The sequence below is a fragment of the Rhizobium sp. BT03 genome, assembly GCF_030053155.1.
Classification (GTDB): Bacteria; Pseudomonadota; Alphaproteobacteria; order Rhizobiales; family Rhizobiaceae; genus Rhizobium.
This window is the reverse complement of the sequence record NZ_CP125642.1, coordinates 457,210-514,097: the sequence shown is the minus strand read 5'-3', so window position 1 is coordinate 514,097 and position 56,888 is coordinate 457,210. Positions and strand designations below refer to the sequence as shown.

The following is a 56,888-nucleotide window of genomic DNA, read 5'->3' as shown; positions in this document are numbered from 1 at the left end:
AAGATTCCACTTGATCCTGCCATGGCGCCCGGCCTTTACACCGTCGACTGGCGCGTCCTCTCGATGGACGGCCGCAGCGCCGAAGGCCAATACCGGTTCCGAGTCGATCCTTAGAGCATGTCGCGCAAAAGTGTGCAGCGGTTTTGCCAGGCAAAGCGCGAAGCGCTTTTGCCGCAACGACATGCGTAAAAACTAAAGGCTCGCTGAAAAGCATTTATAAGATTTTTATATTGACGGCCCTCCGGCCGTCTCGAACCTTTATGGCCTCCGGCTGCATATTGAAGCCCGAGAGATCGACCGATCATCTCCACGCCAGAAAGCATGAAAGGCGGCCCTGCGGCGCCCTTTGTCTTGTCTGACTCCAACAAGAACAACAGGAGTCACGATCATGATGGATATCATTCTGCTTGGCACCGCGATCCTATTTTTCGCGCTGTGCTTTGCCTACACCAGGGCCTGCGACAGGCTTTGACAGGAGAAACGACGATGACCCTCGACTACGTCTTGAGCGGTGCCGTGACCGTGTTTCTCACCGTCTACCTCACCTACGCTCTGCTTCGCCCAGAACGCTTTTAAAAAATGCCGAGGCTTCTGAGGTCGCGCATGCGACCGAGAAGCAGCGGGTATTGAAAGTTTACCTCCATGACCCTCAACGGATGGCTTCAGATCCTGCTTTATTGCGGGATCGTCCTCGCGCTCGTCAAACCGCTCGGCGGCTATATGACGCGTGTCTACAACGGCGAGCGCACGCTCCTGTCGCCGGTCCTCGTTCCCCTGGAGCGGGGACTCTATCGTCTCGCCGGCACCGGCGAAAGCGAAGAGCAGCATTGGACCTCCTATGCCTTCGCCATGCTGATGTTCAATCTGCTGGGTGTGCTCGTCCTTTATGCGCTGATGCGGCTGCAGGACGTCCTTCCCTATAATCCGGCCGGCATGGCCGCCGTTCCTCCCGAGCTTTCCTTCAACACCGCCGTCAGCTTCCCCACAAATACGAACTGGCAGAATTACGGCGGTGAAAGCACCATGTCCTATCTGACCCAGATGGCCGGCTTCACCGTCCAGAACTTCCTTTCGGCCGCAACAGGCATGGCGATCGCGGTTGCCTTCATCCGCGCCTTCGCGCGCGCGTCGGGCAAGGCGATCGGCAATTTCTGGGTCGATATGATCCGCGGCACGCTCTATATCCTGCTGCCGATCTCAATCGTGCTGACCATCGTCTTCGTCTATCTCGGCGTACCGCAGACGCTCGGCCCCTATGTCAACGCGACGACGCTCGAAGGCGCGCAGCAGACGATCGCCGTCGGCCCCGTCGCCTCGCAGCTTGCGATCAAGATGCTCGGCACCAATGGCGGCGGCTTCTTCAACGCCAACTCCGCCCATCCGTTCGAAAATCCCGATGCGATCTCCAACCTCATCCAGATGGTTTCGATCTTCGCGATCGGCGCGGCGCTGACCAACGTCTTCGGCCGCATGGTCGGCAATCAGCGCCAGGGCTGGGCGATCTTGGCCACGATGGGCATTCTCTTCATCGTCGGTGTCGGCATCACCTATTGGGCTGAAGCGGCCGGCAACCCGCTGATGCACGCCTTCGGTCTCGGCGGCGGCAACATGGAAGGCAAGGAAGTCCGCTTCGGCGTCGCCCTGTCCTCGCTCTTTGCGGTCATCACCACGGCGGCCTCCTGCGGCGCGGTCAATGCCATGCATGGCAGTTTCACCGCGCTCGGCGGCCTCATTCCGCTGATCAACATGCAGCTCGGCGAAATCATCGTCGGCGGGGTCGGCGCCGGCTTTTACGGCATCCTGCTGTTCATCATCGTCGCCGTTTTCGTCGCCGGCCTGATGGTCGGCCGCACGCCGGAATATCTCGGCAAGAAAATCGAGGCGAAGGAAATGAAGATGGCCGTTCTCGCCATCCTCTGCCTGCCGCTCGCCATGCTGGTTTTCACCGCAATCGCCACGGTGCTGCCGTCTGCCGTCGCTTCGGTGGGAACGGCCGGCCCGCACGGCTTCTCCGAAATCCTCTATGCCTATACCTCAGCTGCGGCCAATAACGGCTCGGCCTTCGGCGGCCTGACGGGCAATACGCCCTGGTACAACGTGACGCTCGCCATCGGCATGCTCGCCGGCCGCTTCCTGGTCATCATCCCGGCACTTGCCATCGCCGGCTCGCTGATCGCCAAGAAGACGGTCCCGGCCTCGGCAGGCACCTTCCCCACCGACGGCCCGCTCTTCGTCGGCCTGCTCGTCGGCACCATCCTGATCGTCGGCGGCCTGACCTTCTTCCCGGCGCTGGCGTTAGGCCCCATCGTCGAGCACCTGGTCGCGATTGCCGGACAAACCTTTTGAGGCGATGCCCGCCCCTGCATCGCCGGGGTCCTTCGCCATCCTCTTTCCAAGCTGGAGTCTCTTATGAGCCAGGCAAAATCCGCGAGCATCATGGATTCTCGCATCCTCATTCCGGCCGTGGGCGCCGCCTTCAAAAAACTCGACCCGCGGGCGCTTGCCAGAAATCCTGTTATGTTCGTCGTCGCCACGGTCTCGGTGCTGACCACCGTGCTCTTCCTGCGTGATCTCGTCGCCGGCAACGGCAATCTCGGCTTCTCCTTCCAGATCAATCTCTGGCTCTGGTTCACCGTGCTCTTTGCCAATTTCGCCGAAGCTGTCGCCGAAGGCCGCGGCAAGGCGCAGGCGGACTCGCTGCGCAAGGCGCGCACCGAAACCCAGGCCAAGCTCTTGACCGGCAACAACGGCAGCGACTACCGCATGGTGCCGGGCACCAGCCTCAAGGTCGGCGACCTCGTGCTCGTCGAAGCCGGCGACATCATCCCCTCGGACGGCGAAGTCGTCGAAGGGGTAGCCTCCGTCAACGAAGCGGCGATCACCGGCGAATCCGCCCCGGTCATCCGGGAATCCGGCGGCGACCGCTCGGCGGTCACCGGCGGCACCCAGGTGCTGTCCGACTGGATCCGCGTGCGCATCACAGCGGCGGCCGGCTCGACCTTCATCGACCGGATGATCGCGCTGGTCGAAGGGGCGGAGCGCCAGAAGACGCCGAACGAGATCGCGCTCAACATCCTGCTTGCCGGCATGACGCTGATCTTCGTCCTCGCCACGGCGACGATCCCGAGTTTCGCCATCTATGCCGGCGGCTCGATCCCGATCATCGTGCTCGTCGCCCTCTTCGTCACCCTGATCCCGACGACCATCGGCGCGCTGCTGTCGGCGATCGGCATTGCCGGCATGGACCGTCTCGTCCGCTTCAACGTGCTCGCCATGTCCGGCCGCGCGGTCGAAGCCGCCGGCGACGTCGACACGCTGCTGCTCGACAAGACCGGCACGATCACGCTCGGGAACCGCCAGGCGACGAGCTTCCGCCCGGTGCGCGGCATCTCCGAACAGGATCTCGCCGATGCCGCCCAGCTCGCCTCGCTGGCCGACGAAACGCCTGAGGGACGCTCCATCGTCGTGCTCGCCAAGGAGAAATATGCGATCCGCGGCCGTGACATGGCGAGCCTCAAGGCGACCTTCGTGCCCTTCACCGCCCAGAGCCGCATGAGCGGCGTCGATCTCGAAGGCGCCGCGATCCGCAAGGGCGCGGTCGATGCCGTGCTGACCTATGTCAATGGCGACACGCCTTCGAAGAACGGCAGCGAGGTCGTGCGCGAACTGCAGTCGATCGCCGACGAGGTCGCCAAATCGGGCGGCACACCGCTGGCCGTCGCCCGTGACGGCAGGCTGCTCGGCATTATCCAGCTGAAGGACATCGTCAAGGGCGGCATCCGCGAACGCTTCACGGAGCTCCGCCGCATGGGCATCCGCACCGTGATGATCACCGGCGACAACCCGCTGACGGCAGCCGCCATCGCCGCTGAGGCCGGCGTCGACGATTTCCTCGCCCAGGCGACGCCGGAGATGAAACTGGCGCTGATGCGCGAGGAGCAGGCCAAGGGCAAGCTGGTCGCCATGTGCGGCGACGGCACCAACGATGCGCCGGCTCTCGCCCAAGCCGATGTCGGCGTCGCCATGAACACCGGCACGGTCGCCGCCCGCGAAGCCGGCAACATGGTCGATCTCGATAGCGACCCGACCAAGCTCATCGAGATCGTCGAGATCGGCAAGCAGCTTTTGATGACGCGCGGCGCGCTGACGACGTTCTCGATCGCCAACGACATCGCCAAATATTTCGCCATCATCCCGGCGATGTTCCTCACCTTCTACCCGCAGCTCGGCGTGCTCAACGTCATGGGGCTTTCGACGCCGCAGAGCGCCATCCTCTCGGCGATCATCTTCAACGCGCTGATCATCGTCGCGCTGATCCCGCTGTCCTTGAAGGGTGTGCGCTACCGCCCGATCGGCGCCGGCGCGCTTCTGTCGCGCAACCTGCTGATCTACGGTCTCGGCGGCATCATCGTCCCCTTCATCGGCATCAAGGCGATAGATCTGGCCGTCGCGGCCCTCGGCCTCGCCTGAACAAGGAGTAAGAACAATGTTGAAAGAACTTCGCCCGGCCGTCGTCATGATCGTCGCCACCACCGCCATCACCGGCCTTCTCTACCCGCTCGCCATGACCGGGGCCGCCCAGGCCCTTTTTCCCACCCAGGCGAACGGCAGCCTCATCGAGAAGAACGGCCAGGTGATCGGCTCGACGCTGATCGGCCAGGCCTTCACGTCAGACAAGTATTTCCACGGCCGTCCCTCCGCTGCCGGCGACGGCTACAATGCCGCCGCCTCCAGCGGCTCGAACCTCGGCCCGACCAGCCAGAAACTGATCGACCGCGTCAAGGGCGACTACGAGGCAGCCAAGGCGACGAACCCGACTGCTGATGTGCCGGCCGACCTCGTCACCGCCTCGGGCAGCGGCCTCGACCCGGATATCTCGCCCGAAGCCGCCTACTTCCAGGTGGCCCGTGTCGCCAAGGCGCGCAACATGGACGAAGCCAAGGTCAAGGCGCTGGTCGACGGCGCCGTCCAGGCCCGTGAGCTAGGCCTTCTCGGCGAACCGGCCGTCAATGTTCTGGCGTTGAACCAGAGGCTTGATGCTTCTATGACTGAGTGAGTTTGGCGAGCAAGAAACCCCAATCTCCGTTCATCCTCGGGTTTGACTCACTGATGTCGGCTGGCGCTAGCGGCTGCCCCTCACCCTAACCCTCTCCCCGTTCTGACGGGGAGAGGGGACGTGCCAAGTGAGAGCTCGGCGAGGGACGGAGACGTCGCGGCATGTCCCCTTCGCCCCGCAAGCGGGGAGAAGGTGGCGGCAGCCGGATGAGGGGCTGGTCTCACCGATCTCAAGTAAAGGCATCTGCAGAAAGACCAAACGCATGCCAGACGACAATCGCGACCAGGCCGGCAGGCCATCGCCCGATGCGCTTCTCGAAAAAGCCCGGGCGGAAACGCGCGGCCGTCTGAAGATCTTTCTGGGGGCCGCCCCGGGTGTCGGCAAGACCTATGAAATGCTGATCTCCGGCCGCGCCAAGATCGCCGATGGTCTCGATGTCGTCATCGGCGTCGTCGAGACCCATGGCCGCAAGGAGACCGAGGCGCTGGTCGCCGGTTTCGAGATCATCCCCCGCGTCGAAATCGACTATAAGGGCCGGGCGCTCGAGGAGATGGATCTCGACGGCATCCTCGCCCGCAGGCCCGATCTCGTGCTTGTCGACGAACTCGCCCATACCAATGCCGAGGGCAGCCGCCATCCGAAGCGCTACCTCGACGTGAAGGAATTGCTCGACCGCGGCATCGACGTCTATTCGACGCTGAATATCCAGCATGTCGAGAGCCTGAACGACGTCGTCTCGCAGATCACCCGCATCCGTGTGCGCGAGACGGTGCCGGATTCGATTATCGACCTGGCCGACGACGTCGAGATCATCGATCTGACGCCGGATGATCTGATCAAGCGCCTGCATGACGGCAAGGTCTACATGCCGCGCACCGCCGAGCGAGCACTGACCAATTATTTCACGCCGGGCAATCTGACGGCGCTTCGTGAACTGGCGCTGCGCAAGACCGCCCAGCGCGTCGACGACCAGTTGCTGACCCATATGCAGGCTCACGCCATTTCGGGCCCCTGGGCAGCAGGCGAACGTGTCCTCGTCTCGGTCGACCATCATCCGCGCTCGGCCTCGCTGGTGCGTTATGCCGCCCGCATGGCCTCGCGGCTGCGCGCGCCATGGGCGGCCGTCTATATCGAGACCAACCGCTCGATCAATCTCTCCGAAGCCGAACGCGATACCGTCGCCGCCACGCTGCGGCTTGCCGAACAGCTCGGCGGCGAAGCGATCACCCTTCCCGGCCGCGAGGTGGCCGAAGAACTCGTCCGCCACGCCAGCGCCAACAACGTCACCCATATCGTCATCGGCGCCCCGAAGAAGCCGAGCTGGCGCGACTGGTGGAGCCGGTCGATCACCGACGAACTGATCCGCAAGACCGGCGAGATCAGCGTCCATGTCATCTCGGGCACCGAGAAGGACGGCACCACCGCGCGCGGCGTCAAGGCGGCCGCCACCGCGCCGCCACTGGATTTCCGCGCCTATCTGCTGGCGACCGTCTATGTCGCCATCGCGCTCGCCGTCAGCGTCGTGCTCGATCAGGTGCTCGACGTGCGCAACCTGGCTCTGGTCTTCCTGATGGCAGTGCTGACCTCCGCCGTCCTGCATGGGCTGCGGCCGGCGCTTTACAGCTGCATCCTCGGCGCGCTGTCCTTCAACTTCTTCTTCCTGCCGCCGCGCTATACGCTGACGATCAGCGATCCGGAAAGCGTGCTTGCGCTGTTCTTCTTCCTCGGCGTCGCCATCATCGCCAGCAACCTGACCGCGACCGTGCAGCGCCAGGCCGCGGCCGCCCGGCAGCGGGCGCGCACGACCGAGGATCTCTATCTCTTCTCCAAGAAACTCGCCGGCACCGGCACGCTCGACGACGTGCTCTGGGCGACCGCCTTCCAGCTCGCCTCGATGCTGAAGGTCCGCGTCGTGCTGCTGCTGCCCGAGGAAGGCAGCATCGCCGTCAAGGCCGGTTATCCGCCTGACGACACGCTCGACGACGCCGATATCGCCGCCGCCCGCTGGGCCTGGGAGCACAATCACGCCGCCGGCCGCGGCGCCGATACTTTGCCCGGCGCCAAGCGCCTCTACGTGCCGCTCAGAACCGGGCGCACCGCCGTCGGCGTCATCGGCCTCGACAGCGACCGCCGCGACGGACCGCTGCTGACGCCGGAGCAGCAGCGGCTGCTCGACGCGCTGGCCGACCAGGCGGCCCTTGCCATCGAACGTGTCCAGCTCGTCGCCGATGTCGACCGGGCAAGGCTTGCGGCCGAAGCCGACCGGCTGCGCTCGGCCTTGCTGACCTCGATCTCGCACGACCTGAAAACACCGCTTGCCGCCATCCTCGGCGCCGCCGGCACGCTGCGCGACTATTTCGCCTCGATGCCCGAGGAAGATCGCAGCGACCTGCTTTCCACCGTCGTTGACGAATCCGAGCGGCTCAACCGCTTCATCGTCAACCTGCTCGACATGACCAAGATCGAATCCGGCGCGATGGAGCCGAACGCTGCACTGCATTATGCCGGCGATATCGCCGGCAGCGCGCTGCGCCGTGCCGCAAAGATCCTCGAACGGCACCGAACCGAGATGAGCATTCCCGCCGACCTGCCGATGGTGCGCGTCGATCCTGTGCTGTTCGAGCAGGTTATCTTCAACCTGCTCGACAATGCTGCGAAATATGCGCCCGAGGGCTCGGTGATCCATATCGGCGGCTGGGCCGATGCCGACAACGTCGTCCTGCAGGTCTTGGACGAGGGCCCGGGCATCCCGCCGGCCGATCTCACCCGTGTCTTCGACACCTTCTACCGAGTGCGCAAGGGCGATCAGGTGCGCGCCGGCACCGGCCTCGGCCTTTCCATCTGCCGCGGCTTCATCGAGGCGATGGGCGGCACGATCGCCGCCGGCAACCGGGCCGGCCGTTCGGGCGCCGTCTTTACCATCCGCCTGCCGAAACCCACCGACATTCCAAAACTGGATGAACTCAAATGACCGGTTCAGCCGTCAAAATTCTCGTCGTCGACGACGAACCGCCGATCCGCAAGCTGCTCCGCGTCGGCCTGACCGCGCAGGGTTACGAGGTGCAGGAGGCGGCAAATGCCGCCGGCGCCCGTCAGTCGGTGACCGACAGCCTCCCCGACCTCATCGTGCTCGACCTCGGCCTGCCCGACATATCGGGCCACGACCTCTTACAGGCGTGGCGCGATGAAGGGCTTTCCGTGCCGATCGTCATCCTCTCCAGCCGCACCGACGAGGCCGGCATCGTCACGGCGCTGGAAAGCGGGGCCGACGATTACGTCACCAAACCCTTCGGCGTCAACGAACTCGGCGCCCGCATCCGCGTGGCGCTGCGCCACCGGTTGCAACAGCAGGGCGAAAAGGCGATCTTCCAGACCGGCGGGCTGTCGATCGATCTCGTCAAGCGCATCGTCAAGGTCGACGGCCAGGACATCAAACTGTCGCCGAAGGAATACGACATCCTGCGGGTGCTCGCCCAGCATGCCGGCAAGGTGCTGACCCACCAGTTTCTTCTAAAGCAGGTATGGGGGCCGGCGGCCGATGTGCAGTATCTGCGCGTCTACATCAGGCAGCTGCGGCAAAAAGTCGAACAGATTCCCGACCAGCCGCACTATATCACCACCGAGACCGGCGTCGGCTACCGGCTCAGGGAACCGGACTGACCGCCTTTCCCTCCCGCTGCCCGAACAGCATTGAGCCCCGAACGCATTGAGAATGACATGAACCTTCCCAACATCATCCGGCCGGAACACACCTTCATCGGCGTGTCGGCGCCGACGAAATGGCGCGCGCTGCAGGGTATAGCGGATAAGGCGGCCAAGGCCTTCTCCGTCGACGGCCAGACCATCCTGAAGGCGCTCGAAGCGCGCGAGAGGCTCGGCTCCACGGGGATCGGCAACGGCATCGCCATTCCGCATGCGGCAATCGACGGCATGACCAGCCCGCGGGGCCTGCTCCTCCGCTTCGCCCAGCCGCTGGATTTCGAGGCGATCGACGATATCCCGACCGATATCGCCTTCGTGCTGCTTTTCGGGGAGAACAATCGCGGCGAATATTTGAACGTGCTGTCCGCCATCGCCCGGCGGCTGCAATCGGACGGCGCGCTCGCCGCCATGCGCAAGGCAAGGACGGCCGACGAATTCTACTCAGACTTCATCGCCGATTCCAGGGTGTGAAAAAGGCGCGGCCCGAAAGCCGCGCCTCTCCATCTGCAATCAGACGATCTTAGAAATCGCGCTGGAAGCGCAGGAATCCGAAGACTTCGTCGTCGCCTTCGTCCTCATCGTGATACTGCACGCTGAGCTTCGAACGCAGGTCTTCGACGATCTGGTAATCGATCGTGACACCAGTCGTGTAGGCGCTGCCGCCGGTGAAGCCATTGCCGTCAGCTTCGAGAGCGATGTTTTCGAAGTACTGGAAGCCGGGGGTGACCGACCACTTGTCGTTGATCTTCAGGGCGTATTCCGCTGCGATCGTCCATTCGGACTCTTCGTAGTAGTAGTTGGCGCCGCTTGCCCAAATGCCGGCGATGCCGAGCGTGCCCGGGCCGATATCGGCATAGACGATGCCGCGAACCGCGACTTCGCTGGTGTCGGTGTCATAACCGGCAAGCAGGTAGGCGCTGATGGCGCCGGCCTTGTAGGAGACCTGGCCTGCGACACCGAAGTTGTTCGGGCCTTCGCCCGGCTTGGTGGCGTAGTCTTCTTCCAGTTCGTCGACCGAGATGCCGGCCGCGAAAGCACCCGCCTCGTACTGATAACGGATCGAGTTGTGGGTCGTTTCGTTGCTGGCGAGCGTATCGGTCTCGCCGCTCATGTCGTCATCCCACCAGCTGTAAAGCTTACCGACGCGGAAGCCGGCGATATCGATATAGCCTTCATCCAGCAGAGCTTCCTGATCGGAAGCATTGTCGGCATTGTAACGCAGCGTCATGACGCCGGTGAGCGTGCCGTACTCGGTGTCGTTCTTGGCCTGGAAGGTGACCTGACCGCGAGTCCAGAAGTTTACGTCGGAATCGCCGGAGATATGGTCACCGAAGCGCACTTCGGTACGGATATAACCGCCGATCGAAAGGCATGTTTCCGTTCCCGGAATATAAAAATAGCCGGTCCCGTAGGCGTCGCAAACGCGAACATATTCCACGGGCTCGGGTTCCGCCGCCACGATGGCGTCGGCTGCGCGGGCTCCGGAGGCCGCGGCAAGGGCGGCTACGGAGGCAAAAAGGATAGTTCTGATATTCATTTTCAATGGCCCTAAACAGGTTTGGAATGTGGGGCGCATGGTCAAGGGATGCCCCCACGTAGCGGTCAGCGAATACGACCGCACGGTCGCCATATAGGAATGCGCAAGTGTCATCGCGGCAAAATCGGGGCAAAAATCCGCACCAACACGGCGCTTTCGTGGAGGAACTGTGGCCAAAAAAGCACGGCCCCGCGGCCGGCGGCAGAAGCAAGCAATTGGCCGCGGCCAACTCCGGCACGTCTATTTCAAAATCACCCCTTAAATGGAATGACATTCCAACGATCGGGGCCGAGCGGGAAGAACCTTCGTTTCATTATACGACTGACTTGATAGAGTTAAGACAGAAAACAGGAGGGTTCCCATGCAGACACAACGGCTCACCCGGCTCCTCGCGGCCGCGGTCATGGCGGGCAGCTTCGCGATCGGGAGCATTGCTCCTGCTTTCGCGGATCAGACGCTGCTCAACGTTTCCTACGATCCGACCCGCGAATTGTATAAGGATTTCAATGCCGCCTTTGCCGCCAAGTGGCAAAAGGACAGCGGTGAGACCGTGACGATCCAGGCCTCGCACGGCGGCTCCGGCGCCCAGGCCCGCTCGGTCATCGACGGCCTCGACGCCGATGTCGTCACGCTGGCGCTCGAAGGCGATATCGACGCCATCGCCAAGGCCACCGGCAAGATCCCGGCCGACTGGAAGACGAAATTCCCCAACAATTCGACGCCCTATACGTCGACGATCGTCTTCCTCGTCCGCAAGGGCAACCCGAAGGGCATCAAGGATTGGGGCGACCTGGTCAAGGACGACGTGCAGGTCATCACGCCGAACCCGAAGACCTCGGGCGGCGCCCGCTGGAACTTCCTCGCCGCCTGGGCATGGGCCAAGCAGGCGAATGGCGGCGACGAAGCCAAGGCGCAGGATTACGTCGCCAAGCTGCTGCAGCACGTTCCGGTCCTCGATACCGGTGCGCGCGGCGCCACCACCACCTTCGTCCAGCGCGGTCTCGGCGACGTGCTGCTTGCCTGGGAAAACGAAGCCTATCTCTCGCTCGAAGAACTCGGTCCCGACCAGTTCGAGATCGTCACGCCGAGCTTCTCCATCCGCGCCGACCCGCCGGTCGCCATCGTCGACGGCAATGTCGACAAGAAGGGCACGCGCAAGGTCGCCGAAGCCTATCTCAACTACCTCTATTCGGACGAAGGCCAGAAGATCGCCGCCAAGCACTACTACCGGCCGATCAAGCCTGAAGCCGCCGATCCGGCCGACATCGCCCGCTTCCCGAAGCTGACGCTCGCGACCATCGACGACTTCGGCGGCTGGAAAGAAGCGCAGCCGAAATTCTTCGGCGATGGCGGGGTATTTGACCAGATCTACAAGCCGGCCCAATAATAGACTTCATGAAAGCACATAGCCCCACGCGGTGGCGGTTCAGGCGGCCGAGCGTCATTCCGGGTTTCGGAATGGCGCTCGGCTTTACCTTGACCTGGCTCACCCTTCTGATCCTCATCCCGCTCTCGGGCCTTGCCGTCCGCTCGAGCGCGCTCGGCTGGGAGAAATTCTGGTCGATCGCGCTCGATCCGCGCACGCTGAACGCGCTGCGCATCAGCTTCGGCAGCGCCTTCATCGCCGCTGTTGTCAATGCCGTCTTCGGTATCCTGCTGGCCTGGGTGCTGGTGCGCTACCGCTTTCCCGGCAAGCGCATCATCGATGCCATGGTCGACCTGCCCTTCGCGCTGCCGACCGCTGTCGCCGGCATCGCGCTGACGACGCTTTATGCGCCGAACGGCTGGATCGGCCAGTTCCTGACGCCGCTCGGCATCAAGATCGCCTTCACCCCTGCCGGCATCGTCGTGGCGCTGATCTTCGTCGGCCTGCCCTTCGTGGTGCGCACCGTGCAGCCGGTCATGGAGGAAATCGACAAGGAGGTGGAGGAAGCCGCAGCAACACTCGGCGCCAACCGCTTCCAGACGATTTTCCGCGTGCTGCTGCCGGGACTGGCTCCGGCCGTGCTCACCGGCTTTGCGCTCGCCTTTGCCCGCGGCGTCGGCGAATACGGCTCGGTCATCTTCATCGCCGGCAACCTGCCGTTCAAGTCGGAGATCGCGCCGCTGCTGATCATCATCAAGCTCGAAGAGTATAATTATGCGGCCGCGACCGGCATTGCGGCGATCATGCTGATCATCTCGTTCGCCATGCTGCTGGTCATCAACCTCATCCAGAGCTGGAGCAGGCGGAGGTACGGCTATGGCGCTTGATACAACCGCTCAACCGGTGAAGCTGCGTTCGGTCACCACCGAAAACCGGATCGCGCGCTTCACGCTGATCATCCTCTCGCTGGTCTTCCTGCTGCTGATCCTGCTGCTGCCGCTCGCAGCCGTCTTCGTCGAGGCCTTCCGCAAGGGTGCCGGCCCCTTCATCGCGGCGCTGGGCGATGCCGAAACCTTCTCGGCGATCCGCCTGACGCTGATCGTCGCCGGCGTCAGCGTTCCCCTCAACCTCGTCTTCGGGGTCGCCGCCGCCTGGGCGATCGCCAAGTTCGAATTCAAGGGCAAGGCCTTCCTGACGACGCTGATCGACCTGCCCTTCTCGGTCTCCCCTGTTATATCGGGCCTGGTCTTCGTGCTGCTGTTCGGCGCCAATACCTGGCTCGGCCAGTGGCTCAGCGCCCACGACATCAAGATCCTGTTTGCAGTGCCGGGCCTGATTCTCGCCACCATGTTCGTCACCTTCCCCTTCGTCGCCCGCGAGCTGATCCCGCTGATGCAGGAGCAGGGAACGGCGGACGAAGAGGCGGCCCTTTCGCTCGGCGCCAGCGGCTGGCAGACCTTCTGGCACGTGACGCTGCCGAACATCAAATGGGGACTGCTCTACGGGGTGCTGCTCTGCAACGCCCGCGCCATGGGCGAATTCGGCGCCGTCTCGGTGGTGTCGGGCCACATTCGCGGCCAGACGAACACCATGCCGCTGCAGGTGGAAATTCTCTATAACGAGTATAATTTCACCGGCGCTTTTGCCGTCGCCACGCTGCTGGCCTTGCTGGCGCTCGTCACTCTTGTTTTGAAGACGTTGCTGGAAATGCGCTATAGCGCTGAAATCTCCGCCAGCCGGCGGCACTGAAGGATTGGGAATGGAAGTACGCGTTCAAAACATCCGCAAGGAATTCGAGCGTTTTCCGGCGCTGCACGATGTCTCGCTCGGCATCCGCTCCGGCGAACTGATTGCCCTGCTCGGCCCGTCGGGCTCCGGCAAGACGACATTGCTGCGCCTGATCGCCGGCCTCGAAAGCCCGACCGAGGGGCAGATCTTCTTCGGCGACGAGGATGCCTCGAAGAAGTCAGTGCAGCAGCGCAATATCGGCTTCGTCTTCCAGCATTATGCGCTCTTCCGCTACATGACGGTGCTCGACAACGTCTCCTTCGGCTTGCGAGTCAGAAACAGCGCGCGGCGGCCGGCCAAGGCTGATATCCGCAAGCGGGCGCTGGAGTTGCTCGACCTCGTGCAGCTTTCCGGCCTGGAAAAACGCTACCCGGCCCAGCTTTCCGGCGGCCAGCGCCAGCGTGTGGCGCTCGCCCGCGCCATGGCCGTCGAGCCGAACGTGCTGCTGCTCGACGAGCCCTTCGGCGCACTCGACGCCCAGGTGCGCAAGGACCTGCGCAAATGGCTGCGCGAGATCCACGACCGCACCGGCCACACCACCGTCTTCGTCACCCACGACCAGGACGAGGCGCTGGAGCTTGCCGATCGCGTCGTCGTCATGAGCCAGGGCGCGATCGAGCAGGTCGGCACGCCTGACGAGGTCTACGACAATCCGAACTCGCCCTTCGTCTTCGGCTTCATCGGCCAGTCGAACTGCCTGCAGGTCGAAATCTCGGACGGCGACATCCGCTTCGAAGGCCGCTCGCTCGGCCTCAATGCCGAGGGCGAACCGGATGGCACGGCGCAGCTCTATTTCCGCCCGCATGACGTCAGGCTCTGCGAATCGGCGGAAAACTGCATCGCCGGCCAGCCGGTTTCCAGCCGCCGCGTCGCCGGCACCCGCCACATCGAACTGGATATCGGCAATGATCGCCCGCATATCGAAATCGAGCTGCCGCCGAGCGAGGCCGACAGGCTCGACCGCCACCGCGTGGCCTTCAAGCCGACCCGCTGGAAGCTGTTCCGCAGCTGATGGAGGTTGTTGTCGCGACCCGACTCCTTGCAGGACTCTCATGTGGCGAGAGTCCCCTTGGCTTTTTGTGATCTATGGTTGTTTGTATTTTTGTCACATGACGAGTAAAAGATTTTCACGTTAATAAGTAGGACTAATCCCACAGGAGGCACCTTGCGTTGAGGGCGGAGATTTCCTTTGGAAAATCCCTGATCGGGATTTTGTTCGTAGGGCTGGCGGCTACAGGCTGCACGACGACACAGAAACCGGCGGCAACGGCGGCGAAGACAAAGCAACCGGCGAAAGTTACCTTCAACTACACGAACAAGGACCGCGACTGCCTGCAGCGTGCGATGTATTTCGAATCGCAGCACTCCGATGAGGACGGCTATATGGCTGTCGGAACCGTGGTCATGAACCGGCTGACGTCAGGCGCCTATCCGCCGTCGATCTGCGGCGTCGTCGCCCAGGAAAAGCAGTTTGCGCCCGGCGTGATGACGCGCGAAGTCAAGCCGCAGGCCGAAACCGAGCTGGCGACCGCCGCCGATGCGATCCTCAAAGGCGCCCGTCATCCCGCGGTCAAGGATGCGATGTTCTTCCACACCGACGGGCTGAAATTCCCTTACAACAACATGCATTATGTGGCGGTCGCCGGCGGCAACGCCTTCTACGAGAAGCGCGGCGCCGATGGCATGCTGCAAACGCCGCCGCCGCTGCCCGCCTATGAGGTGGCGATGAACTATGTGCCGGGAGAAAGCATGCTGCCGCCGCAGTTCGAGGCTTTGATCCCCTCGGCCGTTCCGGTTCCGCTGCCGGCGCCGGATCCGATGCCGACGGCGAGCACGATGTCCCCGATCAATGCGGCGCCCACGGCCGCCCATATGGCGCCCATCGCAAATCCCATGCCGATGCAGATCACGACCCCGGTAACCGAGCCGGAAACCTCGATCGAACCGGACCCGGGAATGCGGATCGCGATCCCCATCCCCCGCCCCGCCTATGACAGCGTCTTGCTGCGCGGCAGCGTCGCGGCGAACGGCGGCTAAGCCCGTCGTTCTTCCGGTTGTGGGTTAAATTGCAGGGCGCTCAGGCGCGCTCTTCCCAGACCCTCGCAAGCTCAACGATCGTTTTGACGGCCTTTTCCATATCCTGGCGGCTGACCCATTCGAGCGGCGAGTGGAAGGCATGGCCGCCGGCGAAGATGTTCGGACATGGCAGGCCCATGAAGGAGAGGCGCGAACCATCCGTGCCGCCGCGGATGCTGCCGCGCACCGGCGTCATGCCGGCTCGGCGCACCCCTTCGATGGCGTTGTCGACGATTTGAGGATGCCGGTCGAGCACCACCTTCATGTTGCGATACTGCTCCTTGACCTGGAAATGATAGGTCGAGCCGGGATAGCCGGCCATCACCTTCTTGACGATGGTCTCGAGCATCGCCTCCTTTTCCGCGAGCCCCTTGTCGGTGAAGTCGCGGATGATGAAGCTCAGCGACGCCTTCTCCATCGAGCCGGTCACGCCGACCGGATGGATGAAGCCCTGCTTGCCCTCGGTGGTCTCCGGCGCCATCTCCTTCGGCAGCCGGTCGATGATGGCGCCGGCAATCTTGATGGCGTTCTCCATGCGGTCCTTGGCAAAGCCCGGATGAATAGCCACGCCTGAAATAGCGATCTCGACGCCATCGGCCGAGAAAGTCTCGTCCTCGATATGGCCGGCCGTCTCGCCGTCCATGGTATAGGCGAAGTCGGCACCGAGTTTCCTCAGGTCAACCTTGTTGACGCCGCGACCGACTTCCTCGTCGGGCGTGAACAGGATCTTGATCGTCCCGTGCCGGATCTCGGGATTGTCGATCAGGAACTGCGCGGCAGTCATGATTTCCGCCAGCCCCGCCTTGTCGTCGGCGCCGAGCAGGGTCGTGCCGTCGGTGGTGACGATATCGTTGCCGATCTGGTTATTCAGCTCGGGATGCTCGGAAACGCGGATCACCCGGCTCGAATCGCCGGCAAGTTCGATGTCGCCGCCGGCATAGTTGCGGACGATCTGCGGCTTGACACCCGTGCCGCTGAAATCGGGCGCGGTATCCATATGCGAGCACAAGCAGATGACCGGCACCGCCTTGTCGCTATTTCCAGGAATGGTCGCATAGACATAACCGTGTTCATCGAGATGCGCGTCGGCCAAGCCAATCTTCAGCAGTTCATCGACCAGCACCCGGCCGAGATCCTTCTGCTTTTCGGTGGTCGGCTGCGTCGACGAGGCAGGATCGGATTGCGTGTCGATAACGACATAACGGAGAAAGCGGTCGAGAACAGTGTCGGTCATGGCATCCAATCCAGCAAATCACCTGGTTGATATAATCCTCACGGGCGATGCGGCAAAAGTTTTTTCCGCTCGCAATGCGTGAGGATTGACCTGATCAATCGACGCGTAGCCCCTCGTCGTCGAACACATGCAGGTACTGCGCCGGGAAAGCCACATTGACCTTCGGGCCTGCCTTCAGCGCTTCGCGATCGAGCGTGAAGATCTTGAACGGCAGGCCGTGCAGGGCAAGATGCAGGATGATGCCGAAGCCGGTGGGTTCGACGAGTTCGACATCGGTGGCAAGGCCCGCCCCGTCATTCGTCATCAGCACATGCTCCGGCCGAATGCCGAGCGTAACCCTGGCACCATCTTCAAGGGGCAGCGGCTTTGCCAGCGGAACGATCGTTCCGTCCTGCAGCTTGACGCCGCCGTCGACATAGCTCGCATCGAGAAAATTCATCCCCGGCGAGCCGATGAAGCCGGCGACGAACAGATTGGCGGGGTGATCGTAGAGTTCGAGCGGACTGCCGACCTGCTGCACCACGCCGCCGTGCATGGCGACGATCCGGTCCGCCAGCGTCATTGCCTCGATCTGGTCATGGGTCACGTAGATCGAGGTCGCCTTCAGGTCGCCGTGCAGCTTCTTGATTTCGGCACGCATCTGTTCGCGCAGGCGCGCATCGAGATTGGACAGCGGCTCGTCGAACAGGAAGGCCTTCGGCTGGCGCACGATGGCGCGGCCCATGGCGACGCGCTGGCGCTGGCCGCCGGAGAGCGCCTTCGGCCGACGTTCAAGCAGCGGATCGAGACCGAGCTTGGCGGCGGCCGCGGAGACGGCACTGGCGATCTTCTCCTTCGCCGTCTTCCGCAGTTTCAGGCTGTAGCTCATATTGCCGGCAACGTTCATATGCGGGTAAAGCGCATAGGACTGGAACACCATGGCGATGTCGCGATCCTTGGGATGCCGCTCGTTCACCCGGGCGCCGGCAATCCGGATTTCGCCCGATGTGACATCCTCCAGCCCGGCAATCATGCGCAGCAGCGTGGACTTGCCGCAGCCGGAGGGGCCGACCAGCACGACGAATTCGCCGTCCCGGATTTCGAGGTCGACGCCGTGCAGCACCTGCACATGGCCATAGGCTTTGCGGATATTCTGGATATCGATCGATGCCATTTGTTTAACCCTTGACCGCGCCGGCCGTCAGGCCCTGGACGAGATAACGCTGGATGAGCAGGAAGAAGAGCCCGGCCGGAATGAGCGCCATGACGCCCGCCGCCATCATCTGCCCGAAATCCACCGAGAATTTCGAAACGAATGTGAGAAGCCCGACCGGGAAGGTCGCCGCGTCGTTGCCGTTGATCAGCATCAGCGCAAAGAGCAGTTCGCTCCAGGCGGCGGTGAAGACGAAGCCGAGTGTGGCGGCGATGCCGGGCAGCGTCAGCGGCAGGATGATCTGGCGAAAAGCCGTGAACTGCGTCGCACCGTCGATCATCGCCGCCTCCTCCAAATCCTTGGGAATGCCGTCGAAAAATGACTGCATCAGGAAGGTGGCGAAGGGCACGTTGAAGGCGGTGTAGACGACGACGAGGCCGGTCAGGCTGTTGGTCAGGTGCAAGGGCGACAGGATCTTGAAGATCGGCGCCACCAGCATGACGAGCGGGAACATCTGGGTCAGCAGCATCAAGGCGACGATCCAGTATTTTGCCTGGAAATTGAAACGCGACAGCGCGTAGCCGGAGAGCGAGGCGCAGATCGTCACGGTCACCGCCGTCGAGACCGAGACGATCAGGCTGTTCTTGAAGAAGGTCGGAAAGGCGCTGTGCTGCAGCACGAAGGCATAATGATCCCAGCTCGTGCGCGATGGCCACATGCGAACGCCTTCGCTATAGAGCAGGTCGTTTGGCGTCACCGAGACCTTGAGCAGCCAGAACAGGGGGAAGAGCGCGAAGGCGATGTAGCAGAGGATTGCCAGGCGGTGCGCAATGGTGGGAACGGCGGATCGTCTCATCGTCTCAATCCTTGTTCAGCAGCGTCTGCCGCAGCAGGATGATCAGCATCGAATAGGCGAGCAGCAGGGCCAGCAGCACCAGCGCGATCGCCGAGGCATAACCGAAATCGAGCCGCTTGAACGCCGTCGTGAAGATATAGCTCGCGACGATCTGCGTGCGGTCGGCAGGCCCGCCATTGGTCATGACGACGATCAGATCGGCGAAATTGGAGATCCAGACGGTTCGCAACAGCACGGTGATGGCGATGGTCGGTGCCAGAAACGGCAGGGTGATCGAGCGGAAGCGCTGGAACCAGCCAGCACCGTCGATCGACGCCGCTTCGTAAAGATCGCGCGGGATAGCCTGCAGGGCGGCCAGCAGCGTGATGGCGAAGAAGGGAATGCCCCACCAGACATTGGCAACGATCGGCCCCCACATCGCATAATTGGGATCGGAAAGGATATTGCCCGGCTCATGCATCAGCCCGAGGGCGAAAAGCCAGTGCGGGATCGGCCCGATAACAGGATTGAACAGCCAGGCCCAGTTGAGGCCGGCAAGAAAGGACGGCACGGCCCAGGGCAGGAAGACCAGCGCCTGCGCGATCGCCCGGCCCGGGAACGGTTTGTCGAGCAGCAGCGCCAGGATGAGCCCGAAGACGAACTGCAGGACGACGGAGGCGCCGGTCCACCAGAGCGTGTTTCTCAGCGCCCCGTAGAAGGCGGCATCCGTAGAAAGCTCGCGGAAGTGATCGAGCCCGATGAAACCGCCGGAAAACGGGTTGAGCAGCTGGATGTCGCGGAAGGCGTAGGAAACGCCCAATGTCAGCGGCACCAGCATGACAGCGATGATCAGGATCAGGGCCGGGGCGCTGTAGAGATAGGGCTCCGAAGCATCGGCAAGACGACGCAGCCACGGCCTGCGGTCGCGACGCATGTCAAGCATATCGGCGGAAATGGTCATCAGTGCGTAATTTCCATGTCTACCCGGTTGCGGATTTTCGCGCGGGTAATGCTTCTGAAAACTGGGCGGCCGCGGCCCCCTCATCCGCCTGCCGGCACCTTCTCCCCGCTGGGGAGAAGAGGGAATGAGGCGGCGCCGCAACTCCCTTCTCCCCTCGGGGAGAAGGTGGCCCGAAGGGTCGGATGAGGGGGCCGCAGTTCGCCCCCATTAGTCCTTACTTCTTGCTCAAGAACTTCTGCTGCGCCTTGGTCAGATAGTCCGCCCACTGGTCGGCCAGATCCTTTGCCGAGATATCGCCGAGCAAGGCCTGCTGCGAGGTCTTGATCGCCAGCGAATCCTTGAAGAACGCGAATTCCTCGAGATAGGTCGGCATCACGGTCGGCACCGTGTTCGGGTCCGCCAGTTCCTCGAACCAGCCCTTGAACTGGTCACCGGCATAGAAGGGATCCTTCTCGGCCGCGGTATAGGCCGGCAGGGCGCCGATGCGCTTGTTCCACTCGATATTGCCTTCCGGCCCTTCGAGGGTGGCGATCAGCTTCCAGGAGAGATCCTTGTTGGCGCTGGTCGCAAACATCGACCAGCCGCCGTAGCCGATGGTCGGGAAGGACTTGCCGTCAGGCCCTTTCGGCAGCGGCATGACGCCGAAATCTTCCTTTTTCATCCGTTCGGCAATGGCGATCAGCGCATCCGGATCCTGGTCGAGGAAGGCGCAGGTGCCGGAATAGAAGCCGGCGACGACTTCGTTGAAGCCCCAGTTGACGCTGTCCTTCGGCGCATAGCCCTTCTTGTAGAGATCGACCATCCACTCGATGCCCTTAGCCCAGCCGGGGCTGTTCATCGTCGAGGTGCCGTCTTCGTTGAAGTATTTGTTCGAGCCGGCCATGGAAGCGGCGAAAATCATCCAGCCGTTGAGGCCGCCCGGTCCGCCGCGCATGCAGTAGCCGTATTTGCCCGGCAGCTTGGAAACCTTTTCCGAAGCGGCGGTGAACTCTTCCATCGTCTTCGGCGGCTCGGCGACGCCGGCCTCCGAAAGCAGTTTCTTGTTGTAGAACATCGCCCTCAAATAGAAGCCGTAGGGCAGCATATAGGCGGTGTTCTTGACGTCGCGGCCGAGCTCGAGCGCGCGCGGCGTCAGCTCCTTGCTGTGCTCCCACTTTGCGAGGTAGGGCTCGAGGCTTTCGAGCATGCCGTTATTGGCATAGAGCGATAGCCAGGTGTCGGGCATCTCCATCACATCGGGCACGTCGCCGGCCGAGACCATGGTCGCGAACTTCTGGAAGGCTTCGTTCCAGGGCAGCGAGATGATGTCGACCTTGGTGCCGGGATTGGCGGCCTCGAACTTGCCGACGATCGATTTCAGCGTTTCGGTGCGCTCCGGGCTGGTGATGACTTCGACGAGCTTGAGCGTGGTATCGGCAAAGGCCGTACCCGCCATCATCGAAGCAAAGAGCGTCGAGATTATTAGTTTTTTCATGCTCAGTTCCCCCTTTTAGGTTCTTGGGTTTCATGATTGCGAGGCGGCGGCGAGCGCCTCCTCGATGTCTCTCCACAGCGCCTCGGTTCCTTCGAGGCCGACATGGAGGCGTACGGATCGCGCATGGATGCCAAAGGTTTGCGCGGAATTCGGCTGTGCCTTCTGCTGCAGCACCACCTCGCCCGGTACGATCAGGCTTTCATGACCGCCCCAGCTTACACCCAATTTGAAGAGCTTGAGGTGGTCGGCGAAGGCGCGGATATCGACGCCGTCGCGGAAGATGAAGGAAAACAGGCCCGAGGTGCCGTTGAGCCCGGCCGGCAGCCGGTTGGCGAGGCCGGGGTGGCAGACCGTCTCGACCACTTCGAGCTTCTGCAGGCGCCTGGCGATCTCGAGCGCCGACGTCTCATGCGCCCGCATGCGCAGCGGCAGCGTGCGTAGACCGCGGATCAACAGCCAGGCGTCGAAGGGCGAAAGCTTGCCGCCGAGATAGGGATAGGCCTCGGCCTTGATGCGGGCGATCATTTCCTTCGAGCCGGCAACGATGCCCGCCACCACATCGCTGTGGCCGCCGAGATATTTCGAGGCCGAATGGATGACGAGATCGACGCCGAGCGTCAGCGGCCGCTGGAAGAACGGGCTTGCCCAACTGTTGTCGATCATCGAGACGACGCCGTGGCGCTTGGCCAGCGCCGCGAGCGCGCCGACGTCATGCGCCTCCATCACCCAGCTCGTCGGGCTTTCCAGATACAGGAGCTTGGCGCCGGGCAGCGCTTTGGCGACCGCCTCCTCGTCGCGCCCATCGACATAGGTCACCTCGATCTTCATCCGTTTCAGGATGGTGCCGAACAGGCGGAAGGCATCGGGATAGACGTGTTTGACGGCAACGATGCGGTCGCCCGGCTCGACGAAGCTCAGCACGGATGAGGAGATCGCTGCCATGCCGCTGGCAAAACCCAGCGCATCCTCGGCGCCTTCGAGCTTGGCCAGCATCTCTTCGAAGGCGCGCACGGTCGGATTCAGCCCGCGCGTATAGGTCGGCCGCACCTTCTCGCCGCGATAGACGGTGATCATCTCGTCATAATCGGAAAAGGTAAAAAGCGAGGTCTGGAAGATCGGCGGCACGACAGCGTCGGCGAAATTGCTGTCGTCGTGGGCGGTGATGATGGAGGCAAGATCGAACGGGTCTTCGCCGCTGCTCATTTGGACATTTCCTTGATGTCTTCCTCGACGATGTCGAGAATCTTCAATGTTTCCATGCGCGCCGCCTCGGCATCCCCGACCACGATCGCGTTGAAAAGGGTACGGTGAAAGGGAAAGGACCGGCGGGCGAAATCCTGCCGGTCGAACGGATGTTCCCAGAACCGCTCGAATGTCTCGCGCATCTGCTCGAGCAGCTGGCGAAACAGCGGATTGTGGGTGGCGTCGTAAACGGCGAGATGGAAAGCCAGATCCTCCGGCCCCGAGGTGCCCTTCTCCAGATGCACCCGCTCCATCTCGTTGAGCTTTTCCTCGATGACGACAAGATCCTTCGCAGTCCGCCGCCGGGCCGCGACCATGCCCGCCTCGCATTCGATGCCGCGGCGAACTTCCAGCGTCTGCAGCAGCGCGTCGCGCAGATGCACCGCATCGAAGGACAGCGGCATATGGATCGTCGCCCGGGACACCGGCTTCAGCAGATAGGTGCCGCTGCCCTTGCGCGTCTCGATCACCCCGAGCGCCTGGAAATGACGGATCGCCTCGCGAATCGTCGACCGCCCGACGGCAAGGGCTGCCATCAGCTCGCGCTCCGCCGGCAGCCGGTCCCCCGCCTGTAGCCGTGCATCCTCTACATAATCCGCCAGCGCATCGGTCACCTGACGCGCGCGGTCCATGACGGGAAGCGGCCGGATCACCGGCCTATCGCTAAGCTTTGCCTTCATGGTTCCCCATTTTCTTGTCAGGCATTCAAGCTTCGAAATTGGTCTGACATCTTAGCATTTCGCAAAGTGAGGGAGGCGTCAAGGGGTGTTGCATCAGCATCTGATCCGCCTCCGCCACAATGTCCTTTTGCACCTCCCAATGGGCTTCGTCGCCCGGAGCAAAGAGCAGACGTCGCCTTTGGAGCGCGCCTTCATGCTCTTGCGGCCGGCCGGGGTCTGTCGGAATATGCCCACTGCATCCAAAGAACGGGTGGGAAATGGCGGCGGATCGAATAAACGCCCTTGATGGCATCAGGGCTATCGCCATCCTTGGTGTGTTCTACACGCATTTCGTCGACGATAGTTCCCTTCTCGGCGATCTGGCGGTGCGAACATTCTTCGTTTTGAGCGCCTTCCTGATTACCGGCAACCTGATTGCGTTGCGCGACGCCGAAGGGTTCAGCTATCTAGCGGCGCTGCGATCTTTCTACGCGCGAAGGGCGACAAGGCTCTTGCCGACCTATTACGCAATGGTCCTGGGGCTTGCCGCTATCGGCCTCGTCACGATCCGGGACGGGCTTTTTTATCATCTCGCCTTTCTTTCCAATTTCTGGTTCGCGAGGGGCGTCGATTGGAACCCGTGGGTGCTTGCCCATACCTGGACCCTGTCCGTCGAATGGCAGTTCTATCTCGTTTGGCCGCTGATTGTCCTGAACTGCGCAAACAAAGTGGTGGTGCTGGCCGCGGCAGGCGCCATCGCCATCGCGCTGGCATTCTGGCTCGGCTGCTATATCGCGGATTTTTACCCCGACAAGATGGTCTTGTGGCCACCGTTCTCGCTTGATGCCCTCGGTGTGGGAGCCTTGACGTTCTTCTTTTCGCGCGTGCTAGCGCGGCCGGTCCAAACGCGACTGATTGCGGCAATCCTGCCGGTAGGACTGTGGGGTGTCCTGCAGCTCGCGGCCACAGACGGCCAACCCCGTTTGCTGGTGGTCGTCGCGTTCCTTCTACAAATTCTTCCGCTTCTGCCGATGGCGATCCTGATTGCCGTAACGGCGTCAGGGGCAAGCCCGGGTCTCGATCGCGTCCTCGGAGCCCGGCCCTTGGCCTATCTCGGCCGCATCAGCTACGGATGTTATCTCTACCACTTTCCGATGTTTTGGCTGATGATGCAGATTATGTGGCGCGTGTTCGATTATCCGCTGAAGTCGGGGTTCATCCAACTGGTGGTCGTCGCGATCCCCACAATCGCGTTGTCCATTATAAGCTGGGAACTCATCGAGCGACCGATCCAGAAATGGCTGACCGGCAGCCGCCAGAAGGCGGCGCGGGCCAAGAATACCGTATGAACTCGGGGAGGACCTCTCACTCAAGCGACAGATGGGCTTGCTTCCAGCCTCCGCCCAACCATCAGTGGCCAGATCTGCAACCCGCATCGGCATAACGCCGGACATTGCGCCTTCGATCATGCCATGAGATGCTCCGAAGGTTGTGGCAGCATAGGCTGTGAACATGCGAGACTATGTCAAAGGTCAAAGTTTTCATCGGTATATGCGCTCGCTGCTGGCTTGGCGATTTCAGGAGCTCGGCTGGGAATCACAACCGGGCAAATGCAGCTTTGTCCATGGCAAAAGGATTTTCTGGCTGCAGATATCCCAATCTTCGAACAGCCTTATGGGCGGCAAATTTACGCTCAACTTGACGGAAGGGTCCGGAGCCGCCGGCGACACAAGAGTACTTCGCCGATTGAACGAGGCGGATCGAGCGGTTGGCAGAGCTTTGGAAGAGCGCATCATCGCGCGTCTTCCGAGACCCGATCCTGATCCGGACATCGAGGTCGTTGGAGAAAACGGCGGAACTGTCTTGGTAAAACTCGGCGATCTGGCGCGGGCAAATCCCAGACAATGGGACGGCCCCTCCGATGTCTGGTTGCCTTACTTCGGCAAAAACGATCTGGACGACTGGGCGGCGTTTCTCGTGCCGCGCCTTGACCGACTGGTCGGGCCCCCATCGCCTGAAACCATCGATCCATCACTGTGGGCCCAGCGCCTTCGTCATTTCACGGGTTTGTTCCGCTCAAAATGAGCGATGCTCGACAAACTCGCCGCTGCGCCGGCCCTGTCGGGCTCTACGCGGCCGCCGGCCCCAGATCGACAAGCGCCTTGATCGGCAGATGATCCGAGGCGATGCGGGCGAGCGGCGTATCGTGCGCCTCCACCTCCGAGATGATCCCCTTGCGGTTGGCGATGATGCGGTCGAGGGCCAGCAGCGGCAGGCCGGCGGGGAAGCTGGGGACGGCGGGTGGCAGCGGGCCGAAGGCGGATTGGAAGGTGTTGAGCGAGGAGCGGTCGCCGAGCCGCCATTCGTTGAGGTCGCCGAGCAGGATGGTCGGCATTTCCTTGCGGTCATTGATGAGTTCGACGAGCATGCGGGCCTGCTGAGCTCTGTTGTGGCGCAGCAGGCCGAAATGCGCGGCAATGATGCGCAGCACGCCGCCCTGTTCGAGCTCGATCTCGGCAACGAGGGCGCCGCGCGGCTCCAGGCCCGGCAGCTTGACCTGGTGCACGTCATGCACCAGCCCCTTCTTGAAGAGCACGACATTGCCGTGCCAGCCATGCGCCTTGGCCATGCCGGCGACCGGCACCGGGATCAGCCCGGTTTCCCGCTCCAGCCGGCCGAGATCGAGAATGCCGGTGCGCTCGCCGAAGCGTGTATCGGCCTCCTGCAGCGCGATGACGTCGGCGCCGATTTCATGGATCACCCGGCTGGTGCGCTCCGGATCGAAGCGGCGGTCGGTGCCGACGCATTTGTGCACGTTGTAGGAAGCAATCAGCGTCCCGGCGCTGCGCGGCCCTGTCTCCATATTGGCCGCGTCGAGCCGCTTCTTCCGGCTCCGGATCGAAGCGAGAATGCTGGCGGGAAGATTGTCTTTTCTAGCGTGCATCGGAAAGCGCAGTCGTTCCGTTGATCAAAAAGCCTTCTCCCGGCAGTATAGGAGGGCCAGCGGAACTTGCCATGTCCGACCGCAAATAATCCTTCACAGATAGGGCGAACCCAGCCACAAGACCTTTTCGAGCAGCCGCACCGGGAAGGGCCGCGCGCGCAAGCCGTCGAGCGTCACCGGCGTTGCCGATTTCAGGGTTTCCTCGATATGCTCGTCGATCTCACCGGCAAAACCCTCGTTCAGGACTTCGAGATCGACCTCGAAATTCAGGCGCAGCGAGCGCGGGTCGAGATTGGAGGAGCCGACATAGGCCCAGGTGCCGTCGATCGTCAAAAGCTTCGAATGGCTGAAGCTGCCGGTCGAGCGCCAGATGCGGCAGTAACCTTTGAGGATCTGGTCGAATTGCGCGGTCATCGCCCGGTCGACCAGCACGAGATTGTTGACCGCGGGAACGATGATATCGACTTCAACGCCGCGCCGCGCCGCCGTCACCAGGGCGCTGATCAATTCGCGGTCCGGCAGGAAATAGGGCGACATGATGCGGATCGATTGGCGCGCCACGGAAAAGGCGCCCATCAGCATCTTGTGGTTGGTCTCGACGCTGCGGTCCGGCCCGGAGGCGACGACGCGCATCAGGATGGGATCGCCGGGGCTGCGCTGCGGCGGTTCGATGCGCCAGGCCTCCCCATTCAACAGCTCCTGCGTGGAGAAGCGCCAGTCTTCGGCGGCAAGGTCGAAGAGGTCGGCAACGACCGGCCCGGTGACGCTGAAATGCGTATCGTGAGCAAAGCTCTCGCCCGTCGCCTCCTCGCTGAAACCCGCACGGATGTTCATGCCGCCCGTCAGCGCGATCTTTCCGTCGACGATCAGGATCTTGCGGTGGGTGCGCAGATTGGCATAGGGCAGCCGCAAGCCCATGATGACGTTGCCGTTGAAGACGGCGACTGTGACGCCGCCCTCCTTGAGATGGCCGAGAATGCTCGGCACCGAATAGCGCGCGCCGACCGCATCTATCAGCACCCGGACCTCGACGCCGCGCTTGGCCGCCGCAATCAGCGCATCGGCGATGCGCAGCCCGATCGCGTCGCGGTCGAAAATATAGGTTTCGAGCAGGATGCTGCGCGCCGCCTCGTCGATGATGGATTTCATCGCCGCATAGGCTTCGTCGCCGGTCTCCAGCACGTCGATCGTATTGCCCGAGGTCAGCGGATTGCGCGTCACCCGGTCGCCGAGCGTCTGCAGCGCCGCAAAGCGGCGGCCGAACTGGCTGATGACGGTCTCGGCCTCGGCGTCGAACGTCTCCAGCTCGTCGATCTCGGCCGCCGGCAGCAGCGCATCGCGGCGGATGCTCAGCGATTTGCGGCGAATGCGGTTGATGCCGGCGATCGCATAGAGCACCGCACCGATGATCGGCGACAGGATGATGACGCCGACCCAGCCGATCGCCGCACGCACCTCCTCCTTGGTCATGGCGGCATGGATCGCCGCCGCGGCCCCCATGGCGATCGAAACGACAAAGAGGATATGCGGCCAGTAGGTCGACAGGAGATAGAACATCGCTGGCAAATATAGCCGCGAAATGGCAGCGTTCAATCGCGCCTGCTCTCTCCCATGACGCGAAATTTTTCGCCGTGGTCATTTTGCCGGCCTCGGCCGCCCGTTTCACTGCAGGAACAATCCCGGCGCGCAAGGATTGATCCCGAAGAGATGAGGATCGCGATCATGAACATCGCCGCAAGCGTCGGTCCCGCCCTGGCGCTCGAAGTCGCGGATGCGGAAAGCGTCGGCGAACTCAGGCATCAGGCCGAAAGCTGCACCCGCTGTGACCTCTATAGGAATGCCACGCAGATCGTCTTCGGCGAAGGGCCTGGGACAACCGAGATCGTCCTCGTCGGCGAACAGCCGGGCGATCAGGAGGATGTGACCGGCAGGCCGTTTGTCGGTCCGGCAGGCCGGCTGCTCGATCGCTGCCTTGAAGAGGCCGGGCTCGACCGCCGGCGCTGTTATGTGACCAATGCCGTCAAGCACTTCAAGTTCACGCCGCGCGGCAAACGGCGGCTGCATGCCAAACCCAATGCCGGCGAGATCCGGCGTTGCGCCTGGTGGCTCGGCGCGGAGCTGACTATCCTGCAGCCGAAACTCGTCGTCACCCTTGGCGCAAGCGCGCTTTATGCGCTGCTCGGGCCAAAGGCGAAGCTGACGCCGGAGCGCGGCCATATCCTGCATCCGGCAAACCATCCGCCTGTCCTCGTCACCATCCACCCATCCTATCTCCTGCGCATCCGCGACGAGGCGGAGCAACACCGGCTGCGGCTGGATTTCGTCTCAGATCTGCACAAGGCCGCCGTGTTTCGGCCGTGATGAATGCCGATTCTCAACCCTGATATGCTGCAACGCGAAATATTTGCGGTTGCAGCGCGATTTTTCTTGAAAGAGTTCCCCTCCTCTGGAACCATCCCGGCAGTATCGCGTTCGAACGACGGCATCATGTGACTGGAGATCAGCGATGGCAGAAACTCGGGATGAGTGGATCAAAAAACGTGCATACGCCCTCTGGGAAGAAGAGGGCTATCCGACAGGGCGAGAATCCATCCATTGGGAACAGGCACGACACGAGCGCGAAGCGCTCGAGGGCTCCGCTGCCTCATCCGACGGCAAGGAAGTCAAACCCAAGGCCAAGCGCAGCGTCGCGGGCAGCAAGACGAACGGCGTCGTGACCCCGGCGCCGAAACGGACGGCGAGCCGCAAGACGGCACTCTGAATACCGAATTCAAGCAGCTGGATCAAAAAAAGGGCGTCGTCGCGGCGCCCTTTGATGGTTTTTGTCATAAGCTTGAATTAGTTGTGCATTATCGAATTTCCGGAGGACGGGCTTCCACGTGGGGGTGAACAGAGGCCGGATGACGCTGCACGCTTTGAGGCTTCCCAGAAAAGTTGAGCCCTCGCCCGATAACCGGGAACAAGAACACGCATTGGCTGTTTATGGCGAAACCGGGGAAGTTGCCATGAACGACGACCATGCCGATATCCTTTCCGTCCCGCTCACCGCAGCCGGCGGCCGCGCTTCGGCCGCGATCGTCTAGGGGAATGGAGATGTCGCTCCTCGCCATCGCCGCACTGCTCTATCTCGGCCTCGCGCTCGGCTTCATCCTCGTCGTCGACAATCTCGTCGGGCTGGTTTTCCGCGATCCCCGCGCGCCAGTGCAGCCACCCTTATTCGACATCGGCCGCGCCTTCGCCGCATCGCAAAAACTCTATCGGAAACAATAGCACGCAGGGCGGCCGCCGCCGGGCAGCACTGATTGGCGCGGCACCCTTGAAAAAGCCAGGAACGACCTGCGAAAAGACTTCTGTCGTCAACCGAAGGATTGAGCGGATATGGCATACGAGCTTTATTATTGGGACGGCATTCAGGGCCGCGGCGAATTCGTGCGGCTGGCGCTTGAGGAAGCCGGCGCCGATTATGTCGACGTCACCCGTGAGCTCGGCCGGGGGACAGACACCATGTTCGCGCTGATGAAGAGCGACAGCGAACCGCATATTCCCTTCGCCCCGCCCTTCCTGAAGGACGGCGACCTCATTATCCCGCATGTCGCCAACATTCTGTTTTATCTCGGCCCGAAGCTCGGCCTTGCGCCTGAAGATGAAGGCCTTCGCCATGTCGCCAACGGCCTGCAGCTGACCGTTACCGATTTCGTCGCCGAAGTGCATGATACGCATCATCCGATCGACACATCGCTTTATTACGAGGACCAGAAGCCGGAAGCGAAAGCCCGCTCCGCCGCCTTCATCCGCGAGCGCATTCCGAAATTTCTCGGTTATTTCGAGCGTGTGCTGCGGCAGAATCCTGCGGGCGCCGACCATATTGTGGGAGATGCGCTCAGCTATGTCGACCTGTCGCTCTTCCAGGTGGTCGAGGGGCTGACCTATGCCTTTCCGAACGCCATGGCGAAGCGCAAGGCGGAATATCCGGTATTGCTCGCCCTGCATGATCGGGTGGGGAAGCGTCCGAACATTGCCCGCTATCTCGCCTCCTCTCGCCGCCTCGCCTTCAACGAGGACGGGATTTTCCGGCATTATCCCGAGCTCGACAGCGCGGCGTGAGGGAAGCGCCGGTTATTGCAGCGGCACGGCCGCGTCGAAGAAATCGCCCCATGGGTCGCTCGGTCGGACCGTCAATCGCTGCGGCACATTGGCGAGCGTGAAGGCGGCCGGGCCGCTGACCTCATTCAATTCAGACCAATCGAGCGGCATCGAAACCGGCGCACCCGGTCGCGCCCGCGTCGAATAGGCCGCGACCGCCGTATTGCCGCGGCCGTTGCGGAGATAGTCGATGTAGATATGGCCGCTGCGTTTGGCCTTCGTCGCGGTTGAGAGATATTTTTCCGGCGCCTCGACCGACATGCTTTCGGCAAGGGAATGGGCGAAATCCTTTACCTCGGCCCAGCCGGCCTTCGGCGCAAGCGGCGCCACCACATGCAGCCCCTTGCCGCCCGACGTCTTGACGAAGGCGGCAAGGCCGCGGGCTTCGAGCCGCGCCTTCACGTCGAGCGCTGCTGAAATCACCGCGCTCCAGGCGACGTCCTCGCCCGGATCGAGGTCCATGGTGATCATATCCGGTCTTTCCCAATGGTCGGTCGTCGTGCCCCAGGGATGGATCTCGAGCACCGCCGATTGCACCAGCGCCATAAGACCGTCGAAATCGCCAATGCGCAGCAGCTTTTCGCCGTCCGTTTCCTCGGGATCGGCGATCTCCCCGATATGGGCATTCATGCCCTTCCAGGCATGTTTCTGGAAAAATCGCTGGCGGCCCTTTATCCCGTCCGGCAGGCGCAGCAGCGCCAAGGGCCGGTTGATGAGATAAGGCGCGATAAAAGCCCAGACCGCCGCATAATAATCCGCCAGCCCCTGCTTGCTCACGCCCTCGTCCGGCCAGTACAGCCGGTCGGGATGGGTCAGGACGACATCTGATTTCGGCGGATTGTTTGGGCTCATTCCTCGATCTCGCGTGTGAGGAAATCAAGTAGCCTGTTTTCCTCGGCCCGCAAGCCCCGCAGCGGTTCGCTAACGCTCTCGATCACCGGATGATCGTTGCCGGCGAGCGCGATGATTGCCGGATGGATATAGCTCGAACGCGAGATCGCCGGTGTGTTGTGCAGCGCCTCGGCCGAGGCCTCCGACATCTGCTTGACCGTCGGCCGGCCGCCGCCGGCAATCGTCTCGCGCGCCGCGCTGAAAGCCGCCAGCGAACCTGCCCAGGTGCGGAAGGTCTTTGCTGAGATGGGAATGCCCGATATATCGGCCAGATAGGCGTTCAACCGACCGGAATCGATCGGCTTCAGCGCCCCGTTTTCATCCTTCCAGACGAAGAGCTGGCGGCCGGGCAGATCGGCGATTTCCTCAAGGATCTTCTGCAGCCTGGGATGTTTGAGGCTGCGCTGGACGCGTTTGCCGCCCTTGGCGCGGAATTTCAGCTCGATCTGCCCGTCGACGATCTTCAGGTGCCGCTTGAGCAGCGTCGTTGCGCCATAGGTATCGTTCTCGCGGACATAGGCCTGGTTGCCGACGCGCAAATGCGCCTCGTCGAGCAGCGTCGTCAAGGCGGCCAGCACGCCGTTGACATCCTCGGTGCCGGTGTCGAGATGGCGCAGCACGGTGCGGCGTATCCTCGGCAGCGCCCGGCCGAACTCGATCAGCTGATGGAATTTTCCCGCGCTGCGGAAGGATTGCCAGTCCTTGTGATAGCGGTACTGCTTGCGCCCGCGCGCATCGATGCCGGTCGCCTGCAGATGGCCGTTGTCGTAAAGGCAGATCCAGACATTCTCATAGGCCGGCGGCAGGCCGAGCGCGCCGATGCGCGCCCGCTGCAATTCATCGGCAAGCGTCCTGCCGTCGGGCATGACATAGCTGAAGCCCTTGCCCTTCCTTCGCCTGCGGATGCCGGGTTCGGCATCGCTGACATAGACGAGACCAAGTTCGGTGATGGCTTCGGCATTCATCTTTTCTACTGCTTGCTCCGACGCCCGAACTGGAACCAGCGGCGGCGCTGGGCCTTGGTCGCTCCCTCCGGCGGCTGGGTCTGGCCTGTCGGCGCAAAGACTGCGACGCTCTGGGCATAGACGATGACCGGATTTTCCTGCTCATGCACCGCGAAGGCGTCGGTCTCCGTCCCGGTGTCGAGAACCCGTGACCAGTGCTGCAGCCCATTCACCTCGGGCAGGTGGATCTGACAGTCGCCGCCGGCATTGAAGACGAGGAAGAGGTCGTCCATCGTCTCGGTCTCAGGGGCGTGCACGCTCCTGGAGAGATAGACGCCGAGCACCTGCAATCCATCGTCGTTCCAGGCGCCGTCGTCCATGAAGCTGCCGTCCGGCTTGTACCAGGCGATCTCGATGCGCCCGTCTTCGCTCACTTCCCCGGTCAGGAACCGCTCCTGCCGCAGCACCGGATGCGCCTTGCGGAAGGCGATGGCCTGGCTGAAGAAATCGAGGAAGGGATCGTCGAGCCCATCCCAGCCGGTCCAGCCGATCTCGTTGTCCTGGCAATAGGCGTTGTTGTTGCCGCCCTGGCTGTTGCCGAGTTCGTCGCCGGCCAGGATCATCGGCACGCCCTGAGAAAGCATGAGGGTCGCCACCATGTTGCGCCGGCGCCGCGCCCGGGCGGCATTGATGTCGGCATTATCGGTCGCGCCCTCGGCGCCCATATTGTCGGAATGATTGTCCGAATGGCCGTCGCGGTTGTCCTCGCCGTTCGCCTCGTTGTGCTTGCCGTCGAAGGAGACCGTATCCGTCAGCGTGAAACCGTCATGGGCCGAGAGAAGATTGACCGAGGAGGTGGCGCCCCGGTCGGAATGGTTGAACTGCGGCGCCGAACCGGTGACGCGGGCCGCCAGTTCCGACACCATGCCGCCATCGCCCTTCCAGAAACGGCGCACGTCGTCGCGGAATTTGTCGTTCCACTCGCGAAAGGGATGCGGGAAACCGCCGACCTGATAACCGCCCTCGCCGATATCCCAGGGTTCGGCGATCAGCTTGACGCCGGAGAGGATCGGATCCTGCCGGATGGCGCCGAAAAAGCCGCCCTGGCGGTCGAATTCCAGATCCTGCCGTCCGAGCGTGCTGGCGAGGTCGAAGCGGAAGCCGTCGATATGCATGACTCCCACCCAGTAGCGCAGGCTGTCGAGCACCATGCGCATCACCATCGGATGGGCGACATTCAGCGTATTGCCGGTGCCCGTCGTATCGAAGGTGTGGCGGGGATCGTCGGGGGAGAGGATGTAGTAGCTGGCATTGTCGAGGCCGCGGAAGGACAGCGTCGGCCCCTTCTCGCTGCCCTCAGCGGTGTGGTTATAGACCACATCCATGATCACCTCGATACCGGCGGCATGGAACTTCCGCACCATGGTCTTGATCTCGGTGATCTTGTCGCCGGACATGTAGCGCGCCTGCGGCGCGAAGAAACCGAGCGTCTGGTAGCCCCAATAATTGCTGAGGTTCTGTTCCAGGAGATAACGATCGTCGAGGAAAAACTGGATCGGCAGAAGCTCTATCGCCGAGATGCCGAGCTTGACGAGATGGTCGATGATCGGATCGCTGCACATGCCGAGAAAGGTGCCGCGCAGCCGGTCGGGCACTTTCGGATGCGTCATCGTCAGACCGCGCACATGCGCCTCATAGATAATGGTGTCGGGCCAGGGGCGGCGGATCGCCTCCTCACCCGCCCAGTCGAAATCCGGATCCTGCACCACGCCCTTGACCATGAAGGGCGCGCTGTCGCGCTCGTCGAAGGAAAGGTCGTCTTTGCCGATCTGATAGCCGAACAGGGCGTCGTCCCATTTCAGGTCGCCCGTCACCTGTTTGGCATAGGGGTCGAGCAGAAGCTTGTTCGGATTGAAACGGTGGCCGGCGCCCGGGTCGTAAGGACCATGGGCGCGATAGCCGTAGACGGTGCCCGGCCCGACGCCGGCAATATAGCCCGACCAGATGTCGCCCTCGCGTTTCGGCAGCGGCATCCGCGCGATCTCGTTTTTTCCGTCGGGTGAAAAGAGGCAGAGCTCTATCTGTTCGGCATGCGCCGAGAAGATGGCGAAGTGAGTGCCGGAACCCGTATACTCCGCGCCGAGTTCCGGCTTGAGGAAGTCGAGTTCCGAAAATGAAAAGCTCATGATGCCCCGCTCAATGAAAAGACCAAGCGGGAAACGTCACGGTGGTTCGAAAGTTCCCTCATGCGAGGGAAAAGGGCAGATGCTGTGCGCCGGAGGAAGGTCCTACGGCATCAGCTGGCCGCCATTGACCTCGATGATCTGGCCGGTGATGTAGCCGGACAGTGTCGGTGAGGCGAGGAAGAGATAGGCGCCGACGCAATCCTCCGATGTGCCGACGAAACCCATCGGGATCGACTTGCGCTGCAGCTCCATCTGCTCGTCATTGGTATAACGCTCGTGAAAGGGCGTGGCGATGACGCCTGGCGCCACCGCGTTGACGCGGATCCTGTCGGCGACGAATTCCTTGGCGTGACCGCGGGTGATCGTCGAGACGAAACCCTTCGATGCCGCATAGAGGATCGCCCCGTTGCCGCCGCCGTTGCGGGCGGCAATCGAAGTGGTGTTGATGATGAAGCCGCCCTGCTTCTTCAGCCAGGGATAGGCCGCCCGCGTTGCCGCCAGCACCGAGCGGGCATTGAGATCCATGACCGCGGCATAATGCGCGTCGGTATAGTCCGAGGTCGGTTTGCGCCCCAGCATGCCGCCGGCATTGTTGATGAGCCCGTCGAGATGGCGGAAGGTTTTTGCCGTCTCCTCGACGACACGCTCGGTCTCGCCTTCCCGCGACACGTCGCCCTGGATCAGATGCACTGTACCGCCGGCCGCCCTGATCTCCTCGGCGAGCGCCTCCGCCGCCTCGCGGCTGGCATTGTAATGCACGCCGACCTTTGCCCCCTGCGCCGCAAAGGCACGCGCAAGTGCCGCCCCGATCCCGGTCGAGGCGCCGGTGATCAGCACGGCCTTGCCGGCGAGATCCGGCAGTTTGATCGATGCGAGCAATTGAGCAAGTTCCGCCATGGCTAAGACAGCCTCCCGAAAAACAAGGACATAGGTGATGAAACAGACAGGGGAAGTCTATCAGCCGAAATCGGCGAAGGGCAATGCACGAAAGCGGGAGATCTGCATCGCCGGGGAATGCAATGGCTGGCCTGTTCGGGCCGAGGCCGGCCTCTCTCATCCTATATGCATGCCGGCGGTCAAAAAAATTCTAGTCGCAGCTTTCTGCGATCTTCTTCAGTTCGACGGCGGTTTCCAGAGTGACGTCGTCCTTCTTTCCGACGAAACGGTAGGTCCCGCGCCACAAGCCGTCCGCCGCTTCCGAAATGCGCAGCCGATGATCGCCGTCCTTGCAGCTCGCGTCATAGGCCAAGTCACCCATGTCGGTGAAATCCAGTTTGCATTTGGCGGCCTGCGCTTTGGGTAGCACCGGGTTCATGTGGCTCTTCATGGCCGTCCTGTCGTAGCAGATCTGGAAGACCTGCTCATCGTTCTTCAGTTCGGGCGTGGGAACCGGCGTGAAGATCCTTACCTGCCAAAGTCCGGGGGGCAGGCCGGCCTCCTCCGCGAAAACGGCGGCCGGGGTCAGGACGAATGCGGCGGCAAGAACACGGCGTATCATGGTTTTCGCTCTCCTCACTGGCACTCGCCAATCCGCTTGACTTGAACGTCGGTTGTCGGCTGCGGCATGTCGTCGTCGCCTTCGTAGACCTCGCTATAGGAGATCTGGCCGGTGAAGCTTTCACCGCCGTTCTCCGGTTGCAGATAGAGGCCCCATGACGTCCCGATGCCGCCGTGGTCGCATTGCGCGCTCATCTGAACACCGCTGTCGTAGAAGTGGACCTTGTCGATCAGCACGCATTTAACGCCCGAGGGTTTGGGCATCAGCGGCAGAGTGTCCGCGGTCATGTCGCTCTTGACGCAGATGTCGCGGCTGGCGTCCACCACCTTCATTTCCGTATCGGTACGCTGAAGCGTCTTCCAGCTGAAGCGCCAGAGACCTCCCCATTCCGGTCGCTCCGCCGGCGTGCCGTCGGTGCTCGCCGGCGGGCTCTCCCGGGGTGTCGAGAGATCGGCCGTCTGCAATGCCAGCCGGCGCGAGAACCAGGCGCCGATGATGTTAAAGTCGTTGAAGGTGATGTGATAGGGTTTGAGGATCTCATCCTGCTGCGCGAGCGCCGTGCCGGCCACCGAAACCTTACGGCCGTAATAGACCTGTATCTCCCGGAATTTTTCCTCAGGCATCGGCTCGGTCTCCCGAAGCGGCGCCTGGTTCAGCACAGACTGGGCAACATCGCGCCCGAGCGCCGCATAGGTGCCCTGCGCGTCCTCGGCAAAATAGGCGCCGAACATCTCGATCATCGCAAAGGTCTCATCCTGTTTCATCCGCTCGGTAAAGGCGGCGCCTGCCGCCTCATAGCCAGCCTTGTCCGTCCCGAATTTCTTGAAGATCGCCTCGTGATCGCCCTCCGGATCGAGGAACATCGCGTAGGTGATGTGGCCGTATGTCCGGTAATCGATGCCTTGGACGGGTTCGAGCATCTTCACGTCAAAACCGCCACGGTTCACGGCGATCTTCGGCGGCGATGTCGGCGACGGCTGTTCGATGCCTGCCGGGGTGGATTGAGATTGTGCCCAGATCAAAGAGGGCAACGAGGCAGCCATCACAAGCGCTAGCGCTGCGACACCGGCAAACGACGGACGCGACATGGTATTTATCCTCTGCTCTCCATTCAGTTTTGACACGGCATCCGCATCACCCAACAGGTTTTGCCGACATGCAAGGGACAGCCCAAAGCTGCTGCATCGCTTGATCGCTATTGCCCTTCCACAGCGCACAGCCCCGTACATTCTTTGCGCTCGAACGCCGATTTGAACGCAAGCGCATTCTCCTGTGCTGGTCCCGCCAGAACAGGCAGGATCGCCTCGATTTGAGCGATCATAACTGCCCTGTCTGCCGGCGGCGTCGACGCCGACATGGTTACGGCGATGTCAGCAAGGGTGTTCAACAGAATATCGCGGTTAGCCGTGTGCAGGTCCGGCGAACGCAACATCAGGACGGCACCGGTGACCATCTCATTGATGCCAAGGTGCATCTGCCGCAGTCCAGCCCGGCGTGGCTCGGTCATTTCGGCGGCCGGAAGCGTTTTGACGAAATCTGCGATGGCCTCGAGTTCGGCCGCCTGCACGCGCAGCAGATAGGCGGCAGCTCGCGCGATTTCATCCTGATATTTGGAGGTATTGGCGGCCGTATCAGGCACCGCTCCGGATTGCGGCGTGAACAGGACATAGGTCTTGTAAAGGGCGCCTGCCCGATCGGCGGCAGCAAGAAGTGCCGGCAGGTCGGCCGAGATATAGGGTGGCGTGCCCAGCGTCGCCTCTACGTCCCAAAACCGTGCGAGAACTTTGGCGTGATCGGGATTCGACCAACGCGGCAAATCCCCGTGCGCACGGGTCTGACGCGCCAGGCCATCCACCGCTTGAAACGCTGTTGCCGCTTCACTCTGGTTTAAAGGCGGGGCGCCAGCCGCGCCGAACGACGCCAAAAGAACAAAGGAAACTGCGGACAAGAGCGTCCGGGGCGCGCGCCTCAAAAAATTCTCCACCAAACTGATATGGCGATCATGACTACTCTGAAACACATTTATGCAAGTAACAACCCTACGATGTGTTTCTTTCGGCGGATAAGTTCCCTGAATGCGACCTCATCACGAAGACACGCCGAAGACCGGCTGTGGCTTCTGGCGCGCGAGCGGCGGAAATGCCAGCGCGATCGCCGCCGCACCCAGACCGACCATCGCCGAGCCGATGAACAGCCAGGAATAATTGGCGAAGGTGTCGAAGATCCAGCCGCCGATAAGCGGGCCGAAGGCCATGCCGAGGCTGGAGAGCATCGTCGCTGCGCCCAGCACCGTGCCGATGATGCGCTGGCCGAAATATTCTCGCGCCAGCACCGCATAAAGCGGCATCACGCCGCCATAGGCGCTGCCGAAGACGATGGCGAGCGCATAGAATTCGGTCAACTCGCTGACGAGGAGATAGGTCGCAAGCGCGCCTGCCTGCACCAGCAGGCCGGCGACCAGCACCGGTTTCACGCCGATCCGGTCGGCGAGGCTGCCATAGAGCAGCCGGCCGCCGAGGCCCGCCAGACCCTCGACGCTGTAGATGCTGACGGCGGCCATCGGCGCGACGCCGCAGATCGTCGCATAGTTCACCATGTGGAAGATCGGCCCGGAATGGGCGGCGCAGCAGGCAAAGAAGGTCAGGCCGAGCACGATGAATTGCGGCGAGCGGAAGACTTTCGACAGCTGTGGCCGGGCGCCCTCCGCGGCAAACTCGGTGCCGGCATCGGCGGTCTCGGCAGACGCGCGCTGCCTGACCAAGAGGGCGGCCGGCACCAGCAGCACCCAGGCGGCAACACCGATCATCAGCATCGCCGGCCGCCACTCATAGGCCGAGATCAGCCAGCGCGCGAAAGGCGAGATCGTCATCGGCGCGACGCCCATGCCGGCAGAGACGAGCGACACGGCAAGCCCGCGGTTTTCGTCGAACCAGGCGGTCGTCGCCGCGATCATCGGCGCAAAGAAGGTGCTGGCGGCGAGCCCGACGAGGATGCCATAGGTCAGCTGGAACTGTAACAGCGTTTCGGCCCGGCTCGCCAGAACCAGCGCCAAGCCGAGCAGCACGGAGCCGATGAGCACGACGACGCGTGGGCCAAAACGGTCGCTGGCCGCCCCCCAGAGGAAACCGCCGAAGCCCATGACGATAAAATTCAGCGTCATCGCGCTGGCAATGCCGACATGCGACCAGCCGGTGGCGGTGGCGATCGGCTCCTGAAAAATCGCCAGCGAGAACATCGTGCCGATCGCCACGCACGACATCAATGCGCCCAAAGCGACAATGACCCAACGATAGGAAACACCCATGGCTTGATAACCTCCCCGCCGACAGAATGATCGCGACGCCTGCGGCTCCTCTGCCGCAATCCGCGCCTCGCGATCATAAGACGTTCGAACCGCTGCGATTTCGACAGCGCCCTTCCATCTTTTTTCGCCGGGCAGTCCTACAGAGTCCGAAACATCACCAATGCGTCGACATAACCCTCAGTGGGATGAAGGAAGACGCCGGGAAGGCGGCCGACGATGTCGAAGCCGAGGGATTGCCATAGCTCAACGGCGCGGCGGTTGCTGCTGACGACGAAATTGAACTGCATGGCGCGAAAGCCGTTTTCACGGGCGTGCTGCAGGGAATGCTCGTGCATCCGGCGGGCGACGCCGCGGCCGGCCGCGGCAGGATCGGTCATGTAGCCGCAATTGCAGACATGGCGGCCGCCGCCCGCCTGATTGGCCTTGATGTAATAGGTGCCGAGGATGACGCCATCCTCTTCGGCGACGAAGGTCTCGCGGTCCGGCCCCATCCAATAGGCGAGCGCATCGGCTTGCGAGAGATCGCGGTCGAGCGCATAGGTCTCACCGGCGCGGATCGTCGGGCCGATGATCCTCCAGATGGCATCTCGATCGTCGTTTTCTGCGGGTCGGATCAGCATGCCCGGTTTCTACAGAAGCCGGGCAGCGGGCGCAACGCTCTCAGACCCTTTCGAGCGCGATCGCAATGCCCTGCCCGACGCCGATGCACATGGTCGACAGCGAATATTTTCCACCGGTTTCCTGAAGCTCCAGCGCCGCGGTGCCGGTGATGCGGGCACCCGACATGCCAAGCGGATGGCCGAGCGCAATCGCGCCGCCATTGCGGTTGACCCGGGAATCGTCGTCAGCAATGCCGAGCGCCCGCAGCACCGCCAGCCCCTGGCTGGCGAAGGCCTCGTTGAGTTCGATCACGCCGAACTGTTCCTGGCTCATGCCGAGCCGGGTCATCAGCTTGCGCGAGGCCGGGATCGGGCCGACGCCCATCACCCGTGGCGGAACGGCGGCGGAGGCACCACCGAGGATGCGGGCGATCGGTGTCAGGCCGTATTTTCGCGCCGCCGCTTCCGAAGCAACGATCAGCGCCGCCGCGCCGTCATTGACGCCGGAGGCATTGCCTGCGGTCACGGTGCCGCCTTCCCTCTTGAAAGGGGTCGCGAGTTTCGCCAGCGTCTCGATTGTCGTCGCCCGCGGATGTTCGTCCTTGTCGACGATGACGGGATCGCCCTTGCGCTGCGGGATGGTGACCGCGACAATCTCCTTCGCCAGCCGTCCGCTTGCCTGGGCGGCCGCCGCCTTCGCCTGGCTGCGCACCGCAAAGGCATCCTGGTCCGCGCGGCTGACATGATAATCCTCGGCGACATTCTCGCCGGTCTCCGGCATGGAATCGACGCCATACTGCTTCTTCATCACAGGGTTGACGAAACGCCAGCCGATCGTCGTGTCGTGGATTTCGGCGGCCCGCGAAAAGGCGGTCTCCGCCTTCGGCATGACGAAGGGCGCGCGCGACATGCTTTCGACGCCGCCTGCAATCATCAGCTCGGCCTCGCCGGCGCGAATGGCGCGCGCCGCCGTGATCACCGCATCCATCCCGGAGCCGCAGAGCCGGTTGATCGTCGTACCCGGGACGGCGATCGGCAGGCCAGCGAGCAGCGCCGACATGCGCGCGACATTGCGGTTGTCCTCGCCCGCCTGGTTGGCGCAGCCGAAGATCACGTCGTCGACGGCTTCCCAGTCGACGCCGCCGTTGCGCTCCATCAGCGCCCTTAGCGGAATGGCACCGAGATCGTCGGCGCGCACCTGGGCGAGCGAGCCGGCGAAGCGGCCGATCGGCGTCCTGATATAGTCGCAGATAAAGGCTTCGGTCATGGCTTTTCCTCAGAGCTTTGGGACGACGAGATCGGCGACCGGCCCGTCGAGGTGTAGCGGCGCGCCTGTCATCGCCTGCAGTTCCTCAAGCGACATGGCGGCCAGCTTTTCCCGCAGGACGAAGCGGCCGTCGACGATGTCGATGACGGCATGGCTGGTATAGACGCGGGTAATGCAGGCGACACCGGTCAGCGGGAAGGTGCATTTCTCCACCAGCTTCGGCTCGCCCGTCTTGGTGACATGCTCGGTGATGACGCAGACCTGCTTGGCGCCGTGCACGAGGTCCATGGCGCCGCCGACGGCCGGCACGCCTTTGCTGCCGACCCGCCAGTTGGCGAGATCGCCGCTTTGGGCGACCTGGTAAGCGCCGAGGATCGCGACGTCGAGATGGCCGCCGCGCACCATGGCGAAGCTGTCGGCGTGATGGAAGAAGGCCGCCCCCGGCTTCAGCGTCACCGCCTTCTTGCCGGCATTGATCAGATCCCAGTCCTCCTCGCCTTCCGCGGGCGGCTCGCCGAAATTCAGGATGCCGTTTTCGGTGTGGAAGATCGCTTCACGGCCGGGCGGCTGATAGCGGGCGACCATTTCGGGAAAACCGATGCCGAGGTTCACATAGGCGCCGTCGGCGATATCCTGCGCGGCGCGCCAGGCGATCTGCGCATTGGAAAGCTTGATGTCTTCCCTTGTATTGATGGGATGGGTGTTGACGGTCATACGTAGGCCACTCCGGCTCGAATGAGTTCTTCTTCCTGCTGCGGATGGGCAACGGCGACGACGCGATCGACGAAAATGCCGGGGGTCACCACATGCTCGGGATCGATGCCGCCGGCTGGTACGATGGATGAAACCTGAACGATGGTCTTCGCCGCCGCCATGCACATCAGCGGATTGAAGTTGCGGCCCGCCTTATTGTAGGTGAGGTTGCCATGGTTATCGCCGATCTCCGCCTTCACGATCGCAAAATCGGCCTTCAGCCAGCGTTCCTGCACATAATGGCGGCCGTCGAATTCGGCGATGACCTTGCCGTTAGCGAGTTCCGTGCCATAACCTGTCGGCGTGTAGAAAGCCGGAATGCCGGCGCCGCCGGCGCGGATGCGCTCGGCCAGCGTTCCCTGCGGCACAAGTTCGAGCTCGATTTCGCCGGCCAGGTATTTGTCCGTAAAAGCACGCGGATCCGACGAGCGCGGAAACGAGCAGATCATCTTCCTGACCATGCCGGCATCGATCATCGCGGCAATGCCGATGCGGCCGTTGCCGGCATTGTTGTTGATCACGGTGAGGTTCTTGCTGCCCTTGTCGATCAGGGCATGAATGAGCTCGATCGGCGCGCCGGAGCCGCCGAAACCACCGATCATCACGGTCGCGCCGTCGCCGATCTCGGAGACGGCCTCTGCCGTGCTCCCGACTGTCTTGTCCATGCCGGATATCTCCTTGGCTCGATCGGCCAGACATCTGCCTGTCCCGTCCTCTTGCTCAGAGATAAAGCGTGGCAAGGGCGTTCTGCAAGATCATTTGTGCGTTATTTGACATTTGTTCATATATCGCACACAATGTCGGCTCGATTGGAGATTGGAACCCATGCGTGAAACCGATTTCGTCAGCGGCTTTGCCCGCGGCCTGAAAGTCATCGAAGCCTTCGGCGAGACGCGGCAGCGGCTGTCGATCGCCGAGGCCTCGAAGCTGACCGAGCTCGACCGGGCCACCGTGCGCCGTTCGCTGCTGACGCTCGCCGAACTCGGCTATGCCGATTATGACGGCAAGTTCTTCACGCTGACGCCGAAGATCCTGCGGCTCGGCCATGCCTATCTCTCGGCGACGCCGCTACCGGCGCTGTTGCAGCCGCATCTCGATCATCTCTCGGAAAAAGCCGGCCAGAGCGCCTCGGCCTCGGTGCTCGACGGTGCCGAAATTGTCTATATCGCGCGGGCCTCGCAGCGTCGCGTCATGTCGATCAATCTCACCCCCGGCAGCCGCCTGCCGGCCTATTGCGCCTCGATGGGCCGGGTGCTGCTTTCGGCCTTGGCCGAAAACGAGGCGCGCGCCATCCTTGGCCGCAGCGAGCTGAAGCAAAACACGCCGAATACCAAGACCGACCCTGAGGAACTCATCGCCGAGTTCCGCCGCGTGCGCGCCGAGGGCTACGCCATCATCGATCAGGAGCTGGAGATCGGCCTCTGCTCGATTGCCGTCCCCATCGAAAACGATCGCGGCCAAACGGTCGCGGCGATCAATATCGGCGCGCCGGCCGCCCTTGTCCCGGCCGCGGAGATGAAGGAGCGCTATCTGCCATTGCTGAAGGAAACCCAGGCCGCATTGCGGCCGCTCTTGCGCCGATGACGCCAAGCACGGGAAACGGGCGGCCCCAATAAGCGCCGGGGCCGCTCTCTATCATCAATGCGTCAAGTCGAGTGCGGCGGTGAGGTCACCCATCGGCGGACGGCCGTTATCGGCAAGCGCCTTGTCGCGGGCGACGATGCCCGGCAGCACCGGCAGATCGTAGCGCGCGGTGATCAGGCGGATGATCGACGTCGTGTCGTACTGGGTGTGGTCGACGCTGCCGCCCTTGGCGAAGGGCGAGATAATGAAGGCCGGAATGCGGTTGCCCGGGCCCCAGCGATCGGCCTTCGGCGGCGCGACGTGATCCCAGAAGCCGCCATTCTCGTCATAGGTGACGATGACGAGCATATGGCCCCATTGCGGGCTCTTCTCGAGATGCGAGACGATATCGGCAAGATGCTGGTCGCCGCTCGAGACATCGGCATAACCGCCATGTTCGTTGAGGTTGCCCTGCGGTTTGTAGAAGGAAACGGCCGGCAGCTTACCTGCGTCGATATCCCTGAGGAAGGCCTCGCCGGCAAGGCCGCCATCCTTCAGATGTTCGGCGCGCGCCGGCGTGCCGGGCGCGAAATTGGCGAAATAGTTGAACGGCTGGTGGTGGAACTGGAAGTTCGGCACCGGCGTGGCGTTCTTGCCGTCCAGCGCCGCCTGCCAGGCGCCGCTATACCAGGCCCAGCTGATGCCCTTCTGCGACAGCAGGTCGCCGATGGTCACCGCATGCTGCGGCGGCAGCGTTGTCGCCGCGGCAGGGTCCGCCAAACCAGGATCGCCGTCCTTGGCCGGCGGATTGGCGCTCGGCTGATAGGGCGGCTGCATGGTGTTGACGGCATAGAAATCGGGCGTCAGCGTGCCGTCGGAAACGAATTTCGGGGCGCCGTCCAGCGCCGACTTCGGGGCGTTGTCGGCCACAACCAGCGACGTGCTGTCGGCATCGACCTTGGCGATCACCGGCTTGGCCGGGCTCTTGTCGGCATCCGGATAATAGGGCGCGCAGGCACAGATCAGCGCGAAGTGGTTGAGGAAGGAACCGCCGAAGGCGCCCTGGAAGAAGTTGTCGGCAAGGACGTATTTCTTCGCGACCTGCCACATCGGCAGGATCGAGCCGTCATAATGGCCCATGACCAGGCTGCCGGAATCGGCCCAGGCGACGAACTTGTCGTTCTTGCCGCCGTCGATCTGCATCTGCTCCTGGTAGAAACGGTGCCAGAGATCGCGGGTGATCACCGACGGCGCCTGCGCAAAACCCTTGGGATCGTCGATCGCGAAGCTGGCATTGGCAAGATGAGCCGATTGCGCCTCGGTGATGGCAGGCGTGACGCCCTTGGCGGTCAGCCCGCCCCAGGCCGGCGGCAGCTCGGCGAGCGGCTGGCCGTTTCGGTCGAGCTGGCGCGCCTGCTCGGCGCTGACATTGGAAAGGCCGTTGGCGCCGGGAAAGCCGCCGTAGAGATTATCGAAGCTGCGGTTTTCGGCATAGATGACGACGATGTTGTCGATCTTGTCGTAACCGGCGGGCGCGGCATCGGCTGCCGTCACTATCGCGAGCGGCAACATCGCCGATCCGGCGAGACAGAAGGCGTTGAGAAGTTTCAGTCTTTTCACGGGATAACCTCATGGCTGGGGGCGTTGGCTAGAGGGAGCGGGAAACGCTCGCGGGCGCACTGACGCTATTCCCGCCATCTATCAACTTTGTGACGTCGGGCTTGCCTTGAGGCCGCAGGAGAAGCTCCGTCATCAATTTGTTGCAGCGAGGTTCGATCATGGTGAAAACCGGGGTTAAGCTATTGGAATCCTTACCATGACGACAAAGACATTCGGGCTCATGCGCTCCGGTCTGGCGGTCGGCATCAGTGCCGCGGCCCTCTGTCTTGCCATTCTGCCGCTGCGGCAAAGCAGCGCGGCGGTCGCCCTCGGCGTGCATCCCGGGCCGATGTCGAGGGCCGAGGCCTTCGCCCGGGCCGAAACGCTGACCACCCTCGGCCGCAAGATATTCTCAGACCCCTCACTCTCGGCCTCGGGGCTGCAGGCCTGCGCCTCCTGCCATGATCCCGCTCACGCCTTCGGCCCGGCCTCGGCCAAGCCGGTCGAGACGGGCGGCAAGGATATGCGCCAGCCGGGCCTGCGCGCCGTGCCGACGCTGCGCTATCTGCAGGCGGTGCCGTCCTTCAGCGAGCATTATTACGATTCCGAGGACGAGGGCGACGAAAGCGTCGACAACGGCCCGACCGGCGGCCTGACCTGGGACGGCCGGGTCGATCACGGCGGCGACCAGGCGAAGATCCCGCTGCTCTCGCCCTTCGAAATGGGCAACAAGGATGCGGCCGAGGTCGCGGCCAAGCTGCGCAAGGCGCCCTATGCCGACGCCATCAAGGCGGCCTTCGGCGAGACGGTGTTCGACAATCCCGAAGACACCTTCGACGCCGCCGCCGAGGCGCTCGCCACCTTCGAGCAGAGCGGCCCGGACTTCTATCCCTATTCCAGCCGCTACGACGCCTTTCTCGCCGGCAAGGCGACGCTGACCGCGCAGGAATTGCGCGGCCGCCAGCTGTTCGAGGATCCCGCAAAGGGCAACTGTTCGAGCTGCCACTTGAGCGAACCCGCCAATGACGGCGAGCCGCCGCAATTTTCCGACTTCGGCTTCCTCAGCCTTGCCGCCCCCCGCAACATGGCGATCCCGGCCAACAGCGACCCCAACTATCACGATCTCGGCCTCTGCGGCCCAGAGCGTACCGACCTTGCCGGACACAGCGAATATTGCGGCCTGTTCCGCACGCCGACGCTGCGCAATGTCGCACTGAAGAAGAGCTTCTTCCACAACGGCTATTTCCACACGCTGCGCGACGTCGTCTTCTTCTATGCGACCCGCGACAGCGATCCCGGCCTCTGGTATCCCAGGAATGCCGACGGCTCGGTGCGCAGGTATGACGACCTGCCGCAAGCCTATTGGGCCAACCTCAACCAGGACCCGCCCTTCGGCCGGAAGCCGGGGGACGCGCCGGCGCTCACCGACCCCGAGATCGACGACATCGTTGCCTTCCTGGGGACGCTGACGGATGCCGATCTGCAGCCCGAGGCAAGCGGGCATTGACCGGCCGGCGAACCGCCCTTGCTTTGGGCGACAGCTTGATGACGGAACCGCATCTCGTGACCGTTGCTTGAGAACATGCAATCAATGATTTATATGCTGTCATTGATGGATGGAGGCAACGATGGCCAGCATGACGATCCGCAATCTCGATGAGGGATTGAAGCAGCGGCTGCGCGTGCGCGCCGCGACGCATGGCCGTTCAATGGAAGACGAAGCACGCGATATTCTGCGTACGGCGCTTGCGATGACCGAGCCGGCAGCGCGCAATCTCGCCGATTCTATTCGCGCCCGCTTGCAATCGGTGGGAGGAGTTGAGCTCGAAATTCCGCCCCGGCAGCCGATCCGGAACGCGCCGGACTTTGACGCGTGATCATTCTCGATACCAACGTTATTTCGGAACTGCTCACACCCGCACCGAATGCGGCTGTGAGCAAATGGCTGGGTGTACAACCCGCATCATCGGTATTCACGACCGCAATTACCGAAGCAGAAATTTTATATGGCTTGCGCCTCCTTCCTCACGGTCGGCGCCGGAGTGATCTTGAAACGGCAATCCTGCCAATATTCAACGAGGACATGAGCGGCCGCGTCCTGCAATTCGACCGTGACGCGGCAGACGTCTACGCCATCATTGCCACCGATCGCCGTAAGGCTGGCAGGCCGATCAGCCAGTTCGATGCGCAGATCGCAGCCATCGCCATCTCGCGCGGCGCTTCGCTCGCAACGCGCAACGTCTCCGATTTCGAGGGAATTGGCTTGCAAATCATCAATCCGTGGGAAAACCGCTAAACCCCGCCGCTTAGAACACATTGTCACCGTCCGCTGCAGCGTCCCCACTTGCCGTATCATAATTTCCGATATACATCATCCCATCGGGAATTGTGGGGAAACGATGGAACGTTCGTTTTTGACGATCGCCGCCGGCGAGAATAACGAGGCGATCCGGGCGCTTTCGGCGCCGGCGCGGGTCGAGATGCTCAAGCTGCTCTGCGCCAAAGGGCCGATGAATATCAACGATATCGCCCAGGCACTTTCTCTGCCGCAATCGACTGTCGCGACCGGCATCCAGATCCTGGAAGAGGCCGGGCTCGTCGAATCCCGGCTGGCGAAGGCGCGGAAGGGGAACCAGAAGATCTGCTCGGCGGTCTATAGCGAAATCCTGATCAGCTTCGAGGAAAGTGCCGCCCAGCGGGCCAATAATATCATCGAAGTCGAGATGCCGGTGGGCTTGTACACCAGCTGCGACGTGCATGCGCCATGCGGCCTCTGCTCCAGCGAAAGCGTCATCGGCCCGCTCGACGTGCCCGATTATTTCCTTGATCCGCAGCGTATGCAGGCCGGGCTCGTCTGGTTTGGAAGGGGCTATGTCGAGTATAAATTCCCCAACAATGCCAAGGTGTTAAACAAGGATATCCGCGCCATCGAATTCTCCTTGGAGCTATCGTCGGAAGTCCCGGGCACCAATCCGGACTGGCCTTCGGATATCACGCTGTGGGTCAACGGTATGGCGATCGGCACCTGGACCTCTCCAGGCGACTATGGCGATAAACGCGGCGCCTTCACGCCCGCCTGGTGGAAGCTCGAAGGCTCGCAATATGGGATGATGAAGACGTGGCGCATCTCGACGCGCGGCACCTTCATCGACGGCCTCGCTGCGTCGAATGTCACGCTCGGCGACCTGGCGCTCGGCCAGCACTCCTCCATCCGGCTGCGGGTCGGCATCGCCGAAAATGCCGGCCATACCGGCGGCGTCAATATTTTCGGCCGCGGCTTCGGAAATCACGGGCGCGATATCATCATGCGGCTGCATGTGTGAGTAATCAATATCGGAAATTCTGATTTGAAAATGGCGCTGCCTTCCGGATTTTAAGGCCGCAAAATCGAGACAAAATATTGTAATACAACGATTTTTTCTGAAATTCAGATTAGTATGATAAAAGATGCGAGTTGGTTGACAGAACGACATTCCTGATATCAAGTTAGAGGCAAGAAAACAAAATTCCTGATACATAAACGGGAGGATCCGTTGAAGACGAATGTCGTTGCCCACCGCGATTTCCGCATCGCGACCATTGACGCCAGGCTCTACAGCTCGTTTCTCGAGCATCTCGGCAGAGCGATCTACGGCGGCATCTACGAGCCCGGACATCCGACAGCCGATGAGGACGGCTTCCGCCGCGACGTGCTCGATCTCGTCCGTGATCTCGACACGCCCTATTGCCGCTATCCCGGCGGCAACTTCGTCTCGGCCTATAATTGGGAAGATGGCGTCGGCCCGCGTTCGGAGCGGCCTGTTCGTCTCGACCTTGCCTGGCGCACCCGCGAAGCCAATCAGATCGGCGTCAACGAATTCGTCGACTGGTGCAATAAGGCCAATACCAAGCCGATGCTCGCCGTCAATCTCGGATCGCGCGGCCTGGATGCCGCCCGCAATTTCCTCGAATATTGCAATCATCCCGGCGGCACCTATTACTCCGATCTGCGCCGCAAGCACGGCTGGGCCGATCCGCACGATGTCAAATTGTGGTGCCTCGGCAATGAGATGGACGGACCCTGGCAGGTCGGCCACAAATCGGCCTATGAATATGGCCGGCTGGCGGACGAGACGGCCAAGGCTATGCGCGGCTTCGACAAGTCGCTGGAACTCGTGGTCTGCGGCTCGTCCAATTCCGATATGAAGACCTATCCCGATTGGGAGGCTCAGGTCCTCGAGCAGTGTTATGACAGCGCCGACCATATTTCGCTGCATATGTATTTTGCCAACCGCGAGAAGAATACGCTGAACTATCTCGCCCGGGCGACGAAGCTCGACCGCTACATCACCACGATCGGCGGCGTGATCGACTACATCAAGGCGAAAAAGCGCTCGAAGAAGACGATCGGCATTTCCTTCGACGAATGGAACGTCTGGTACCATTCCAACCAGCAGGACAAGGAGATCCTGGCGCGCGACGAGTGGCCGGATGCGCCGCATCTGCTCGAGGACGTCTATAATTTCGAGGACGTGCTGCAGGTCGGCGGCATCCTGAACACCTTCATCCGCCGTTCCGACCGGGTGCGCATCGCCTGCATCGCCCAGCTCGTCAACGTCATTGCCCCTATTATGACCGACGATGGCGGGGCCGCCTGGCGCCAGACGATTTATTATCCCTTCTATTACGCCTCCCGCTATGGCCGCGGCGCAGCACTGCAGCTGGTCGTCGATGGCCCGACCTATGACAGCGACGAGGAGAACGACGTTCCCTATCTCGACGTCTCGGCGGTCCATTCCGAGGATGGCAAGACGCTGACCTTCTTTGCCGTCAACCGCCACCCGAACACGGCGCTCGATCTCGATGTGCGCCTGGAAGGTTTTGGATCCGCCCGGGTGATCGAGCAGGTGGAAATGACCCACAGCGATCTCGAAGCCGTCAACACGGCTCAGCGGCAGGACACGGTCGCGCCGGTCAATGTCGACAGCGCCAAGATCGAGGATAGCAGGTTGCGGGCGGCGCTGAAGCCGCTGTCCTACAACGTCATTCGGCTGTCGGTGTGACAGCCGCCGCCGGGTAAGGCCGATTGGCCCCGGCTTAAGAGATTCGGCTCGACTGCGAGGAGGCAGGCGAGCCGGAGGGATGGTTCGCTGGAGCCCTGGACCTGACGTCTCCAGCCTTTGCAAACCGACAACCGCGACGTGCCCATGCGTGCCTTTGCGGCCGCCGTATCGTCGCTTTCTAGGGAGGAGTTCATGCAACAGTGGAAGAGGCTCGCATTTGGCGTCGCGCTGGCCGCACTCGGCCTGACGGCGGCGGCCAAGGCCGATGACTATACCTCCTTGCCGCGCAAGGAGACGCTTATCGTCGAAAATCCGGAAGGGACGATCAAAAATCCCGGCTGGTTCAACATCTGGGTCAATGGCGGCGGCGGGGTTTCCACCGGTCTGCAGCAGCTGACCATGGATACGCTCTGGTATATCGACCCCGAACAGGGGCTTGGCGGCGCGGCCTGGGACAATTCGCTCGCCGCCGACAAGCCGCAATATAATGCCGACTTCACCGAGATGACCGTGAAACTGCGCAAGGGGCTCTTCTGGAGCGACGGCGTCGAGTTCACGGCCGACGACGTGGTCTATACCGTCAAGACGCAGATGGATCATCCCGGCATGATCTGGAGCGCTGCCTTCTCGGTGCAGGTGGCAAGCGTCGAGGCGACCGATCCCCAGACCGTGGTGTTCAAGCTGAAGAAGCCGAATTCGCGCTTCCACGCCATCTTCACCGTGCGCTGGAACGGCGCCTGGATCATGCCGAAGCATGTGTTCGAAAAGGTGGAGGATCCGCTTCGCTATGACTTCGCCAACCCGGTCTCGCTCGGCGCCTATAAGCTGAAGGCCTATGACCCGCAGGGCAAATGGTATACCTGGGAGAAGCGCGACGACTGGCAGCGGACCTCGCTTGCCCGCTTCGGCGAGCCGGCTCCGAAATATGTCACCTATACCGATCCGGGCCCGCCGGATAAGCGGACGATCGCCCAGCTCGAGCATAATCTCGATATCATTCATGACAACACGCCGGAGGGCATGTTCACCCTCAAGGAGAAGTCGAAGACCATCGACACCTGGTTCCCGGGCTTCCCCTTCGCCCATCCGGATCCGACGCTGCCCGCCCTGATCTTCAACACCCAGGATGCGCCGTTCGACAAGGCCGACGTGCGCTGGGCGCTGGCCCTCTTGATCGACATCAAGGCCGTCGACATGGCGAGCTACCGCGGGGCGGCGACGCTGTCTGCGCTCGGCGTGCCGCCGACGGCGAGCGCCATGAAAGACTATCAGGCGCCGATGCAGGATTGGCTCAAGGATTTCGAGATCGATACCGGCAAACGCAAGATCAAGCCCTATGACCCGACGGTCGGCCAGCAGATCGCCGATCTCCTGCGCAAGCAGCCGAAATTCAAGGACCAGATTCCGACCGACCCGCAGGCGATCAGCGACGCCTTCGGCTATGGCTGGTGGAAACCGGATCCGAAAGCGGCTGCCGAGCTTCTTGAGAAAGCAGGCTTCAAGAAATCCGGCGGCAAGTGGATGACGCCTGATGGCCAGCCGTTCCGGGTCCGGATGACTGTCGAAGGCGACACGCGCTCCGTCTTCACCCGTGCCGGCACGCTGATTGCGCAGCAATGGGCCGCCTTCGGCATCGACGCCAAGGCGGTGCCCACCGAGAAACTGTGGCAGGTGGCGCTGCAGCCCGGCGATTTCCAGGTGGCGATCGCCTGGAGCGTCGAAACCTGGGGCGGCGATCCCGACCTCTCCTTCTTCCTCGACAGCTGGCACTCGCAGTTCGTGGCGAAGAAGGGTGATAATCAGCCGCCGCGCAACTGGCAGCGCTGGTCCAATCCGGAGCTCGACAAGATCATCGAGAGCATCCGCGGCATCAGCGCCGACGATCCCAAGGGCATCGAGCTCGGCAAGGATTATCTGAAGCTCGTCGCCCGCGAAATGCCGTCGATCCCGCTGATGTCCTATAACGTCTTCACCTCGATGGATACGACCTATTGGACCGGCTATCCGACGATCAAGGACCCCTATACGGATCCCGTGCCGAACTGGGCGAATTCCCGGCTGATGATGGTCAAGCTGAAGCCGGCTCAACCGAAATAATCCTCCCAACGCCGGCGCTTTAGCCACGCGCCGGCCCCTTATCGGCGGGCTCTGCCCGCCGATCCTTTCCTTCGATCCCTTCCCGGCGCTGAAGGAAACCAGAGAGGAACCACTGCCTTATGACGCCCTATCTGATCTTTGTGCTGAAGCGGTTCGGTCAGTTTCTGCTCGTCGTCTTTCTTGGCGTGAGCATCACCTTCTTCGTCACCCACCTGACCCCGATCGATCCGGTCGAAGAAAGCATAGGCGCCATCACCCAGATGGGGCAGTCCGATCCGAATGCGATCGAACTGATGCGCCAGTCGCTGCGCGAGCTTTACGGCATGGAGGGCTCGATCTGGCAGCAATATGTGCATTTCTGGCTGCGGCTTGCGACCGGCGATCTCGGCCCCTCGCTGTCTGCCTTCCCGACGCCCGTTTCCACCATCATTCTGCGGTCCCTGCCGTGGACGATCGGGCTGATGACGGTCTCCACGCTGATCACCTTCGTACTCGGAAACGCGCTCGGCGCGCTCGCCGGCTATTACCGCAAGAACATGGTGCTGAAGGCGGTCAGCCTCGTCTGCATCGCCCTGCTTCCCATTCCCTACTATATCCTGGCCTTCGTGCTGCTCATCGTCTTCGGCTATCTCTGGCCGGTGCTGCCGATCAATGGCGGCTATGAGATGAACGCCAATCTGGATCTCTCCTTCGCGCTGGTGCTCGATATTCTCGAACACTCGATCCTGCCGGCCCTGTCGCTGATCCTTGTGGGTGCCGGCAGCTGGCTGATCGGCATGCGGGCGCTGGTGTCCAACATCATCACCGACGACTACGTCGTCTTTGCCGAGCTCGGCGGCGTGCCGAAGCGGAAAATTCTCCGCTCCTATATCGCCCGCAATGCCATGGTGCCGCAATTCACCGGGCTTGCCATGTCGCTGGGGGCGATCTTCAACGGCACCGTCATCACCGAAATCGTCTTCGGCTATCCCGGCATCGGCAACCTGCTGATTTCGGCGGTGCATGCCGGCGATTACAGCCTGGTGCTCGGCCTCAGCGCCTTGTCGATCGTCGGCGTCGCCGCCGCTGTCTTCATCATCGACATTCTGAGCCCGCTGATCGACCCGCGCATCAAGGTGGAATAGGCCATGTTTACCATCGTCCGCGACCTCGCACGCCAGAACCTCGAATTCCTCTGCGGCCTGCTGCTCTTTGCCGTCATCGTCGGGTTCATCATCCTGTCCTATTTCTCGCCCTACGCGCCGACGGATATCTATCTGCTGCCGCCCGACATGCCGCCCGACGGCGATTACTGGCTCGGCACGACATCGCGCGGCCAGGACGTTTTCTGGCAGCTGACGACAGCGCTGCGGAATACCTTGTATTTCGGCATCGGCGTCGCTTTTCTCTCGCGCATCATCTCGCTGGTCGTCGGCCTGGTCGCCGGTTATGCCGGCGGCGCGGTCGACCGGGTGCTGATGGCGATCAACGACAGCGTCATGGTCATCCCGCAGTTTCCGCTGCTGATCCTTTTCTATTTCGTGCTGAAGGACAGCATGACCTGGACGGTGCTGATCGTCATCATGGCCTCGCTGGGCTGGTCCTATGATGCGCGCCTGATCCGCTCGGTGGCGATCGGCCTGAAGACCAGGCCGTTTACCACCCAGAGCGTCTATTCCGGCATGAGCATGCGCAAGATCCTGGTCGAGGAGCACTTACCCTATGTGCTGCCGATCGTCTTCGCCACCACGATGAACAACATGATCTGGTCGATCGGCATGGAGATCACCCTTTCGGTGCTGGGGTTCACCGACATCGAGACGCCGACCATGGGCATGATGATCTACTGGGCCAATGCGCATTCGGCGCTGATATCGGGAATATGGTGGTGGGTAGCCGCCCCCGTCGCCGTCATCGTCATCCTCTTCCTGGCGCTCTTCCTGCTGTCGATGTCGATGAACGAATACAATGATCCGCGCAGCCGGCTGAACCGGATGGGAAGTTAGCATGGACCCTTTGGTCGAAATCGAGAATCTGAAAGCCTATTACCGCGCCTTCCTTTTTGGCGTCGATCGCGAAGTGCGCGCCGTCGACGATATCAGCCTGACGATCGGCCGCGGCGAGGTCTATGGCGTCGCCGGTGAATCGAGCAGCGGCAAGACGACCCTGATCAAAACCATCGCCGGCGCCATCCGGCCGCCGCTCCGGGTCGTGTCGGGGAGCGTGAAATTCCATTTCGCCGGCGGCACCCAGGATATTTACGCGATGAAGCCGGAAGAGCGCATGGCGCTGCGCTGGAAGCATCTCTCCTATATCATGCAGGGCTCGATGAACGTGCTCAATCCGGTGCGCCGGATCCGCCATTCCTTCACCGATTTCGCTTTCCGCCACATGAAGGTCAGCAAATCGGTCTTCTTCGAAAAGGTCGCCGCCCATCTGCAGCGGCTAAAGCTCGATCCGCATCTGCTCGACGCCTATCCGCATGAACTCTCCGGCGGCATGCGCCAGCGCATGACCATTGCGCTTGCCACCATCCTGACGCCGGAGTTCATCATCGCCGACGAGCCGACGACGGCGCTCGACGTGATCGTTCAGCGCGACGTGCTGTCGATGATCCGCGAAATCCAGCGCGAGATGGGCTCGTCCTTCCTGTTCGTGACCCATGATATGGGCGTTCACGCCACGGTCTCCGACCGCATCGGCATCGTCTATGCCGGCCGCCTCGTCGAGGAGGCGCCGACCGCCAAACTCTTCAGCAAGCCGCTCCACCCCTATACGCAGCATCTGGTCGGCAGCCTGCCGAAGATCGGCGATGCGACGACCCGTCCGTCGCTGGAGGGGCGCCCGCCCAACCTCGCCATGCCGCCCGAAGGCTGCCGCTTTCACCCGCGCTGTCCGAAGCGGATGGACATCTGCTCGCAGAAGGTGCCGCCGCTCGTCACCGTCGAGCCGGAGCGCCGTGTGGCCTGTTTTGCCGTTACGGGAGATCAGCTTTGACCGCTCTGCTTCACCTCTCGCATGTCACGAAAGTCTATCGCCAGGGCGGCATGCTCGGCCGGCGCCTGATCACCGCGGTCAAGGATGTCAGCTTCGAAGTCGGCGCGGAGCCGGAGATCCTGTCGATCGTCGGCGAATCCGGCTCTGGCAAATCGACGATCGCCGCGATGATCCTCGGGCAGACCGAACCGACGGAAGGGCAGCTGGAATTCTCCGGCCAAGCCGTGTCCATCCATAGCCGATCCGAACGCAAGGCCTTCATGAAGGAGGTTCAGCCGGTTCTGCAGAACCCGTTCGAAGCCTTCAATCCGCTGAAGCGGGTCGACCGTTACCTGTTCGAGACGGCCCGCAATCTGTCGGGCCCGGGAAAACGGATAGACCGGAAAGAAGCGGAGCGGATGGCCGATGCCGCGCTCCATCACGTCGGCCTGACCTTGGAAGAGGTGAAAGGCCGGTTCCCTCACGAACTCTCCGGCGGCCAGTTGCAGCGCGTCGCCATTGCCCGCGCGCTGATCCCGCAACCCCGCCTGCTGGTCGCCGACGAGCCGGTCTCGATGGTCGACGCCTCGCTGCGCATGGCGATCGTCAACCTCTTCGGCCGACTGAAAAACGAACTCGGCCTTTCGATCATCTACATCACCCATGATCTGGCCACCGCCTATTACGTCAGCGACAACATCATCATCATGCGCAAGGGCGAGATCGTCGAACGCGGGCGGGCGCGGACGGTGTTGGACGATCCGCAGCATGAATATTCGCGGGCGCTGAAGGATGCGGTGCTGGCGGCGGAGTTTGGTGAGGTCGGGTGAGTGGGGTGGGGTGAGCGCAAGGGTCTATCACCGACAAAGTATGCAACGGCGCAACCTATCCGAATGGTTGAGATGGCCGGAAAATTGGTTGTCTTCATGAGAGCAGAACGTCAAGCTCTGTCATTTGAGGCCGACGCACGTCAATCTGCGTAACTCTGCGCGTGGCTATCCAAGGCCGATCTCAAATAAAAGAGCTTCCGCGTCCCGCCTCTTGTGAAGGCCCGGCAGAGCCTCCGGATCCCACAACCGCTTCATAGCTCGAATCTCACCTGGAATTCGATTGAACGCTTTTTCAGACATTGCCTGTCGAATGTTTCGCATCTCACGAAACCGAGATTTTTTATCTCTGCGTTCTGAGATCGAAAATGATGCTCCTCGATTATACACGAGGGAAACGAGAGCTCCGCGGCAATCCTGACTTAGCATCTTGAAATTTGGAAGGGCTCTTTCTGTGATTCCTACGTAACGCGGTTGCATTGTCTCAAGATACTGCGTCTTCGCTACTTGCCATGGAACTGTCACGTCTGCGAACTGTCCCACGATACCTTTCGCCTCGTCTCCAGTCACGCCACAAGCCTCTGCCAAAGATTCAAGCGCAGAAGCGTCCAGATATTTGCGCCAATCGCGAACAAACGCCTCTTTTGAAGCATATCCAATATCGTAGCCAATGCCGAAAGTGACTCCAGATGCTCCCTTAGGCCAGACAGGGTGCCTATAACGCTCTTTGTAGACGGATGCGCTGGACACCTCAAAAGCCACAATCATCATAGACGCTCGATCGGAGATCCTGGTGTCGGAAGGCTCTGCATCTAACGGTACCTGCTCTAACCCGCTTATAGGAAGTTCTGCATACTCACGATATCCGCGGTTGTCTTCGATCAGGCGGTTTGAACTCGCTATCTCGTAAAGAACTGCCTCGAACTTTCGAAGCGAAGATTCCTTTGCAATCGCCGGCGCCCCCTCGAAATACGCAGACGCCAATACCAAGGATGACAACTTGAGTAGATTTCGCCTTTGCACAATGAAGTAATCGTCTTTCATCTCAGCACCCACCGGCAAAATTCACTAATCAATTAAGAGACATACTACTTGAAAATGCAAGTAGCCATTAAGTCAATTTACAACCGGCCAAACTGATGTATAATAAATTTACGTCGACCCGTTGGGAGGTGTCCCCATGCGACATGTTCTTGCTATTTCTTGCGTCTTGC

55 protein-coding genes (1 of these 55 running past the window's edge) are annotated in these 56,888 nt (G+C 62.1%); 31 read left to right on the top strand and 24 right to left on the bottom strand.

What is annotated here, in order from left to right:
• From QMO80_RS27140 to QMO80_RS27105, 8 genes are all read left to right on the top strand, one after another.
• Positions 1-114: the 3' portion of a copper resistance protein CopC gene (locus QMO80_RS27140; protein WP_283200967.1), read on the top strand. The gene continues 249 nt to the left of window position 1, outside the view; only the last 114 of its 363 coding nucleotides appear in the window; its start codon lies off the left edge, out of view; its stop codon occupies positions 112-114.
• Positions 115-486: 372 nt separating this feature from the next.
• Complete coding sequence (locus QMO80_RS27135; protein WP_003547774.1) at positions 487-576, top strand: K(+)-transporting ATPase subunit F; 90 nt, start codon at positions 487-489, stop codon at positions 574-576.
• Between the two features lie 66 nt (positions 577-642).
• Positions 643-2,346 carry a potassium-transporting ATPase subunit KdpA gene (gene kdpA, locus QMO80_RS27130; protein ID WP_283200966.1) on the top strand — a complete coding sequence of 568 codons (1,704 nt, stop codon included), beginning with the start codon at positions 643-645 and terminating at the stop codon, positions 2,344-2,346.
• Positions 2,347-2,409: 63 nt separating this feature from the next.
• On the top strand, positions 2,410-4,470 hold the full coding sequence (gene kdpB / locus QMO80_RS27125; protein ID WP_283200965.1) for a potassium-transporting ATPase subunit KdpB: 2,061 nt from the start codon (positions 2,410-2,412) through the stop codon (positions 4,468-4,470).
• Positions 4,471-4,486: 16 nt separating this feature from the next.
• Positions 4,487-5,056, top strand: coding sequence for a potassium-transporting ATPase subunit KdpC (kdpC, locus tag QMO80_RS27120; RefSeq protein ID WP_283200964.1), 570 nt, complete (start codon positions 4,487-4,489; stop codon positions 5,054-5,056).
• A gap of 262 nt (positions 5,057-5,318) precedes the next feature.
• Entirely contained in the window at positions 5,319-8,027 is a 2,709-nt protein-coding gene (locus QMO80_RS27115) for a sensor histidine kinase KdpD (protein ID WP_283200963.1), read from the top strand.
• Positions 8,024-8,716: a response regulator transcription factor gene (locus tag QMO80_RS27110; RefSeq protein ID WP_283200962.1), complete on the top strand. Its 693-nt coding sequence runs from the start codon at positions 8,024-8,026 to the stop codon at positions 8,714-8,716. Before QMO80_RS27115 ends, QMO80_RS27110 begins: the two co-directional genes overlap by 4 nt.
• A 57-nt stretch (positions 8,717-8,773) precedes the next feature.
• Positions 8,774-9,229, top strand: coding sequence for a PTS sugar transporter subunit IIA (locus tag QMO80_RS27105; RefSeq protein WP_283200961.1), 456 nt, complete (start codon positions 8,774-8,776; stop codon positions 9,227-9,229).
• 49 nt (positions 9,230-9,278) lie between these two features.
• Here QMO80_RS27105 and QMO80_RS27100 read toward each other — a convergent pair whose 3' ends face one another.
• Positions 9,279-10,295, bottom strand: coding sequence for a porin (locus QMO80_RS27100; RefSeq protein WP_283200960.1), 1,017 nt, complete (start codon positions 10,293-10,295; stop codon positions 9,279-9,281).
• A 361-nt stretch (positions 10,296-10,656) separates the two neighbouring features.
• On the opposite strand from QMO80_RS27100, the gene QMO80_RS27095 reads away from it, so the two are divergent.
• From QMO80_RS27095 to QMO80_RS27075, 5 genes are all read left to right on the top strand, one after another.
• Positions 10,657-11,682: a sulfate ABC transporter substrate-binding protein gene (locus QMO80_RS27095; protein ID WP_207585581.1), complete on the top strand. Its 1,026-nt coding sequence runs from the start codon at positions 10,657-10,659 to the stop codon at positions 11,680-11,682.
• 8 nt (positions 11,683-11,690) lie between these two features.
• Complete coding sequence (gene cysT, locus QMO80_RS27090; protein ID WP_283200959.1) at positions 11,691-12,548, top strand: sulfate ABC transporter permease subunit CysT; 858 nt, start codon at positions 11,691-11,693, stop codon at positions 12,546-12,548.
• Positions 12,538-13,410, top strand: a complete 873-nt coding sequence (gene cysW, locus QMO80_RS27085) for a sulfate ABC transporter permease subunit CysW (RefSeq protein WP_283200958.1) — start codon at positions 12,538-12,540, stop codon at positions 13,408-13,410. Before cysT ends, cysW begins: the two co-directional genes overlap by 11 nt.
• Before the next feature lie 10 nt (positions 13,411-13,420).
• A complete protein-coding gene (locus QMO80_RS27080) occupies positions 13,421-14,461 on the top strand; it encodes a sulfate/molybdate ABC transporter ATP-binding protein (RefSeq protein ID WP_283200957.1) in 1,041 nt (346 codons plus the stop codon).
• A 158-nt stretch (positions 14,462-14,619) separates the two neighbouring features.
• Positions 14,620-15,486, top strand: a complete 867-nt coding sequence (locus QMO80_RS27075) for a cell wall hydrolase (RefSeq protein ID WP_283200956.1) — start codon at positions 14,620-14,622, stop codon at positions 15,484-15,486.
• A 40-nt stretch (positions 15,487-15,526) separates the two neighbouring features.
• Here the strand turns inward: QMO80_RS27075 and pepT are convergent, their stop codons facing one another.
• The 7 genes from pepT to QMO80_RS27040 all read right to left on the bottom strand — a co-directional run bounded on the left by pepT (position 15,527) and on the right by QMO80_RS27040 (position 23,083).
• Entirely contained in the window at positions 15,527-16,759 is a 1,233-nt protein-coding gene (gene pepT / locus QMO80_RS27070; RefSeq protein ID WP_283200955.1) for a peptidase T, read from the bottom strand.
• A gap of 94 nt (positions 16,760-16,853) precedes the next feature.
• Entirely contained in the window at positions 16,854-17,912 is a 1,059-nt protein-coding gene (locus QMO80_RS27065) for an ABC transporter ATP-binding protein (RefSeq protein ID WP_283200954.1), read from the bottom strand.
• Between the two features lie 4 nt (positions 17,913-17,916).
• Positions 17,917-18,747, bottom strand: a complete 831-nt coding sequence (locus tag QMO80_RS27060) for a carbohydrate ABC transporter permease (protein ID WP_283200953.1) — start codon at positions 18,745-18,747, stop codon at positions 17,917-17,919.
• A gap of 4 nt (positions 18,748-18,751) precedes the next feature.
• Entirely contained in the window at positions 18,752-19,687 is a 936-nt protein-coding gene (locus tag QMO80_RS27055; protein ID WP_168296556.1) for a carbohydrate ABC transporter permease, read from the bottom strand.
• 214 nt (positions 19,688-19,901) lie between these two features.
• On the bottom strand, positions 19,902-21,161 hold the full coding sequence (locus QMO80_RS27050; RefSeq protein ID WP_283200952.1) for a sugar ABC transporter substrate-binding protein: 1,260 nt from the start codon (positions 21,159-21,161) through the stop codon (positions 19,902-19,904).
• Between the two features lie 30 nt (positions 21,162-21,191).
• Positions 21,192-22,364: a PLP-dependent transferase gene (locus tag QMO80_RS27045; RefSeq protein ID WP_283200951.1), complete on the bottom strand. Its 1,173-nt coding sequence runs from the start codon at positions 22,362-22,364 to the stop codon at positions 21,192-21,194.
• Positions 22,361-23,083 carry a FadR/GntR family transcriptional regulator gene (locus QMO80_RS27040; protein ID WP_283200950.1) on the bottom strand — a complete coding sequence of 241 codons (723 nt, stop codon included), beginning with the start codon at positions 23,081-23,083 and terminating at the stop codon, positions 22,361-22,363. The genes QMO80_RS27045 and QMO80_RS27040 overlap by 4 nt, the downstream gene beginning before the upstream one ends.
• A 257-nt stretch (positions 23,084-23,340) precedes the next feature.
• On the opposite strand from QMO80_RS27040, the gene QMO80_RS27035 reads away from it, so the two are divergent.
• Both QMO80_RS27035 and QMO80_RS27030 read left to right on the top strand, forming a co-directional pair.
• Positions 23,341-24,411, top strand: coding sequence for an acyltransferase (locus QMO80_RS27035; RefSeq protein ID WP_283200949.1), 1,071 nt, complete (start codon positions 23,341-23,343; stop codon positions 24,409-24,411).
• A gap of 163 nt (positions 24,412-24,574) precedes the next feature.
• Positions 24,575-25,147, top strand: coding sequence for a hypothetical protein (locus tag QMO80_RS27030; protein WP_283200948.1), 573 nt, complete (start codon positions 24,575-24,577; stop codon positions 25,145-25,147).
• 43 nt (positions 25,148-25,190) lie between these two features.
• Here the strand turns inward: QMO80_RS27030 and QMO80_RS27025 are convergent, their stop codons facing one another.
• Entirely contained in the window at positions 25,191-26,006 is an 816-nt protein-coding gene (locus tag QMO80_RS27025) for an endonuclease/exonuclease/phosphatase family protein (RefSeq protein ID WP_283200947.1), read from the bottom strand.
• Positions 26,007-26,099: 93 nt separating this feature from the next.
• Entirely contained in the window at positions 26,100-27,563 is a 1,464-nt protein-coding gene (locus tag QMO80_RS27020; protein ID WP_283201235.1) for a phosphatidylserine/phosphatidylglycerophosphate/cardiolipin synthase family protein, read from the bottom strand.
• Positions 27,564-27,728: 165 nt separating this feature from the next.
• Here QMO80_RS27020 and QMO80_RS27015 point away from each other — a divergent pair, with 165 nt between their 5' ends.
• The 5 genes from QMO80_RS27015 (at position 27,729) to QMO80_RS26995 (ending at position 30,110) form a co-directional block, all read left to right on the top strand.
• Positions 27,729-28,367, top strand: a complete 639-nt coding sequence (locus QMO80_RS27015; protein ID WP_283200946.1) for a UdgX family uracil-DNA binding protein — start codon at positions 27,729-27,731, stop codon at positions 28,365-28,367.
• Between the two features lie 145 nt (positions 28,368-28,512).
• Complete coding sequence (locus tag QMO80_RS27010) at positions 28,513-28,767, top strand: DUF2934 domain-containing protein (RefSeq protein ID WP_003574663.1); 255 nt, start codon at positions 28,513-28,515, stop codon at positions 28,765-28,767.
• Positions 28,768-28,906: 139 nt separating this feature from the next.
• Positions 28,907-29,089 carry a hypothetical protein gene (locus QMO80_RS27005; protein WP_283200945.1) on the top strand — a complete coding sequence of 61 codons (183 nt, stop codon included), beginning with the start codon at positions 28,907-28,909 and terminating at the stop codon, positions 29,087-29,089.
• Positions 29,090-29,099: 10 nt separating this feature from the next.
• On the top strand, positions 29,100-29,276 hold the full coding sequence (locus QMO80_RS27000) for a hypothetical protein (RefSeq protein WP_283200944.1): 177 nt from the start codon (positions 29,100-29,102) through the stop codon (positions 29,274-29,276).
• Positions 29,277-29,384: 108 nt separating this feature from the next.
• Positions 29,385-30,110: a glutathione S-transferase gene (locus QMO80_RS26995; RefSeq protein ID WP_283200943.1), complete on the top strand. Its 726-nt coding sequence runs from the start codon at positions 29,385-29,387 to the stop codon at positions 30,108-30,110.
• A 12-nt stretch (positions 30,111-30,122) separates the two neighbouring features.
• On the opposite strand, the gene ligD is transcribed toward QMO80_RS26995, so the two are convergent.
• The 12 genes from ligD to QMO80_RS26935 all read right to left on the bottom strand — a co-directional run bounded on the left by ligD (position 30,123) and on the right by QMO80_RS26935 (position 42,256).
• On the bottom strand, positions 30,123-31,001 hold the full coding sequence (gene ligD, locus QMO80_RS26990) for a non-homologous end-joining DNA ligase (protein ID WP_283200942.1): 879 nt from the start codon (positions 30,999-31,001) through the stop codon (positions 30,123-30,125).
• Entirely contained in the window at positions 30,998-32,005 is a 1,008-nt protein-coding gene (locus QMO80_RS26985) for a DNA topoisomerase IB (protein WP_283200941.1), read from the bottom strand. The genes ligD and QMO80_RS26985 overlap by 4 nt, the downstream gene beginning before the upstream one ends.
• A gap of 5 nt (positions 32,006-32,010) precedes the next feature.
• Positions 32,011-34,170: a glycogen debranching protein GlgX gene (gene glgX, locus QMO80_RS26980; protein WP_283200940.1), complete on the bottom strand. Its 2,160-nt coding sequence runs from the start codon at positions 34,168-34,170 to the stop codon at positions 32,011-32,013.
• A gap of 102 nt (positions 34,171-34,272) precedes the next feature.
• Complete coding sequence (locus tag QMO80_RS26975; protein WP_283200939.1) at positions 34,273-35,067, bottom strand: SDR family NAD(P)-dependent oxidoreductase; 795 nt, start codon at positions 35,065-35,067, stop codon at positions 34,273-34,275.
• A gap of 190 nt (positions 35,068-35,257) precedes the next feature.
• Complete coding sequence (locus tag QMO80_RS26970) at positions 35,258-35,668, bottom strand: hypothetical protein (RefSeq protein WP_283200938.1); 411 nt, start codon at positions 35,666-35,668, stop codon at positions 35,258-35,260.
• Positions 35,669-35,682: 14 nt separating this feature from the next.
• Positions 35,683-36,756, bottom strand: a complete 1,074-nt coding sequence (locus QMO80_RS26965) for a hypothetical protein (protein ID WP_283200937.1) — start codon at positions 36,754-36,756, stop codon at positions 35,683-35,685.
• 107 nt (positions 36,757-36,863) lie between these two features.
• Positions 36,864-37,616, bottom strand: a complete 753-nt coding sequence (locus QMO80_RS26960; protein WP_283200936.1) for a hypothetical protein — start codon at positions 37,614-37,616, stop codon at positions 36,864-36,866.
• Between the two features lie 138 nt (positions 37,617-37,754).
• Positions 37,755-38,972, bottom strand: a complete 1,218-nt coding sequence (locus QMO80_RS26955) for an MFS transporter (RefSeq protein WP_283200935.1) — start codon at positions 38,970-38,972, stop codon at positions 37,755-37,757.
• Positions 38,973-39,109: 137 nt separating this feature from the next.
• Positions 39,110-39,592 (bottom strand): GNAT family N-acetyltransferase, encoded by a 483-nt coding sequence (locus QMO80_RS26950; protein ID WP_283200934.1) that lies wholly within the window; start codon positions 39,590-39,592, stop codon positions 39,110-39,112.
• A 40-nt stretch (positions 39,593-39,632) separates the two neighbouring features.
• Positions 39,633-40,838: a 3-oxoadipyl-CoA thiolase gene (gene pcaF, locus QMO80_RS26945; RefSeq protein WP_283200933.1), complete on the bottom strand. Its 1,206-nt coding sequence runs from the start codon at positions 40,836-40,838 to the stop codon at positions 39,633-39,635.
• Positions 40,839-40,847: 9 nt separating this feature from the next.
• Positions 40,848-41,552 carry a CoA transferase subunit B gene (locus tag QMO80_RS26940; protein ID WP_283200932.1) on the bottom strand — a complete coding sequence of 235 codons (705 nt, stop codon included), beginning with the start codon at positions 41,550-41,552 and terminating at the stop codon, positions 40,848-40,850.
• Complete coding sequence (locus QMO80_RS26935) at positions 41,549-42,256, bottom strand: 3-oxoacid CoA-transferase subunit A (RefSeq protein WP_283200931.1); 708 nt, start codon at positions 42,254-42,256, stop codon at positions 41,549-41,551. Before QMO80_RS26935 ends, QMO80_RS26940 begins: the two co-directional genes overlap by 4 nt.
• Positions 42,257-42,416: 160 nt before the next feature.
• Between QMO80_RS26935 and QMO80_RS26930 the strand changes: the two genes are divergently transcribed.
• A complete protein-coding gene (locus QMO80_RS26930; protein WP_283200930.1) occupies positions 42,417-43,175 on the top strand; it encodes an IclR family transcriptional regulator in 759 nt (252 codons plus the stop codon).
• A 54-nt stretch (positions 43,176-43,229) separates the two neighbouring features.
• Here the strand turns inward: QMO80_RS26930 and QMO80_RS26925 are convergent, their stop codons facing one another.
• Entirely contained in the window at positions 43,230-44,774 is a 1,545-nt protein-coding gene (locus QMO80_RS26925; protein WP_283200929.1) for an acid phosphatase, read from the bottom strand.
• 196 nt (positions 44,775-44,970) lie between these two features.
• Between QMO80_RS26925 and QMO80_RS26920 the strand changes: the two genes are divergently transcribed.
• The 10 genes from QMO80_RS26920 to QMO80_RS26875 all read left to right on the top strand — a co-directional run bounded on the left by QMO80_RS26920 (position 44,971) and on the right by QMO80_RS26875 (position 55,677).
• Entirely contained in the window at positions 44,971-46,260 is a 1,290-nt protein-coding gene (locus QMO80_RS26920) for a cytochrome-c peroxidase (protein WP_283200928.1), read from the top strand.
• 121 nt (positions 46,261-46,381) lie between these two features.
• The gene (locus QMO80_RS26915; protein WP_283200927.1) at positions 46,382-46,630 is read left to right on the top strand and encodes a plasmid stabilization protein; all 249 of its coding nucleotides are present in this window, start codon (positions 46,382-46,384) and stop codon (positions 46,628-46,630) included.
• A complete protein-coding gene (locus QMO80_RS26910; protein WP_283200926.1) occupies positions 46,627-47,049 on the top strand; it encodes a type II toxin-antitoxin system VapC family toxin in 423 nt (140 codons plus the stop codon). Before QMO80_RS26915 ends, QMO80_RS26910 begins: the two co-directional genes overlap by 4 nt.
• A gap of 103 nt (positions 47,050-47,152) precedes the next feature.
• Positions 47,153-48,076: a transcriptional regulator gene (locus QMO80_RS26905; RefSeq protein ID WP_283200925.1), complete on the top strand. Its 924-nt coding sequence runs from the start codon at positions 47,153-47,155 to the stop codon at positions 48,074-48,076.
• A gap of 210 nt (positions 48,077-48,286) precedes the next feature.
• Positions 48,287-49,795 (top strand): alpha-N-arabinofuranosidase, encoded by a 1,509-nt coding sequence (locus QMO80_RS26900; protein ID WP_283200924.1) that lies wholly within the window; start codon positions 48,287-48,289, stop codon positions 49,793-49,795.
• A 192-nt stretch (positions 49,796-49,987) separates the two neighbouring features.
• Positions 49,988-51,892 (top strand): ABC transporter substrate-binding protein, encoded by a 1,905-nt coding sequence (locus QMO80_RS26895; protein WP_283200923.1) that lies wholly within the window; start codon positions 49,988-49,990, stop codon positions 51,890-51,892.
• 119 nt (positions 51,893-52,011) lie between these two features.
• On the top strand, positions 52,012-53,016 hold the full coding sequence (locus QMO80_RS26890) for an ABC transporter permease (RefSeq protein ID WP_049732974.1): 1,005 nt from the start codon (positions 52,012-52,014) through the stop codon (positions 53,014-53,016).
• A gap of 3 nt (positions 53,017-53,019) precedes the next feature.
• The gene (locus tag QMO80_RS26885; RefSeq protein ID WP_049732975.1) at positions 53,020-53,877 is read left to right on the top strand and encodes an ABC transporter permease; all 858 of its coding nucleotides are present in this window, start codon (positions 53,020-53,022) and stop codon (positions 53,875-53,877) included.
• Position 53,878: 1 nt separating this feature from the next.
• Positions 53,879-54,868 carry an ABC transporter ATP-binding protein gene (locus QMO80_RS26880; protein WP_283200922.1) on the top strand — a complete coding sequence of 330 codons (990 nt, stop codon included), beginning with the start codon at positions 53,879-53,881 and terminating at the stop codon, positions 54,866-54,868.
• Entirely contained in the window at positions 54,865-55,677 is an 813-nt protein-coding gene (locus QMO80_RS26875) for an ABC transporter ATP-binding protein (RefSeq protein WP_283200921.1), read from the top strand. Before QMO80_RS26880 ends, QMO80_RS26875 begins: the two co-directional genes overlap by 4 nt.
• Positions 55,678-55,842: 165 nt before the next feature.
• Here QMO80_RS26875 and QMO80_RS26870 read toward each other — a convergent pair whose 3' ends face one another.
• A complete protein-coding gene (locus QMO80_RS26870; RefSeq protein ID WP_283200920.1) occupies positions 55,843-56,718 on the bottom strand; it encodes a hypothetical protein in 876 nt (291 codons plus the stop codon).
• Positions 56,719-56,888: the final 170 nt, after the last annotated feature.

Excerpts from the sequence above, each read along its gene's own strand:
- QMO80_RS27115 (WP_283200963.1), top strand. The coding sequence starts at position 5,319 with ATGCCAGACGACAATCGCGACCAGGCCGGCAGGCCATCGCCCGATGCG.
- QMO80_RS27040 (WP_283200950.1), bottom strand. The coding sequence starts at position 23,083 with ATGAAGGCAAAGCTTAGCGATAGGCCGGTGATCCGGCCGCTTCCCGTC.
- QMO80_RS26950 (WP_283200934.1), bottom strand. The coding sequence starts at position 39,592 with ATGCTGATCCGACCCGCAGAAAACGACGATCGAGATGCCATCTGGAGG.
- QMO80_RS27010 (WP_003574663.1), top strand. The coding sequence starts at position 28,513 with ATGGCAGAAACTCGGGATGAGTGGATCAAAAAACGTGCATACGCCCTC.
- pepT (WP_283200955.1), bottom strand. The coding sequence starts at position 16,759 with ATGACCGACACTGTTCTCGACCGCTTTCTCCGTTATGTCGTTATCGAC.
- QMO80_RS26915 (WP_283200927.1), top strand. The coding sequence starts at position 46,382 with ATGGCCAGCATGACGATCCGCAATCTCGATGAGGGATTGAAGCAGCGG.
- QMO80_RS27110 (WP_283200962.1), top strand. The coding sequence starts at position 8,024 with ATGACCGGTTCAGCCGTCAAAATTCTCGTCGTCGACGACGAACCGCCG.
- QMO80_RS27095 (WP_207585581.1), top strand. The coding sequence starts at position 10,657 with ATGCAGACACAACGGCTCACCCGGCTCCTCGCGGCCGCGGTCATGGCG.
- QMO80_RS26920 (WP_283200928.1), top strand. The coding sequence starts at position 44,971 with ATGACGACAAAGACATTCGGGCTCATGCGCTCCGGTCTGGCGGTCGGC.
- QMO80_RS26895 (WP_283200923.1), top strand. The coding sequence starts at position 49,988 with ATGCAACAGTGGAAGAGGCTCGCATTTGGCGTCGCGCTGGCCGCACTC.
- cysT (WP_283200959.1), top strand. The coding sequence starts at position 11,691 with ATGAAAGCACATAGCCCCACGCGGTGGCGGTTCAGGCGGCCGAGCGTC.
- QMO80_RS27025 (WP_283200947.1), bottom strand. The coding sequence starts at position 26,006 with ATGCACGCTAGAAAAGACAATCTTCCCGCCAGCATTCTCGCTTCGATC.
- QMO80_RS26890 (WP_049732974.1), top strand. The coding sequence starts at position 52,012 with ATGACGCCCTATCTGATCTTTGTGCTGAAGCGGTTCGGTCAGTTTCTG.
- QMO80_RS26905 (WP_283200925.1), top strand. The coding sequence starts at position 47,153 with ATGGAACGTTCGTTTTTGACGATCGCCGCCGGCGAGAATAACGAGGCG.
- QMO80_RS27080 (WP_283200957.1), top strand. The coding sequence starts at position 13,421 with ATGGAAGTACGCGTTCAAAACATCCGCAAGGAATTCGAGCGTTTTCCG.
- QMO80_RS26985 (WP_283200941.1), bottom strand. The coding sequence starts at position 32,005 with ATGAATGCCGAAGCCATCACCGAACTTGGTCTCGTCTATGTCAGCGAT.
- kdpA (WP_283200966.1), top strand. The coding sequence starts at position 643 with ATGACCCTCAACGGATGGCTTCAGATCCTGCTTTATTGCGGGATCGTC.
- kdpC (WP_283200964.1), top strand. The coding sequence starts at position 4,487 with ATGTTGAAAGAACTTCGCCCGGCCGTCGTCATGATCGTCGCCACCACC.
- QMO80_RS26870 (WP_283200920.1), bottom strand. The coding sequence starts at position 56,718 with ATGAAAGACGATTACTTCATTGTGCAAAGGCGAAATCTACTCAAGTTG.
- QMO80_RS26935 (WP_283200931.1), bottom strand. The coding sequence starts at position 42,256 with ATGGACAAGACAGTCGGGAGCACGGCAGAGGCCGTCTCCGAGATCGGC.
- QMO80_RS26975 (WP_283200939.1), bottom strand. The coding sequence starts at position 35,067 with ATGGCGGAACTTGCTCAATTGCTCGCATCGATCAAACTGCCGGATCTC.
- QMO80_RS26970 (WP_283200938.1), bottom strand. The coding sequence starts at position 35,668 with ATGATACGCCGTGTTCTTGCCGCCGCATTCGTCCTGACCCCGGCCGCC.
- QMO80_RS27060 (WP_283200953.1), bottom strand. The coding sequence starts at position 18,747 with ATGAGACGATCCGCCGTTCCCACCATTGCGCACCGCCTGGCAATCCTC.
- kdpB (WP_283200965.1), top strand. The coding sequence starts at position 2,410 with ATGAGCCAGGCAAAATCCGCGAGCATCATGGATTCTCGCATCCTCATT.
- QMO80_RS27000 (WP_283200944.1), top strand. The coding sequence starts at position 29,100 with ATGTCGCTCCTCGCCATCGCCGCACTGCTCTATCTCGGCCTCGCGCTC.
- QMO80_RS27045 (WP_283200951.1), bottom strand. The coding sequence starts at position 22,364 with ATGAGCAGCGGCGAAGACCCGTTCGATCTTGCCTCCATCATCACCGCC.
- pcaF (WP_283200933.1), bottom strand. The coding sequence starts at position 40,838 with ATGACCGAAGCCTTTATCTGCGACTATATCAGGACGCCGATCGGCCGC.
- QMO80_RS26995 (WP_283200943.1), top strand. The coding sequence starts at position 29,385 with ATGGCATACGAGCTTTATTATTGGGACGGCATTCAGGGCCGCGGCGAA.
- QMO80_RS27035 (WP_283200949.1), top strand. The coding sequence starts at position 23,341 with ATGGCGGCGGATCGAATAAACGCCCTTGATGGCATCAGGGCTATCGCC.
- QMO80_RS27055 (WP_168296556.1), bottom strand. The coding sequence starts at position 19,687 with ATGACCATTTCCGCCGATATGCTTGACATGCGTCGCGACCGCAGGCCG.
- QMO80_RS27105 (WP_283200961.1), top strand. The coding sequence starts at position 8,774 with ATGAACCTTCCCAACATCATCCGGCCGGAACACACCTTCATCGGCGTG.
- QMO80_RS27015 (WP_283200946.1), top strand. The coding sequence starts at position 27,729 with ATGAACATCGCCGCAAGCGTCGGTCCCGCCCTGGCGCTCGAAGTCGCG.
- QMO80_RS27020 (WP_283201235.1), bottom strand. The coding sequence starts at position 27,563 with ATGTTCTATCTCCTGTCGACCTACTGGCCGCATATCCTCTTTGTCGTT.
- QMO80_RS27065 (WP_283200954.1), bottom strand. The coding sequence starts at position 17,912 with ATGGCATCGATCGATATCCAGAATATCCGCAAAGCCTATGGCCATGTG.
- QMO80_RS27135 (WP_003547774.1), top strand. The coding sequence starts at position 487 with ATGACCCTCGACTACGTCTTGAGCGGTGCCGTGACCGTGTTTCTCACC.
- ligD (WP_283200942.1), bottom strand. The coding sequence starts at position 31,001 with ATGAGCCCAAACAATCCGCCGAAATCAGATGTCGTCCTGACCCATCCC.
- QMO80_RS26965 (WP_283200937.1), bottom strand. The coding sequence starts at position 36,756 with ATGTCGCGTCCGTCGTTTGCCGGTGTCGCAGCGCTAGCGCTTGTGATG.
- QMO80_RS26885 (WP_049732975.1), top strand. The coding sequence starts at position 53,020 with ATGTTTACCATCGTCCGCGACCTCGCACGCCAGAACCTCGAATTCCTC.
- QMO80_RS26955 (WP_283200935.1), bottom strand. The coding sequence starts at position 38,972 with ATGGGTGTTTCCTATCGTTGGGTCATTGTCGCTTTGGGCGCATTGATG.
- QMO80_RS27100 (WP_283200960.1), bottom strand. The coding sequence starts at position 10,295 with ATGAATATCAGAACTATCCTTTTTGCCTCCGTAGCCGCCCTTGCCGCG.
- QMO80_RS27005 (WP_283200945.1), top strand. The coding sequence starts at position 28,907 with ATGACGCTGCACGCTTTGAGGCTTCCCAGAAAAGTTGAGCCCTCGCCC.
- QMO80_RS26880 (WP_283200922.1), top strand. The coding sequence starts at position 53,879 with ATGGACCCTTTGGTCGAAATCGAGAATCTGAAAGCCTATTACCGCGCC.
- QMO80_RS27050 (WP_283200952.1), bottom strand. The coding sequence starts at position 21,161 with ATGAAAAAACTAATAATCTCGACGCTCTTTGCTTCGATGATGGCGGGT.
- cysW (WP_283200958.1), top strand. The coding sequence starts at position 12,538 with ATGGCGCTTGATACAACCGCTCAACCGGTGAAGCTGCGTTCGGTCACC.
- glgX (WP_283200940.1), bottom strand. The coding sequence starts at position 34,170 with ATGAGCTTTTCATTTTCGGAACTCGACTTCCTCAAGCCGGAACTCGGC.
- QMO80_RS26930 (WP_283200930.1), top strand. The coding sequence starts at position 42,417 with ATGCGTGAAACCGATTTCGTCAGCGGCTTTGCCCGCGGCCTGAAAGTC.
- QMO80_RS27030 (WP_283200948.1), top strand. The coding sequence starts at position 24,575 with ATGCGAGACTATGTCAAAGGTCAAAGTTTTCATCGGTATATGCGCTCG.
- QMO80_RS26940 (WP_283200932.1), bottom strand. The coding sequence starts at position 41,552 with ATGACCGTCAACACCCATCCCATCAATACAAGGGAAGACATCAAGCTT.